The sequence below is a fragment of the Acrocarpospora pleiomorpha genome (assembly GCF_009687885.1).
GTDB classification, from domain to species: domain Bacteria; phylum Actinomycetota; class Actinomycetes; order Streptosporangiales; family Streptosporangiaceae; genus Acrocarpospora; species Acrocarpospora pleiomorpha.
In genome coordinates, this window is sequence record NZ_BLAF01000033.1 from 65177 (window position 1) to 116493 (window position 51317).

Genomic DNA, 51317 nt, shown 5'->3' on the forward strand with positions numbered 1-51317 from the left:
GGCGGGGGGAGGCGGGGTCGGGGCGCCAGTCGTCGGTGGAGACTAGGCCGGGCTCTACGAGGGTGAAGCCGTCGAAGAAGCGGAGGATTTGGGCGTGGGAGCGGGGGCGTACGGCGCCGGCGGTGGTGCGGGTGTAGACGGCGGTGCCTTCGGCTAGCTGGGAATCGTCGAGGTCGCCGTAGGAGAGGTGGCTGAGGACGATGGCGCTGCCCGGGGCGAGGTGGTCGCGGAGGGCTTGCACGATGGTCTCGGCCAGGTCGTCTTCGGGGATGAAGTGGAGGACGGCCAGCAGGAGCACGCCGACGGGGCGGGTGAAGTCCAGGTGGGCGTTGACCCGGGGGTCCTTGAGGATGGCGAGGGGTTCGCGGAGGTCGCCGTCCAGGACGATGGTCTGCTGGTTGTCGGCGAGCAGGGCGCGGCCGTGGGTGAGCACGATGGGGTCGTTGTCGATGTAGACGACCCGGGAGTCGGGGGCGGCGCGGAGGGCGACCTGGTGCACGTTCTCCTGGGTGGGGAGGCCGGCGCCGATGTCGAGGAACTGGCGAATGCCGGTCTCGGTGAGGAAGTTGACGGCGCGGCTGAGGAAACGGCGGTTGGCCTGGACTCCCTCGCGGACGTTGGGGGTGAGTTCGATGATCTTCTCGGCCGCGGCCCGGTCGGAGGCGAAGTTGTCCTTGCCGCCGAGGAAGAAGTCGTACATCCGGGCGACGCTCGGGATGTTCGGGTCGATCCCTGTGGGCGCCTGCTCGAACTCCATCGATCCCCCAAGCCTGACCACGTACTTTGACGATCTTAATCTAGCCCAACGATATGAGTATTTATCGCCTTTCCGGGGTTATATCCGACCGGAAGCCATGTCCATGAGGCGGGCCAGAACCTGCCCGCCGGACACCCGTACGCCGTCGTGCTCCCACTCGTTGGTGACCCAGGTTCGCACGTTGCCCACCCGCCGCGCGGTCTCCAGGGAGAGCGCCGCGTCCACGTACATATCGTCGTGGTAGACGGCCGCGAAGACGGGGATCTCGTTGGCGGCCAGCCGGTCCTGATCGTAGAGGGAAGGCCAGGCGGCGCTGGTGGCGAGCTGGTCGGCGGCGGGTTTGAGGGGGCGGAGGGCGCGGATGTCGTCGAACATCCAGGGGTAGATCATCTCTCCGGTGAAGAGCAGCGGAGCGGCGTCGTCGGCGAGTTCGGGGGGCAGCAGGCGGGCGGCCGACCAGTTCGTGGCGGCGCCCTGGGCGTAGATGGATTCGTGCAGCACGGCGTAGAGCGGGTTGCCGGCGAAGCTGGTTTCGGTCATGACCTGATGCAGGAAATCGTCCGTAAGACCTTCGTCGATCAGCCAGTGCAGGCGCTGCGCGCCCTCGCCGGTGCCGAGCATCATGCCGAGGGTCTGGAAGCGGCGCACGGTGAGGCGGTCGCCGTCGGGGAGGCACACGTCGTGGGTGCGCAGCTGGTCGGCGATGGCCTCGATCTTTGCGGCGTCGGCGGGGAAGCGGGCCAGGTAGCGGCGGCATTTGTCCAGGACGCGGGGGTAGGTGCGCGCGTAGACGTCGTCGGCCGTCGCGTCCAGGCCGGGCAGGCCGCCGGTGATGTAGCAGGTGCGGAGCCCTTCGGGAGCCTGGGAGAGGTAGGTCAGCGTGAGGAAGCCGCCGTAGCTCTGGCCGAGGGTGTCCCAGGGCCGGTCGGTCAGCCGCCGCCTGATCAGTTCGGCGTCGGCGACGATCGCGTCGGCCCGGAAGTGGTGGAGCTCCCCGGCCAGGTCGGGGGTGCGGGCGGTGACCGGGGTACTGCGGCCGGTGCCGCGCTGGTCGAGCAGGAGCACGCGGTGGGTGCGCAGGGCGTGGCCGAGCCAGCCGTCCGCCGAGGTGGGGCGGGGGGACTTGCCGCCAGGGCCGCCCTGGAGGAACAGCAGCCACGGCAGGTCATCGCCACGCCGGGCCGGGTCGACCGCTTCGCGCGCGAACACCTCGATGGTCCGGCCGTCCGGGTCGGCGTGGTCCAGCGGAACGGTGAACGAATGGTCGCTGAGCGCCACACCCGGCAGCAGAACGGTCATTGCGCAAAGGTACCCGTTAGCGGAGTTCAACCCTCCCGTAAGGAGGACTGCCCACAATCGGGGACATGACGAACTCTCCCACCGTCTCCGGCCTGGTGAAGACCGCACTCGCCCTGACCGCGGTCAGCCTGGCCCTGATGGGTTGCGGCCCGGCCGCAACCTCCCCGAGCGCCGACGAAGCCGCCCCCGAAGTGGTCAGCGTCGCCACCCAGGAACCCGAAGAAGCAGCCACCGAACCCGCAACTGAACCCACTGAAACCACCGCGGAAACCACTGGGGACACCACCGGGGCCACCGTCCAGCCCGGCGGAACCCTCATCGACGGCAGCGTCGTCTCCGGCGAGCTCACCCGAGCCGGCCAGAAAGACGTCTACGTCATAGATCTGGGCGAAGCCCGCGAGTTCTACGTCGCCGACATGAACGGCTCCACCGACCTGCAGTTCCAGGCCTTCTCCGACGTCGAGACGAACCGGTCGGCCTGCCCAACCTCAGCCTGTCCTTCGGCACCTGGGTCTTCAAGCTCACCAAGGCCGGCACCCACCGCCTGGAGGTCTGGGGCAACAACAACACCATCGGCAAGTACGGCTTCCGCATCGCGACCGTGAAACCCCGCACGTTCCCCGTCACCATCGGCATGAAAATCGAAGAAGGCACCCCCGCCGGAGCCGGACGCCTGGACGTGCCCGGACGAATCGACCGTTTCGAGTTCGACTCGGACGGCGCGACGGCCATCAAGATCGTCGGTGGCACCGGCGCGTGCACGGCGATCGAACTGGAACTCGTGGACGCGGCCTACGCCGACATCGCCAACGCCCGCCAGCCGGTCCCGCTCTGCGGGGATTTCGACATGGCGCTCTCGAACGGCGACGGCAAGTACGCGCTGATCGTCCGGTCGAACTCGGCGAAGACAGGCCCGTACGCGTTCCAGCTGGTTCGCGGCGGTTAGGACGAGCGGCTGAGCTCCCCCCGGTACGTCAGGGAGCCGCCGCCTTCCTGCCCTTCGAAGACCAGCGTGTCCCCACCGGAGGACGTGAGCGTGATGTCCCCGCCGACGCATTGATCGACCTGCTCCATGGTGAGGTCGAGCGCGTTGCCCCGATTCCTAGTGACCCGCACCACTTGCCGGCACCCGTCCCGAACCACCGACCCCTCACGATCGCCCTCTCCCAGGGTGATCGTGAGGCCGTAGGTGTCCCTCCGGCTGTCCTGGGAGGTGACGTCCCCTTCCCACGAACCCGCGAACTCCGCGGACACCAGCACTCCCGTCTCATTCCCGGGCTGAGTCTCCGCAGAAGTCCCCGCAGAAGTCTCCGGCTCAGTGTCGGCCGCCTCACTGACGGTTGACTCCCGCGGCCCTGAGGGCTCAGAGGTGCCGGGTCCCTGGATGACCAGGAAACTCGCCACGGCGACGATCGCGACGACCGCCGCCCCACCCACGATCGCGGCCATCGCCCGCCGGGAGAATCGTGCCGGATGCCGATCGCTCGCCCCGAGCATGGCCGTAGGCGACGCCAGCGTCGGAGCCGTCACCCCACTAAATCGCGAAAAATCCGGTGCGACCAGGGTGGCCGATTCTCGCGTGGGGTCGACCAGGCGGATCATCAGTTCCTTCGCCGTCGGCCGATGCTCCGGGTCCTTCGCCAGGCAGGCCCGCAACACCGGCAGGAGGCTCTCCGGCACCCCCGCCAGCTCCGGCGGCGCGCTCAGAATGCGATGAAACACTGAAGCCACCGTGTCCTGCCCGAACGGCGCCCGCGCGGTCGCCGCGAACACCATCGTCGCCGCCCAGGCGAACACATCGGCCGCCGCCGACGCCGGCACCCCCCGCAACTGCTCCGGCGCCATGTACGGCGGCGTCCCCGTCAACTCAGAGGTAGCGGTCGCCCCATCAAGCGGCCGTGCGATCCCGAAATCCACCACCCGGGGCCCATCCGGCCCCAGCAGCACGTTCCCCGGCTTGAAATCCCGGTGCACGATCCCCGCCGCGTGGATGGCGGCGAGCGCGGAAGCCGTACCGACCGCGAGCCGGTCCAGATCGCCGTCCCGCAACGGACCACCGGTCTTGACGCGATCGTGCAGCGAGGGCCCGTCCACGAACTCGCTCACCACATACGGTTCCGGCCGGTCGAGTTCGGCGGCCAGCACCCGTGCGGTACAGAACGGCGCGACGCTGCGCGCGGACTCCAGTTCCCGGGCGAGCCGCCGCCGGGTCGCCGGATCAGTGCCACCCTTGAGAACCTTTATCGCGACTCGCTCCCCCGCGGCCGACCAGCCTTCGTACACAACGCCCTGCCCGCCCTCCCCCAACCGGGCGACGATCTCGAAGCCACCCAGCGTGCGCGGGTCGGTGCTCTCCAGCGGGCCTGCGGCCATTCGATCCTCCTGCGGGTCCTGGCCCGTATAAGGTACGCCGCGCGTGGGAACAGTCATGAACCTTGGCCCGAGGATCGAGACGAGCGTAGGTCAGATCCACCAACAGCGCGCGCGGAAAAGGCTGCCAGTCACAGGCTGAGCGTCTGCCCGGCCTCCACGGCCTCCTGGATACTGCTGGCCACCGTCCTCTCCAGCACGTCGGCCTGAGACGTCAGCTGTGCCAGGCCCTCGGTGTCGTCCGTATGCGCGAGCAAGGCCAGGTACTTGTCGTTGTTCCGCAGCGCCTCGCGTGCCCGCAGCGCGGCGTCCGCCTCCTGAACCCGGTAGGCGTACCTTTCCAGCCCTTCGACCCTGCTGGTCACGGAGTCGACCGAGCGCTGGAGAGCGGCTTGCTGGGGTTCGAGCACGGCGCTCAGTTCCGCCGTCACGACACCCTCACGGGCCCGATGTTGCTCGTACTGGAGGTGCGACTGCATGCGGAGCAATCTGGCGATCTCCCAGATCTGCTGCGGGAGGACCACATCGTTGGCCACTGCGTCGAGCAGGCCCGCACGCTTGACCTGCGAATCGCCGATAACGGCAGCGGCTCGCTCGGCCCGGGAAAGAAGCGCCTGCGATTCCCCTGTCAGCTGGTTGATCTCGACGAATCGGTCGCGGTAAGGGCCATGAAAGGCGTGCGGCCTGCCCTGAGCCAAGAGCCGGGGAATGAAGCCGTCAACGACGGCCAGGTGCTCATCAGCGGTCAGCGTGGGGTCCAGCACGAGGTGAACGGAGTTGCGCACATGCTCACGCTCTATTGCGAGTATGTAGTTGACCCCGCTAGGAATGCGCCGGAAGTATCCGGACTTGACCAGATAAATGACACCAGCCACGGCAAGACAGGTGACTACGACGAAAATGATGCGCGCGCCAGTAGCACCCGTCTGGTCCGCGATACCGGCTAACCCCACCACACCGAGCAAGATCAGTATTGCGGGGGCCCAACCTGCGTTGCCTTTGGCCACACGATCCCCCTGGAGCGAGATGCCGAACCGCAGGTGGACAGACTAGCCGCCTCCACACCGAAATTGCGATATCCGGAAAAAGCCATATGTGGACCGGCCGAACGCATTCCGGATACACGCCATGTTCAGTCATAGATTCTGGCCCGGGATCGAGCCAGCTCGCCGGGGTCGGTGGTGCCGAACCCGATGCCCTTCCATGCCCGGAATCTGGTTCTTTGTGGCGGTTTGCGCGAAGATCGTTACATGCCGCAGATGGACGCCGCTCGGCGGGCCTAGGCGCGGACCCGGCAATCGCGTGGGACATCCAGGCGGCGGGCGGCCCGCCGTCCGGGTTGAACGTGGTGCCGCGGTCGCGGTTCCGGGTGGGCACCTTCCGGATCGCGCGCAGGAACCTCAGCGATGTGTTCGTGCCGGCATACCCGACGTCGTGGGTGGTCGCCCGCTGGAGCTGCGGCGCGACCTGTTGAGCAGCCATACCCATTCGGTTTGCAGCGAATAGGTGACATTTCTGCTCCGGTGACAAGCTGGCGGACAGGTGAGACCTTCGTATGAGTACGCGGCGTTAGGTCTTCGCGCCGAGTGCCTGTTGGAGGGGGCGAATTCGGTGAGCGAGTGGACGGTTCCGGGGTATCGGGAGATACGTGAGTTAGGCGTCGGGGGCAGCGGGCGGGTCGTGCTGGCGACCTACGAGTCCACCGGCGCCTTCGTGGCGATCAAATACCTGAGCGAGCGGCTGCGCAACGACCCCGAGTTCCTGGCGGGCTTCCAGCGCGAGGCCCGGCTGATGGTCGAACTCCAGGACGCCCACATCGTCAAGCTCTACGAATACGTGCAGTCCCCCTATGGCGACGCCGCCATCGTGATGGAGCTCGTGGACGGCGTCCCGCTCCGCCGGATCCTCGCCGAACACGGCACCACCAGTCCGGAGGCGGCGCTGGTCGTGCTCAAGGGCTCCCTGCTCGGCCTGTCGACCGCGCACGCCCAGGGGGTCGTGCACCGCGACTACAAGCCGGAGAACGTGCTCATCCAGGCCGACGGCACCAGCAAGCTGGCCGACTTCGGGATCGCGGCGCACCGCGGGGAGCAGGGGGTTCCGTCGGGGACGCCGTCGTACATGGCGCCGGAGCAGTGGGCGAGCAACCCGGCCAGCCCGGCCACCGACGTGTACGCGGCCACGTGCGTGTTCTTCGAGTGCCTGACCGGGCGCAAGCCGTACCGGGCGGATCACCTGGCGGGGATCCGGCACGCGCATCAGCATGCGCCGATCCCGACCATGGAGGTGCCGTCCTCGGTGCGCGCCCTGGTCGGGCGGGGGATGGCGAAGAACCCGATGGACCGCCCGCCGACCGCGCGGGCCTTCGTGGCCGATCTGGAGGAGGCGGCGGTCGCGGCGTACGGCTCCGACTGGGAGGAGCGCGGGCGGCGGCACCTGGCCGAGCTGGCGACCCTGCTGGCGCTGCTGTTCCCGCTGGCGCGCCCGGCGTCGGCGCCGGAGGTGGGCACCTCGCTGGCGCGGACCGTGCTGTCGGATCGGCTCGGGCATTTCGCGCCGCGGTTCGCGATCGGCGGGTCGCTGGTGGCGGCCGTGGTGATCGCGGTGCTGGTCGCCTCGAACGGGGCGACGCCCGTCTCGGAGGGCACGACGCTCCGCCCGCCGGCGCAGAGCGAGTCGCCTGAGCCGGTCGCGCCGACGGTGGAGCCGACCGAGGAGTCCACGGAGCCGACGGAGCCGACCGGCGAGGCGGTGACGGATCCGACCGATGAGGCCAGCGAAACCCCGGTCGCGCAGCCGCCGGTGATCGACCCGCCGATCGTCACGCCCACGGTGACCGCGACGGCCACCGTCACACCCGCTCCGCTGAAGGTGACCGGGCTGGCGGTCTCGTCGTTCGACGGGCAGTCGGCCTCGCTGCGGGTGCGCACGTCGGCCAACCGACCGGTGTCGCTGCGCGTGGTGTTCGCAGAAGGGCCTGACACCGATCATCTGGTGGCGCGTCCCGCGCAGGTGATTCCGCTGGCGGGGGCCACCACGTACACACCGGTGGTGCAGGACGCCTTCACCGCGCCCGCCTGCGGGAAGACCTCGTATCGCAGGATCACCATAGCCACCACGCCGAAGGCGGGGCCGGTCAGCAAGACGACGCCGATCAAGGGCCCGGCGTGCCCGCCCCCCGCCGTGCAGAGCGTGACGATCGCCAGCTGGGACGGCACGACCGCGGGCGTCGAGGTCAAGACCGACGGCCCGGGCCCGGCGAAGGTGACGACGGTGTTCGCCCGGGACGGCAAGCCGGCGCAGACGAAGTCGACGAACATCTCCGGCAAGACCACCTACCCGCTGAGCGTCAAGGGGGACCTGGGCGAGGTGGCCTGCGAGAAGGTGGCCGTCTTCAGCGTCACGGTCACCACAGAACCGGCCGCCGCGAACGGCCCGCAGACCAAGCAGGTGCGGGTGCCGGGGCCGCAGTGCGCGCCGCCGGCCGTGCGGATCACGTCGTGGAACGGCCGGACGGCCAGTGTGCAGGTGACGTCCGGCTCGACCGCTCCGGTCAAGCTGACCGTGTCCATCGTGCAGCACCTCCGGTACGGCGAGCGGGACCTGGAGTTCAAGGACGCGCAAAGCGCCACGCTGGAAGGCGACACGCAGTACGCCAAGGAGTTCTCGGCCTCCTTCAAGCAGCCGCAGTGCGGTTTCACCGACGAGCGAGTGATCACGGTCAGCGCCTCCCCGGGCGGCGCCACCGCGACCTCCACGTCCAGGGTCGTGGGCCCGGCCTGCCCGGATCCGGAATCCGAGGAATCACCCAGCCAGGGGACCGACGGACCCATCCTCTAAGGATCTCCGTCCGGCACTGAGGGAGGCACCGGCGACGCCGTGCCTCCTATTCCTGTTTGTTCATGTTTGGGTAAAGTGCGTTGACTCTATGCATAGATGTCACTGAATATCCCTTTTGCGAGGGATCTCCCCCTTCGTGACTCATGTCCCCGAAGGGAACGGGAGGCCCCCCACTCTCATGAGCCCCGAAATGGCGAAGTTGATCGCCCTGCTGCGGCAGGAGATCGGATACACCGAACGACCGAATGGGCACACGAAGTTCGGCAAGTGGTACAACAACGTCGAACAGGATGCCGACTACTCCACGCAGGCATGGTGCGACATGTTCCTGTCGTGGGGCGCGCACAAACTCGGATACCAGGAGTGGTTCGGGCAGTTCGCCTGGACCGTCGGGCACGCCCGCTGGTTCCGCGAGCAGGGCGCCTGGGGTGACAAGCCGGCGCCGGGCGCGGTCGTCTTCTACGACTGGGACGGCTCGGGCAGCCTCGACGGCATCGACCACATCGGCCTGGTCACGGCGGTGGAAGGCAGAGAGATCACCACCATCGAAGGCAACGTGGACGGCAGCCGCGTCCGCGAGAAGTCGCGGGACCAGAGCAATGTCGTCGGGTACGGCTACCCGGACAAGATCAAAGAACGACTGCAACCGACCCAGGCCAAACCGGACTCCGAGCCCGAAGCCGTCAAACCGCCCGAGGTCATCTCCGGGGACGCGCCCGAAGACACCTCTCAAGACCCGGCCGCCAAGGTGGCCACACGGGAGGCGCGCCCGAACTCCCACGACCACCGCGACCAGCGGAACCACCAGGGCCAGCAGAACCACCAGGGCGAGCGGGACCACCAGGGCCAGCAGAACCAGCAAGACCAGCAGAACCAGCAAGGCCAGCAGGACCGCACCGCCGAACGGCCCGCGCCGGAGAAGCACGCGAACAAGAGGACGCCCGAGAAACCACCCGCCAAGACCGCACACCCGAAATCCCAGCAGAACAACGAGGGGATCGCGGGACACCTGGCCACATTCCCCGTCTCGGCCGTCCAGCACATCCCCGCGAGCGGCATCGAGGCCCTCAACGCCCAAGCCCTGATCGCCCCCCTCCTGCTCGCGATCATCGCCTTCGGCTACGCCAGAACCCGCAGGACCCGCCTCAACGCGGTCGCCGCCGCCGAACCCCCCAGCTGGTTCGACCCCGCCGAAACAACAGCGGAGCTGCCCAGATACCCCGCCCCACCCCAACCCCAATACCGCGGCAAACGCCGCAAGCCTGAAGCGTCCGACATCTACCGGAGCGGCGCCCTCCCCGACGCCCTCAAAGCCACCTGGGCCGAGCACTCCGACGAACCGGCCCGCGGCCGCCACCGCAAGCGCTGAACGACGGCCCTCCGAAGATCGAACTTCTCCTGATCGCCACGGTACGGCTCTTCGACTTGACACCTGAGCCGTTGTTACGCTCCGTAGTCGTGCGAGTGTGCACCGAGATCGGGGGATTTCTAGATGATCAATACTCGGAGGGGTCGGCGTTCATTTTTGCCGGTATTGCTGGGGTGCTTGCTCGTAGGGCTGGCCGTCGGCCTGGTGCTACCGGCGTCAGCGTCCCGCGAGGCGCAGTTGACGGTACGAGTCACTGACAACCGGACATACGTGGCGCCATCCGCCACCGTGAGCTTCACGGTTACCGTGATCAACGAAGGAGGCGAGAAAGCCAAGGCGATCGACACCCGGCTTGAACTGGGCGCTGGACTGATTGTCTCGTCGGCCTCGGACGGCGGCTCCGCCGGCGGCGGCTCGGCGAGCTGGCCCAAGTTCTCGCTCGCCGGTGGGGCGGAGCGGGTCTTCCAGGTGGTCGCCCGGGTGCCGGACCAGGCCACCGCGGGCTTCCGCTACGAGTCCAGGGCCATGGCCACCGCCCAGGGCACCATCGCCGACGCGACCGACGAGACCTTCGTGGGCGCGCCCCAGCTGGCGGTGAGCCAGACCGACCGCGTGCAGGAGGCGGTGCGCGGCGAAACCCTCACCTACACCATCACGGTGAGCAACCCGGGCACGCTGGCGCTCGGCCAGGTCCACCTGGTGGAGTCGGCGGGCAGCGGGCTCCAGTTCGAGTCCGCCACCCGGGGCGGCGCCTGGAACGAGACCCACCGCCAGGTGAGCTGGCCGGGCTTCGAGCTGCCGGCGGGCGCGGAGGAGAAGTTCATCATGACCGCCAAGGTGCCGGCCGACGCGAAATCCGGCCAGGTGCTGCGCACCACGGCCAGCGTGACCGCGGTCGGCCTGAGCGATCAGGCCGTGGACGAGACGCTGGTGACCGTGGCCACCGGCTTGGCGCTGAGCAAGAGCGACGACCGCGCCGACGCCAAGCCCGGCGAGGAGCTCACCTACACCATCACGGTGCGCAACACCGGCGAGGTGAACGAGCCTTCGGTCGCGCTGGTGGACCGGTTCGGCGAGCGGCTGGAGTTCGTCTCCGTGTCAGGCGACGGCACGTACGCCGACCGCGAGGTGCGCTGGCCCGAGTTCCCAGTCAAGGCCGGGGAGCGCCGGGTGTTCTCGGTGGTGGCCCGGGTGCTCAAGAAGGGCGAACGCGATCTGGTGCGGAACGAGGTGATCGCCACCACGCCCAACGGCCGCCGGAGCAGCGCCGAGGACACCACGGTGATCATCACGCCGCCCCCGCCTCCGCCGCCGCCGAAGCCCACCCCCACCCCGAAGCCCGGACCCCCGGCGCTGAAGATCGCCATCGAGGATGACGAGGACATCGACCAGGCGCCGCCGAAGGTGCGGGTGCAAGTGAAGGAGGACACGCCGACCGAGATCAACTGGTGCGACGACCAGGGGAGGCCCGTAGCTCAGGCGGGCCTCGGCACGGATGAGGGACAACCCGTCAAGGGTGAACCCTGCGTGCCCCGCGAGCATCCGGTCCACATCCCAGACCAAATCGACCACCCCATCCCGGTGGATCGTGTCGACCATCCCGGCCGTGGCGATCACTTCGACCGCCCGGACCACTTCGACCACCCGGACCGCTTCGACCACCCGGACCATGGCGACGACTTCGACCAGCCCGACCACGGTCCCACCTGCTGCGACACCGGTCCCAGCTGCTGCGACACGGCCGGGCCCCTGCTGCCGCAGACCGGCACGATCATGATCCCCGTCCTTGGCGCGGGCGTGATCCTGCTCACCCTGGGCGGCGTCATCCTGCTGATCACCCGCCGCCGCCGGCGCAACATCTAGAGGCCGCGACGGCACTACCGCGACGAGCTCCCGGCGACCCCGGGAGCTCTTCGTTTTGGACCCTGGTCACCATCGCTCCGGCCATTTACGATTCCTAGGCCCGCTGGGTGAACGTTCAACCGGATCACGGCGTCACTTCTGTGGCACACGTGAAAGGGGGTGACGTCAGGTCGACAGGGTCACCAGTCGTGCCCGGCTCGTCGGCGAGCTGGAGTCGGCCCTCCGCGACACGCCGAAGACCGTCCTCATCGTCGGTGCGGCCGGCCTCGGCAAGACCCATCTGCTCGGCGAGCTGACCGCCAGGGCGACGGGTTTCCGCGTGCTGCGCGGCCGCGCCCGCGAGCTCGACGAAGGTCTCGCGTACGCGCCGCTGGTGGACGCGATCGAGTCGCTGGGCCGCGACAAACGTTCCCAGACCGGCCTGTGGGAGCTCTACGACGCGATCGACCGCGCCGCGCTCGGCCACCCCGCCAACCAGACCCCCGGCCACCCGGTGGCCGCCCCCGCCGTCCTGGCCGCCCAGCTGCTGGAGTCGCTGCCGGGCCGCACCCTGCTGGCCATCGACGACATCCACCACGCCGACGCCGACACGCTCCGCCTGCTCGCGGCCCTCCCCCGCAGCGCCCCCAGCCTGGCCATCCTGTGTACGGCCCGGCACGTCCCGGCCCTCGACGTGGACCAGACCGTGCGGCTGGAGCCGCTCACCCGCCAGGAGGTCAGCGCGCTGATCACCAGCCTCCTGGACCGCACCCCCAGCGACAACATGATCGACCGGGTGCACAACGAGAGCGGCGGCAACCCCTGGTTCGTCCGGGAGTCGGTGCTGGCCCTGGTGCAGGGCGGCGCGGTCCGCTCCCCCGACCCGGACGCCCGGCGCGGCGCGATCCTGTCCCGGGTCTTCCAGCGCGACCGGCCCGGCCGCGACCTGGCCCGGGTGCTGGCCACGCTGGGCCGTACCCGCGACACCACCGCGATCGACACGCCCGGCACCCTCGAAGCCGTGGCCGAGCTGGCCGGTCTGGACGCCCGGGCGGGGGAACGCGCCCTGATCGGCCTGGTCCGCGACGGCGTGCTCGTCTACACCGGCGACGGGTACGCCTTCGCCCACCCGCTGGTCGCCGAGGCACTCTACGACGACCTGAACGCGGGCGAGCGCCGCCGCCTGCACGCGCGCATCGCCGAACTGCTGCACCGCCAGGGCCTGACCGGCGCCCGCCGGGTGCTGGAGTGGGCCACCCACCTGGCCGAGGGCGGCCCGCCCGCCGCCGCGCTGGCCGCGATACTGCGCGCCGCCGAGCTGACCCGGTGGACCGCGCCGCTGTCGGCCGCGCACTGGTACGGCCGGGCCGCCGAAGTCGCCGACGACGCCGGCCAGCGCGGCGACCTGCTGGCCCGCCAGTCAATGTCCTTCTGGAAGGGCTCCCGCCCCGCGCTGGCGCTCAACTCCGGGCAGCGGGCGCTGGCGCTGCTGCCCGCGGGGCGGCGGCGCACCAGGACCTCCTACACGGTGGTGGGCGCGGCGCACGCGATGGGCTGGTACGACGTGGCCCTGACCATCGCCGCCCAGCAGATCCCGCGCGCCGACGACCCGACCGCGCTGCTCGCCCAGCGCGCCCTGCTGCTGGCCGAACTCGGCCGCCCGCTCGGCGATCATGTCAAGCAGGCCTGGGACGGCCTGGCCGGCTGCCCGCCGGAGGACCGGATCATCACCGCGGGCTGCCTGGCCCTGCGCGCCCTGCTGGACGGCGACTGGACCGAAGCGGAGCGAGCCGTCGACGAGCTGCTCGGGTTCGCCGCCGCGCTCCCGCCGGGGGCCCGGCTGGCGGCGCTGGAATCGGCCGCCCACGTGACGAGCACCGCCGGGCTGCGGGCCCGCTCGACCGCCCTACTCGAGCAGGCCGAGCAGATCCACCGCGGCCTGGGCTGGCATGACATCGCCGGGCAGAACGTCCGGGTGCAGGCGCTGATCCGGCGGCTGGCCGGGGAGTGGGACCGGGCGCTCGCCGACATCCAGGCCGGCGCCGGGCCGCTGGCGGAGGCCGGGCTGCTGGAGAACCACGGCCTGCTGCGCAACATCGAGCTGGACATCCTGCTCGACCAGGGGCGATACGAGGAGGCCGCGACCGTCCTGGACGATCCGCCGCCGGTGTGCGCCACCCATGCCGGGCTGCGGCACACCATGCGCGCCCGGCTGGCGCTCGGCCTGGGGGACCTGGCGGCGGCCCGCGGCTGGGCGGACCGGGCGCTGGCGGCCGGGATCGCCGACGTGGCCCATCGCGCGCTGGCCGTGCGGGTGCTGATCCACGCCGCCGCCGGGGATCGTGAGAGCGGGCGGCTGGCCGCGGCCCGGCTGGACGAGGAGAGCGCCAACGGCACGCCCCGGGCCAGGATGGCCGCCGACCTGGCCATGGGCTGGGCGTTCGAGGACACCGACAGGGCCGGGGCCGCGCTGGAGCGGGCCAGAGCCGACGGGCTGCCGTTCGAGGAGGCCAGAGCCCGCCTCGTGCTGGGCACGATCGGCGACCACGCCCAGCTGACCCGCGCGCACACCGCCTTCAACGCGCTCGGCGCGATCCCGTGGCGGGACCGCGCCGCCCGCCTGATGCGCGGCGCCGGCCTGGCCCCCGCCGGAGCACTGACTCCGACCGAGCGGCGGGTGATCGAGCTGGTGGCGGGCGGCCTGAGCAACCCCCAGATCGCCGACGAACTGCACTACAGCCGCAAGACCGTCGAGGTCTACCTGACCCGGGTGTACGCCAAAACCGGCTTCAAATCCCGGGTCGAACTCGCGCTGGCAGTCGAACGCGGCGAGCTGTGACATGGCCGCGCCTCCGGCACGGCGGGCTCGGCCGCCTTCAGCCTGCGTCTTCCCTCGTCACTCCGGCCGCTCCGCGACCTGCGTTCCTCAGTCCAGACACAGGCGCGGCCGAGCTGTAGGGATCTCCCTACTGGGCCCGGCGGGCAGCCGGGCGACAGGATTCTCGCATGGGGATCCTGGAGTATGCGGACAAGGTGTGGCGGGGCTCGGTGCAGGCCTACGAAGTGCCGCTCGCCGAGTTACGCGCCAGTGGCGCCCAGGAGGTCGCCGAGGGCGTGGCCATGTGGCCCGCGTTCGGCAACGTGTACGCCATCCGGGGGGAAGCCGGTCTAGCGCTTTTCGACACAGGTAACGCGATGGACGCCCCGGCCATGCACCGGGCCGTGCGTTCCTGGTCGACCGAGCCGGTCCGGTACGCGATTTTCTCGCACGGACACTTCGACCATGTGGGGGGAATGGAGTGTTTCGACGAGGAGGAGGGCTCCCGGCCAGTCGTCGTCGCACACGAGGGGGTAGCGACCAGGTTCGCCCGATATGCCAGGACCGCCGGGTACAACTCGGTGATCAATCAGCGGCAGTTCGGGTTCGCCCAGATGCACTGGCCGGCCACTCATCGCGTACCGGACCTGACTTACCAGGAGCGGCTGACCCTCTCGCTCGGTGACGTCACCTTCGAGCTGCGCCACGCGCGCGGCGAGACCGATGACGCCACCTGGGCGTTCGTTCCTGAGCACGGCATCCTGCTGACCGGCGACCTGTTCGTCTGGGTGACGCCCAGCGCCGGGAACCCGCAGCGGGTGCAGCGGTACCCCGACGAGTGGGCGGTGGCGCTGCGCACGATGGCGACCCTGGACGCGGAGCTGCTGCTGCCCGGCCACGGCCTGCCCATCTCCGGCTCCATCCGGGTCCGCCGCGCCCTGGTCGACACGGCCGACTACCTGGACAGCCTGGTCGAGCAGACCCTCGACCTGATGAACGCGGGCGCTCGCCTCGACGAGATCCTGCACACCGTCAAACCACCCCTGGAGCTCTCGCAGCGGCCCTACCTGCAGCCGTACTACGACGAGCCCGAGTTCATCGTGCGTAACATCTGGCGGCTTCACGGGGGCTGGCACGATGGCAACCCGGCCAACCTGAAACCCGCGCCAGACGCGGTTTTCGCCCGCGCCATCGCCGAACTCTCGGCGGGCGCGGGCACGGTGGCCGGGCGGGCGGTGGTCGCGGCGGCGGAGGGTGATCTCCGGCTCGCCTGCCAGCTCGCCGAACTGGCGGTCCAGGCCGAGCCGGACGACCACAAGATCCACGAAATCCGGGCCCGCGTCTACGCCCTCCGCGTCCAGGAGGAGCCCGGCGCGATGGCCCGCGGCGTCTACGCCTGGGCCGCCGCCGAATCCCGCAGCAAGGTCACCGGCAGCGACCTCCTCGACGTCTACCACGAGGTCACCGACGGCCGCATGTGGTGGATCCCCGCCGGCACCGCCGACCGGAACTGATCGGCGAAGCGGTCAGAAAAGGACTGAGGTGAAGGTGTCGACCTCGCGGAAGCCGACCTTCTTGTAGGCGGCGCGGGCCGGGAGGTTGTAGTCGTTGACGTAGAGGGTGACGATCGGGGCGAAGTATTTGAGGGCCTGTTCGACGACGGTGGCCATGCCGGTGGCGGCGTGGCCGCGGCCCCGGTAGAGGGGGTCGACCCAGACGCCCTGGATCTGGCAGGCCTGGGGGGTCACGGCGCCGATCTCGGCTTTGAAGATGACCTGGCCGTCCTCGATGTGGGCGTAGGAGCGGCCGATCCTGATGAGTTCGGCGACGCGGGAGCGGTAGAGGGCGCCGCCGTCGCCGTTGTCGGGGGAGACGCCGACCTCCTCGGTGAACATGGCGACGCAGGCGGGGAGCAGGGTGCCGAACTCCTCGGGGCGGACGCGGCGGACCTCGGGGTCGGGAGCGACCAGAGGGGCCGAGGAGGTGGCCATCACGGGCTGGGCCCAGCGGATGGCTCTGGCCCGGCCCCAATGGGGTTCCAGGCGCTCCCAGAGCAGCTCCACCGCGGCCGACGGGCCGACGATGGAGGAGCAGCGGCGGCCCTGCTTGCGGGCGCGGTCGGCGAAGGCGTGCACGGCCTCGCGGCCGACGTTGACCGGGACCAGGTTGGCCCCGGCGTAACACAGGGAGATCAGCCCGCCGCGCGGGCCGAATCCCCACATCTGACCGCCGAGCCGGGTGGGGTTGAGACCGACGGCTCTGACCCGTGAGGCGACGAAGACGTTGGCGACCGGATCGGAATCGAGGAGCCCCAGCACCTCATCTCGATCGTTGTCGTCCAGCACGCGCGACGCCGAAGTGCGCAGCATCACGGGGCCAAGCCTACGCGACGACCTCGATTTTGGTAGTCACCCCGGAATCTGGGAGATATCCCCCAAGAGGATGCTCGCCAGCGACCCCCTCCCGCTCGACGCCTCCGCCGTCATCGGGGTCAGCGGCCGGGGCGCCGGCTGCGACGGGCAGGTCAGATCGGCCACCCGGCCCGCCTGCCGCCGCGGCGCCAGCACCCCTTCCCGCAGATAGGTGATGACCTGCCGGTCGACACAGGCGTTGCCGCTGAGCGCGACCCCGTGGTTGCCCCCGGGTTCGGCCACCAGCCGCGCGGTCGGGAACGCCGCCCGCATGCTCAAGGCCCCCTCGTACGGCGTGGCCGCGTCCCGTTCCGCCTGGAGGAGCAGCATCGGCGGCAGATCCTTCGTCCCGACCTTGACCGGTTTCACGCCCCGCTCGGGCCAGAACACGCAGGGCGCGTTGTAGACGGTGTTGGGCCAGGCCATGAAGGGCGCCTTGGCGTGCACCCGGGCGGCGTCGGCATGCCATTGGGCCCAGGTTTTGGGCCAGGCCGCGTCCCGGCACTGCACGCCCAGATACACCGCGTAGCCGTTCTCGTCGGCGACGTCGTTCTCCGCGTGCTTGTGGTAGGACTCGATCAGGCCGGTCGTGTCGCCGGAGCGGACGTATTCGGAGAAGATTCGGCCCAGCTGCGGCCAGACGGTGTTGGTGTAGCCGCCCACCATGAAGATGTCGTCGAGCTCGCTGGGGCCGACGATCCCCCCGGCCGGGTGGGTCCGCAGCCGCTGGCGCATCGCATACCAGGCGAACTCGACGGCCCTGAGGTTGTCGCCGATCCGGTAGACGGAATGGTTGGCGGCCACCCAGGACAGGAAGTCGCGGTGCCGCCGGTCGAAGGCGTAGTTCTGGGCGATGTTCGCCTGATACCAGACCTCCTCCGGGTCCACCACGCTGTCCAGCACCATGCGCCGCACGCGCTGCGGGAACAGGGTGGCGTAGACGGCGCCGAGATAGGTGCCATACGAGTAGCCCAGGTAGCTGATCTTCTCCTCGCCCAGGGCCTGGCGGATCACGTCCAGGTCGCGGGCGGTGTTCTCGGTGGTGAGATACGGCAGGAACCAGGACCACCGGTTGGCGCAGCCCGTGGCGAACTCCTCGGCGCGCCCGAGCAGCGCGCTCTCCTCGGCGTGGTTCTGCGGCACGCTGTCGGCGCGCGGCGCCGCGTAGTAACGCTTGATGTCCACGCAGCTGAGCGCGGGCTTGCTGGCCCCGACCCCGCGCGGGTCGAAGCCGATCACGTCGTAGCGGGCGGCCAGGTCCTTCGGCAGCTTGGTGGCGACATACGCCGCCAGAGCGGTTCCGGACGCGCCGGGGCCGCCCGGGTTCACCAGCAGGACCCCCAGATGGTTGCCGTCCCTGGGAGCCGACCCCTTGATCCGGTTCACCGCGATCGTGATCTGCTGCCCGTACGGCTCCGCGGGGTCGAGCGGCACGCGGACCGAACCGCATTCAGCCCGGCTGGCGCCCCCGCAGGCCACCCAGGCGATCGACTGCGGGCGGGCCGACGCGCCCCCGGGCCCAAGGCCCACGACCAGTCCGGTGCAAAGCACCGCAACCCCCGATACCGCCCCGACGACTCGCCTCACGCCAACTACTCCTCTGCTCAGACGGTATAGATCAGCTTCCCCTCCGTAACGGCTCGGCTACCATACGCACCCCATGATCGCTATCACTGTGTAGTCATAATGTTGCTCTGTGTAATCACATTCACCGTGTCCGAGATTCCCTAAGTGATGAATGTTTCAACGGGTTCACCAGCCAATATTCCCGTTGGGGGCGATCTTCGCGGGGGTGTCTGCGCACGTGATCCGGGGGCCGCGCCACACCCCCGCCGGTCCTCGCGTGTCCGGTTTAGGCGGCCCGCAGACCGCCGTCCTGTACGCCCCAGAAAATCACCCGCACCATCAAGGCACTGCAGGGGAGTCGGCGTCGCGGCCGGGGCCCGCAGCGAAGCCAGACGCCCGCTTTCTCAGGCTGGACTACGGCCACCCCCGCTCTTCCCGGGCTGGCCGGAAGGGAACTCATGGTGAACTCGACAGGCAACGTGGCTCCGCGAGCCACGCTGGATCAAGGAAAGAGAATCAGGAGACGTCTGACCGTTTGGGCCGCCGCACTGCTCCTGGCGCTCGGGACTGGCCTCGTGGTCACCCCCACCCAGGCGACGGCGCACGGCGTCAACATGTTCCCCGGCGCTCGTACGTTCCTGTGCTGGCAGGACGGGCTCCGCGAGAACGGGCAGATCCAGGCGTACAACCCGGCATGCGGCCAGGCCATCGCGGCCAACGGAACCACCCCGCTGTACAACTGGTTCGCCGTGCTCCGCTCCGACGCGGGCGGCCGGACCACCGGCTTCATTCCGGACGGTCAGATCTGCAGCGGCGGCAGCGGTGGCCCGTACAACTTCTCCGGCTACAACGCCGCCAGGACCGACTGGCCGACGACGCACCTGACCTCGGGCGCCAGCTACCAGTTCCGGTACAGCAACTGGGCGGCCCACCCGGGCACCTTCCACCTGTACATCACCCGGAACGGCTGGAACGCGAGCGGGCCGCTGAACTGGTCCGACCTGGAGTCGTTCGCCAGCGTCACCAACCCGCCGCAGAGCGGCGGCCCCGGCGCCCTGAACTACTACTTCTGGAACCAGCAGCTGCCCTCGGGCAAGAGCGGCCGGCACATCATCTACATCCAGTGGGTGCGCTCGGACAGCCAGGAGAACTTCTTCAGCTGCTCCGACGTCGTCTTCGACGGCGGCACCGGCCAGGTCACCGGCGTCGGCCCGAACCAGAGCTCGCCGTCCAACCCCGGCAGCCCCAACCCGGGCAGCCCCTCGCCGGGCAGCCCGTCGCCCGGTAGCCCCTCGCCGAACAGCCCGTCCCCGGGCAACGGCGCGTGCACCGCGACCTACACCAACAACGCGATCAACTGGCCTGGACACTTCCAGGGCACGGTGACCGTGCGCAACAACAGCTCGACGACCCCGCTCAACGGGTGGACCGTGCGCTGGACCTTCAGCGGCGGCCAGACGTTCGAAGGCGCGCCGTGGAACGGCACGGTGATCTCGAACCCGCCCAATGTCGGAGTCCGCAATGCCGCCTACAACGGCAATGTCTCGGCCAACGGGACAACCTCGTTCGGCTTCAACGGCGCGGGTAACGCGCCCAGCCCGGTTCCGACGCTGACCTGCACCAGCCCGTAACCGGATACGTCCTGGGGCCCGGCGCGCCGCGCCGGGCCCCTTCCGGCTGACATCCCGCCGCCCAGGTCAGGAGGACCCCGATGCTCGACACCCCGGCATCCGAGCAGGTCAGCGAGGACCGCTCAGCACAGGACAGCGCACCGAGCGCCTCCCGCGAGCGCGTGCTGTGGACGGTCGGAGCCACGCTCCTGGTCCTGGTGATGGTCGCCCTGTTCCTGCGCGGCGTGAGCTCCTCCTCCGGCCCGGGCGGCCGCTCAGCCGACGGCCTGCCGCAGCAGCGGCCCTCCCCCGTGTACGCCCTCTCCGACGCGTTGCGCGCGCAGCTCGCCGTCGAGGTGACCACGATCCTGGAGAAGTCCTCCCCCGCCCAGCACCACGCCCACGGCCACGACTTCGGCGACGAATACGAGAAGCAGCGGCTCCGGGTGGTCTGCGCGGTCGATCCCTTCGGCGTCGAACCGGTCACCGCCACCACCCGCGAGGAAGTAAAGACCGTCTACGCCCAGCACATGTGCGCGATCGACGAATTGGGAGACCCCTGGGCCAAGTCGATCCGCGTCGCCGGACCGCTCGCGGTGACCCTCGACAAGAAAGAGCCCGTCATCAAGCTCCCTCTGTCCGGCGAAGGCTACCCCGAGCACGTCCGCGAGCTGATCCCGCCCTACTTCCTGGAATCCGCCTTCAGCAACTACTTCGACCCAGAAGCCCTGGAGAAGGCCCGCGAACGCTTCGAGAACGGGCAGAAACCGCCGCCGGTCGCGATCAGCTGACCACGACCTGCGGACCGGGGGCGTCGTCATCGTCCAGGTCCACGTCGACGCCCATCTCCTCGGCGAGGCGGAGGGCCTCTTCGATCAGGGTTTCGACGATCTGGGATTCCGGGACGGTCTTGATGACCTGGCCCTTGACGAAGATCTGGCCCTTGCCGTTGCCGGAGGCGACGCCCAGGTCGGCCTCGCGGGCTTCGCCGGGGCCGTTCACGACGCAGCCCATGACGGCCACCCGGAGGGGAACCTTGAGGCCGTCGAGACCGGCGTGCACCTGCTCGGCCAGCGTGTAGACGTCCACCTGGGCGCGGCCGCAGGACGGGCAGGAGACGATCTCCAGGCCGCGTTCACGCAGGTTGAGCGATTCCAGGATCTGGATGCCGACCTTGATCTCCTCGACGGGCGGCGCGGACAGCGAGACCCGGATGGTGTCCCCGATGCCGTCGGCGAGCAGCGAGCCGAAGGCCACCGCGGACTTGATCGTCCCTTGGAAGGCCGGACCCGCCTCGGTCACGCCCAGGTGCAGCGGGTAGTCGCACTGCTCGGCCAGCAGCCGGTACGCCTTGATCATGACCACCGGGTCGTTGTGCTTGACCGAGATCTTGATGTCCCGGAAATCGTGCTCCTCGAACAATGAGCACTCCCACAGCGCCGACTCGACCAGCGCCTCCGGGGTGGCCTTGCCGTACTTCTGGAGCAGCCGGGGGTCGAGCGAACCCGCGTTGACGCCGATCCGGATGGGCACGCCGTGATCCTTGGCCGCCCGCGCGATCTCGCCCACCTTGTCGTCGAATTTCTTGATATTCCCGGGATTGACCCGGACGGCCGCGCACCCCGCCTCGATGGCGGCGAAGACGTACTTGGGCTGGAAGTGAATGTCCGCGATCACCGGGATCTGCGACTTCCTAGCGATCATCGGCAGCGCGTCCGCGTCGTCCTGGGACGGCACCGCGACCCGGACGATCTGGCAACCGGCCGCCGTCAGCTCCGCGATCTGCTGCAGGGTCGCGTTCACGTCCGAGGTCAGCGTGGTGGTCATGGACTGCACGGAAACCGGGGCGTCCCCACCCACCGGCACCGAGCCGACCTGGATCTTCCGCGACACCCGCCGCGTGGCGATCGGCTTCATCGGAATGGACGGAATCCCGAGATCAACAGACATTTCAGCACCTTGCGCTCATGGCCATGTTCCCCGACAGCCCAAGTCTAGGCAGTGCCCGGAACACGCCAACCCACGCGCTCACCAGTCACTCCAGCTTCATCTGGCGTTACGCGGTGAGTTCCCTGGCCCGGGCGCGCGCCCACTCGTCCGCGCCGAGCACCTCGTCCAGCGATTCCGCCTGGCCGGGGATGTGCTCGCCGACCACCCGGGCGACCGTGTCCACGATGCCGAGGAACGGCAGGGCGCCCTTGAGGAAGGCGTCCACGCAGACCTCGTTGGCGGCGTTGTAGACGGCGGGGGCCGTGCCGCCCTGCTCGCCGACGTAGCGGGCCAGGGCCACGGAGGGGAAGGCCCGGTCGTCGAGGGGTTCGAAGGTCCAGGTGTGCGCCCGGGTCCAGTCGACCGGCGCGGACACCTCAGGGAGCCGGTCGGGATGGCCGAGGGCCAGGGCGATCGGCAGGCGCATGTCGGGCGGGCTGGCCTGGGCGACGGTCGAGCCGTCCACGAACTCGACCATGGAGTGGATCATCGACTGCGGGTGCACGACCACCTCGATGCGGTCGAACGGGATGTCGAACAGCAGGTGCGCCTCGATCACCTCCAGGCCCTTGTTGACCAGGGTGGCCGAGTTGATGGTGATCACCGGCCCCATCGACCAGGTGGGGTGGTTCAGCGCCATCTCCGGGGTGACGCCGTCCAGGTCCGCCCGGGTCCGCCCGCGGAACGGGCCGCCGCTGGCGGTCACCACCAGCCGCCGCACCACCCGGAGATCGGTTCCGGACGGCCCGGACGCCCACAGGCACTGGGCGAGCGCGGAGTGCTCGGAGTCCACCGGGAGCAGCTGGCCGGGCTTGGCCAGCCGCTTGACCAGCGGCCCGCCGATGATCAGTGACTCCTTGTTGGCCAGCGCCAGCACCCGCCCGGCCTCCAGCGCGGCCAGCGTGGAGGTCAGCCCGAGCGCCCCGGTGATCCCGTTGAGCACGACGTCGCACGGCCACGCGGCCACCTCGGCGACCCCTTCCGGCCCGGCCAGCACGACCGGCTCGGCCCCGCGCGCGGCCAGCGCCCGTTTCAGTTCCGGTACGGCACGCGGATCGGCCACCGCCACCGCCGCGACCCCGAACTCGGCCGCCTGCCGGGCCAGCAGATCCACCCGCCCGCCCCCGGCGGCCAGCGCGGCCACCTCGAATCGGTTGCGGGCGATGACATCGAGCGCCTGAGTGCCGATCGAGCCGGTCGAGCCGAGCAGGACGACCGACCGCGGCGTTTCGGAATCCACCCGCCCATTGTCATGCACGCACCCGGAACCCCAACACGGCTGGGCCGCGCCTGTGTCTGGACTGAGGAACGCAGGTCGCGAAGCGGCCGGAGAGACGAGGGAAGACACAGGCTCCCAGAGCGGCCGAGCCCGCCGATCCGGAGGATCGGCCATAAGCACTGAGGTCTGGGAGAAATCAGTTCATCTGTGTCCGAGTCCCGCCATATCCGTATCTGCATACGAAGAGAAATAGCGCTACAACGCTCGCTAATTTCGCGCGTCAGGACATCCATCACGGAGGTACGCAATGCACCGCTCGGCGCGTCGCCACTTCGCCCGCCTGGCTCCTCTTCTCACCCTGCCCGCCCTCGCCGTTGCGCTGCTACCCGCCCCCGCCCACAGCGCTACGGCCGCGCCCAAGCCGATCACCTACGACGCCGCCGACACCAAGACGGAGCAGCGCTCGGTGGCCAACTACTGGACCGCAGCCCGGATGGCGGCGGCCAAGCCGCTGGACGCGCCCGCCGAGTCCGCCAGCCGGTTCGTCAGCTCCGCCCTGTTAGACGTGCCCGACGGCAAGCCCATCAGCATCAAGCCCACGCTGACCCTCACGGCGGCGGAGACCACGGCCGCCTCCCCGCGCAGCGACGGCGAGCCGTGGACCTCGGAGGGCGCGATCACCGACACGGTCGGCCGGATCTTCTTCACCGTCACCTCGGGCTCCAGCGCCGGCCGCAACGCCTCCTGCTCCGGCAACGCCGTGACCAGCGCCAACCGGAGCGTGGTGATCACCGCCGGGCACTGCGTGAAGATCGGCGGCTCGTTCCACAGCAACTGGGTCTTCGTGCCCGGCTACGACCAGGGCAACCGCCCGCACGGCACCTGGGTGGCCACCAGCCTGCTCACCACCCCGCAGTGGAACTCCCGCGAGGACATGAACTTCGACCTGGGCGCCGCCGTGGTCGCCCCCCTCGACGGGCGGCTGCTCACCGAGGCGGTCGGCGGGCAGGGCATCGCGTTCAACCAGAGCCGGGGGCGGCAGATGTACGCCTTCGGGTATCCGGCGGCTTCGCCGTACAACGGGTCGAGGTTGATCTACTGCAGCGGGCGGGCCTTCGACGACTTCCTGATGTCGGAAGATGTCGGGCTCAACTGTGACATGACCGGCGGGTCCAGCGGCGGGCCCTGGTTCATCAACTTCAATGAGAGCACCGGGCTCGGGCTGCTCAACTCGGTGAACAGCTTCAAGTACAACTTCGCGAACTACTGGATGTTCGGGCCCTACTTCGGGGGCGAGGCGCAGGCCCTCTACAACGCCGCGCAGCGCACCTCTCTCACATGATTTACCTAAAGTAGCCACTGGAACACGTTTCGTGGTCCAAACTCGGATGCCATGACCCCGAGCATCCCCCTGCTTGCCGTTTCGCTCGCCCTGTTCGGGCCGTCCGGACCGGCCAAGCTGCCCGACGTGATCGAGCACACGGCGGCCGTGGCTCCCGTCCGCTACTGGACCGCGGAGCGCATGGCCGCCGCGCTGCCGATCGATCTGCTGCCGGTGCTCAGCCAGGTGGCCCCCACCGCGCGACACCAGCGGGGCGGGGCGGCCACCAGCGGGGCGCGGTGGAGCGCCGGGGGCGCGGTGGCCAGGACCACCGGGCGGGTGTTCCTGACCATGGACGGCGTGGACTTCGTCTGCTCGGCCGGGTCGGTGCGGAGCGCGAACAGGGACCTGGTGGTCACCGCCGGGCACTGCGTCAAGGACGGCACCGGGTCGTGGGCGGCGAACTGGATGTTCGTCCCGGGTTACGACGCCGGGCGGGAGCCTTACGGGTCGTTTCCCGCGCGGCGGATGTTCGTGGCCGGGCCCTGGTCGCGCAGCGCCGACGACAGCTACGACGTCGGCATCGTGGCGGTGGCGACCCGGGGCGGGCGGCACCTGGCGGACGTGGTGGGCGCCCAGGAGATCGGGTTCAACGCGCCGCGCGGCAGGCACGCCTACGGCTTCGGGTTTCCGGCGGATCCGCCGTACAACGGGCAGAGCCTGATGTACTGCGCGGGCGGCACCAAACCCGACCCGAACGAGCAGACCTACGACCAGGGGCTGCGCTGCGACCTCACGGCGGGGGCCAGCGGCGGCCCGTGGCTGTCCGGTTTCGACCAGGCCACCGGGAAGGGCACCGTGACCTCGGTGAGCAGCTTCAAGTACAGCAACGACCGGGGCACCATGTACGGCCCGTATTTCGGCAGCGCGATCAAGACCCTGCACCAGACGGCGGAACGGGCATAGGGCTCGGACGAGCCCGCCGTGCCGGAGGCGCGGCCATAAACACAGCTACAGCTCGTAGGCGTGGCCGTTGTGGTCTTCTTCCATGCTCTCTGCGGCGGTGCGGACGATCTGCGGGTCCGGCGTGCCGACGACCTGCTTGTCCTTGTCGTCATAGTCGAACAGGGACAGCACGTGGCGCATCGCCTCTAGCCTGGCGCGCTTCTTGTCGTTGCTCTTGATCACCGTCCACGGCGCGATGTCCGTACTGGTGTTGAGGAACACGTCCTCCTTGGCCGCGGTGTAGTCGTCCCAGCGGTCCAGGGAGGCGATGTCCATCGGGGAGAGCTTCCAGCGGCGGACCGGATCGACCTGCCGGATGATGAAGCGGGTGCGCTGCTCGGAGCGGGACACCGAGAACCAGAACTTGATCAGTGCGATGCCGTCCCTGACCAGCATGCGCTCGAACAGCGGCGCCTGGAACATGAACTCCTCGTACTCGGCCTGGGTGCAGAAGCCCATCACCCGCTCGACCCCGGCCCGGTTGTACCAGGAGCGGTCGAAGAGCACGATCTCCCCGGCGGCCGGGAGGTGTTCGGTGTAGCGCTGGAAGTACCACTGGGTGCTCTCGCGCTCGCTGGGCTTCTCCAGCGCGACCACGGTGGCGCCACGCGGGTTGAGGTGCTCCATGAACCGTTTGATGGTGCCGCCCTTGCCGGCCGCGTCCCGCCCCTCGAACAGGATCATGACCCGCGCCCCGGAGCTCTTGATCCAGTACTGGAGCTTCAGCAGCTCGATCTGGAGCAGGCGCTTGTCACGCTCGTACCGGGGGCGGTTCATGCGCTCGTCGTAGGGATAGTGCTCGCGCCAGGTGTCGACCGGTCGCCCGTCCGCCCGGACCAGAACCGGGTCGTCGTCATCGTCGTCGTCGACCCAGAGTCCAGGGGTGTGGACGAGCAGGTCTACCACATCGTCCCGTTTCGGGGTCATCTGACCAGGATCGCACACCCTGGTTAACATCACGGATCAGAGGGATAGTCCTGTGATGACCATGACCTTTTCATAAGTCAAATCCGCCATGGCCGAGCGCAGACCCTCGCGCCCGATGCCGGATTCCTTCACCCCGCCGTACGGCATCTGGTCGGCCCGGTACGACGGCACGTCGCCGATGATCACTCCGCCCACCTCCAGCTCCCGGTTGGCCCGGAAGGCGGTGTCGAGGCTGCGAGTGAACACCCCGGCCTGCAGGCCGTAGCGGGAGTCGTTGACGGTGGCGAAGGCCTCGTCCACGCCGGACACCCGCTGGATCACCAGGACCGGGCCGAAGACCTCCTCCGCGATGACCTTGGCGCCGGCCGGCACGTCGGCCAGCACGGTGGGGGCGACGGTGGCGCCGTCCCTGGTGCCGCCCGCGAGCACCTTGGCGCCCGCGCCGGTGGCCTCGGCCACCCAGGCTTCCACCCGCTCGGCGGCCTGCACCGAGACCAGCGGCCCCACCTGGGTCTTCTCGTCGTCGGGGTCACCGGTGACCAGCCCGCCGACGGCGGCGACCAGCTTGTCGGTGAACGCGTCGGCGACCGTGTCCTCGACGATCACGCGCTGCACGGCGATGCAGCTCTGCCCGGCCTGGTAGTTGGAGAACAGCGCCACCCGCCCGGCCGCCCAGTCCAGGTCGGCGTCGGCCAGCACGACCGCGGCCGCGTTGCCGCCGAGTTCGAGCGTGACATGCTTGCGCGGCACCCGGTCGATGATCGCGTACCCGACCGGCCCGGAGCCGGTGAACGAGACGACGGGCAGGCGCGGGTCCTCCACCAGCGACCCGGCCCGGTCGTTGGGCACCGGCAGGATCGAGAACATGCCCTCCGGCAGGTCGGTCTCGGCCAGGATCTCGCCCAGCAGCAGGGCCGAGAGCGGGGTCGCGGGCGCGGGCTTCACGATGACCGGCGCGCCGACCGCGATGGCCGGGGCGACCTTGTGCGCGACCAGGTTGAGCGGGAAGTTGAACGGCGTGATCGCCAGCACCGGGCCGTATGGCACGCGCGTGACATAGGCCAGGCGGCCCTGCGCGGCCGGTTCGGTGTCGAGCCGCTGCACGTCCCCGCTGAACCTGCGGGTCTCCTCGGCGGCGAACCGGAAGGTGGCCACAGCCCGGCCGACCTCGCCACGCGCCCAGAAGATCGGCTTGCCGTTCTCGCCGCTGATCACGCGGGCGATCTCGTCGGCCCGCTCCGCGATCCGCCGCGACACGTGCGCCAGCGCCTCGGCCCGCACGTGCAGCGGCAGCGCCGCCGCCTGCGCGCGCACCGCGTGCGCCGCGGCCACCGCCTCCTCCACCTGATCCGGCGTGGGTACGGCATGCACCCCCACCACCCGCCCGTCATGCGAATTGGTGACGGTCAGCTCGGTCTCGCCGGTCGCGGGACGGCCGGCCAGCCAGAAGGGACGAATGGGGTTTCCCGGCGAGATGGTCATACATTCACGCTATGCCTATCCGCCCGGACGCTCCTTACTCCGGGCCGCACAATCTCCTGTCCAAACCCCGCCACGCTGGACAACTTCCCATGTTTCAGATTGATGTCACGGATGCGCAGCAATTTCAGGATGTTTTCCGTTGCGAGACGGTTTGAAGGGTTCGTGGCGTGGTTAAGTCAAGACGCGGGTCCACACCAGGACCCACTCGACGAGAAGGGCTCGTGGCTCATGGGTACCCCGGCGCCGCTCGGTCTTCAAGGTGCCTACGCCCTCGGCCAGCGCAGCGGATACGACGAGCTTCGCACCCGGCTACTCGACGTGGCCAGCGAGCTGCTGATGGCGTCGGGACCGGAGAGCCTCACCGTCCGGCGGATCGCCGCCGAGGCGGGCTGCGCGACGACCGTGATCTACACCATGTTCGGCAGCAAGGAAGGCCTCGCCGAGGCGCTCTACCTGGAGGGCTTCGAGCGGTTCCGGCGGCGGCTGGCGGCTGTCACGCCCCGGCCGGATCCGTACGAGTATCTGGTCGCGCTGCAGCCGATCTACCGGGAGGCGGCGCTGGCCGAGCCCGGCTACTACAGCCTCATGTTCGAGCGGGCGATCCCGGGATTCGTCCCCAGCGAGCGGGCCAGGACGCTGGCCAGGGCGGCGCTGAACATCATCGACCGGGTGATCGCGGACTGCATCTCGGCCGGGTATCTGACGCCGACGCAGCCCCGCAAAGTGGCGGACGCGCTGTGGGCGGCGGCGCAGGGCGCCATCAGTCTGGAACGTGCCGGGCACCTGTCCGACAGCAGCACCTACGACGCTGTCACGTCCGCGACGATCAGCCACTACCTCATCCGCCGGGGTTGAACGTCAGGGCGATCCAGAGTTCGGCGCGGGTGGCCGGGTCGTCCAGGTCCCGGCCCAGCAGCTCGCCGACCCGGCGCATCCGGTAGCGCAGCGTGTGGCGGTGCACGCCGAGGCGTTGCGCCGCCGCGTCCCAGTGGCCGTTGCTGGACAGGTACGCGTGCAGCGAGGTGACCAGGTCGGCGCGGGAGCCGTACGCGTGCAGGGGGGCGAGCAGGGCGGCGGCGAAGGCGCGGGCGGCCTCCGGGTCGACCAGCGACAGCAGCCCCTGCCCGGCCAGCTCCGCGAACCTGGCCACGGGATGGGCCGTGACCAGCGCCTGTTCGGCCTGGTCGATGGCGGTGCTCAGGTCGGCGCCTCTGGGGTCGCCGACGGGGTTGCTCGCGCCGACCCGGCCGCGGGCGGCGGCGAGGGCGATCAGGTCCTCGGCTTCGGCGGCCGGGGCCAGGGCGATCGTGATCTCGCCGTAAGGCGCGGTGAAGCAGGGCAGGCAGGCGACCAGCGCGTCGGGGTCGGGGGTGTCGCAGGCGAGCACGACCAGCGGGCCGGACGGAAGTTCCGCGCCGAGTTCGGCGACTGTCTCGGTCGCGCCCTGGACTTCGCCCGCGAGCAGCAGGCGCAGGACGGCGGCGCGGACGCGACGGCCGCCCTCCTTTGGACCGCTCCCCTGTTCCAGGCCGAGGGTCAGCAGGGAGGCGGCGGCGTTGATGATGGTGTGCCCGATGGCGGAGAACGGCCGGGCCGAGCCGACGGCGAAGGAGCCGCGCCGGCCGAGGGGCTGGACGACCACGTGCTCGTCGGGGGCGGCGAGGGCGAGGCTCGACGGCGCTCCGGCGGCGCGCAGCCGGGCGACCTCGGGCGCCAGCGCGGCAGCCCTTTTCGCGGCCAGTTCCGCGGCCCTGTCCGGGGCCTTCGTCCCGCCGGGCTCCCCCGCCGCATGCCGGATATTTCCTGCTTCGTCGAGGAGCAGGACCCAGCCGCCGATCTCGCGGGCCAGGCGGTCGACGACCGCGTCCATGCCCTCCGGCTGGAGCGCCGCCCTGGTCAGCCGTCCCTGCGCGGCGAAAGCGCCGCGGATCTCCTCGTACCGCTCGGCCGCGAGCAGGTCGCTGACCGCCTTGCCGACGGCGATGAACGGCGTGGCGCGGGGCACCTCCACCAGCGGCAGCCCGGCCTCCTCGGCCGCCCCCACGAACCCGGCGGGCACTTCGTCATGCGTCAGCCCGACTCCGAACCCGAGCCCGGCCACCCCCCGCGTGACCAGCCGCGACACGTAGAGCTTGGCGTCGTCCGACGTCAGCCGCATGCCCGTGGTCAGCACGAGCTCGTCGCCCTCGAGGAACGGCGTCGGGTCCTCCAGCTCGCTGACCGCGACCCAGCGCACCGGCCGGTCCAGCGCGCCCCCACCCGCCAGCAGCCGCAAGCGCAGCGCGTCCAGCGCCACCACCCTGCGCAAACTAGGCGCCACGGCCCCATACCTCCGGTGTTGTGCAATCCGGCCAAGCCGGGTGCGTCAATTGTTCCATGGCGGAGCATCGGCAGGCGGGAGCGGGAGTCGTACCGTCGAAAGCATGAGCACCACAGCTGAGGGCGGCCCTGGACTCGCGCAGGAGCGCCGCCTCGTCACCGAGATCCCCGGGCCGCGTTCCCGCGAGCTGTTCGCGCGCAAGCGGGCCGCCGTGCCGCCGGGCATCGGCACCACCCTGCCGGTCTTCGTGACCCAGGCGGGCGGCGGTGTCGTGGTGGACGCGGACGGCAACTCGCTGATCGACTTCGGTTCCGGCATCGCGGTGACCAGTGTCGGCAACGCGGCGCCGCGGGTGGTGGATCGGGTCCGGAGGCAGGTGGGCGAATTCACCCATACGTGCTTCATGGTCACGCCGTACGAGTCGTATGTGGACGTCTGCGAGAAGCTCAACGCGCTCACGCCCGGGGACCACGAGAAGCGCACGTTCCTGGTGAACAGCGGCGCGGAGGCCGTGGAGAACGCGGTCAAGGTGGCCAGGAGCGCCACCGGGCGGCAGGCGGTGGTCGTGTTCGATCACGGGTATCACGGGCGCACGCTGCTGACGATGACGCTGACCGCCAAGAACATGCCGTACAAGCAGGGGTTCGGGCCGTTCGCGCCGGAGGTGTACCGGGTGCCGCTGGCGTACCCGTTCCGGTGGCCGACCGGGCCGGAGAACTGCGCGGAGGAGGCGGCCGCGCAGGCCATCGACATGATCAGCAAGCAGGTGGGCGCGGCGAACGTGGCCGCCGTGGTGATCGAGCCGATCGCGGGCGAGGGCGGGTTCATCGTCCCGGCGCGCGGGTTCCTGCCCAGGATCCTGGAGTTCTGCAAGGCCAACGGGATCGTGTTCATCGCGGATGAGGTGCAGACCGGCTTCGCCCGTACGGGTGCGATGTTCGCCTGCGAGGACGAGGGGATCGTCCCGGACATCATCACGACGGCGAAGGGCATCGCCGGCGGGCTGCCGCTGGCGGCGGTGACCGGGCGCGCCGAGCTGCTGGACGCGGTGCACGTGGGCGGGCTCGGCGGCACCTACGGCGGCAACCCGCTGGCCTGCGAAGCGGCCCTCGGCGTGCTGGAGACGATCGAGGCGGACGGGCTGGTCGCGAAGGCCGCCAGGATCGGCGAGCTCATGCTGCCCCGGCTGCGAGGGCTCCAGGAGCGGTTCGCGATCATCGGCGATGTCCGGGGACGGGGGGCGATGACCGCGATCGAGCTGGTCGTGCCCGGCACCAAGGAGCCGCACCCGACCGCCGCCGCCGAGATCGCCAAGCGGTGCCACGCGGAAGGCCTGGTCGTGCTGACCGCGGGGACTTATGGGAATGTGTTGCGTTTCCTCCCGCCGCTGGTGATGCCCGAGCACCTGCTTGAGGAAGGGCTCACCATCCTCGAAAAGGCGGTCTCCGCACTCTGAGAATCAGCACGAGGGCACCCGGCTTGCGGTCGGGTGCCCCTTTTGTTATTCCGCGTTCCCGTCATTTAACCGCCCCTTGACATCACGCTAGTCGATCACGCGCGGTAACCGCGTTATAACGGTTCCGGTATCGACCGAAGGGATGGCCGAATGGACCGGAAAGCGGGCGGATCATCATGTTGACCTTCGACCCCGTCGGCCTGACCGCGGTTCAACGTGACGGCGACGCCTGCGTGGTCTGCCACAAGAAGTGGCCCCGGCCGCGCGTGCTGGTGGGCCGGCTGCCTGACTCCGCGCCCGTGCACGCCTGCGACGACTGCGCCGAAGCGCTGCTGCCGCCGCACGAGGGCACGGTCCCCAACCCGCGCCACCTGCGCGCGTTCTCCTGAGGCCTACTGGTCGCGCATGCCCCACGGCGACCCGTACGCGGTGAGCAGCTCCAGGAACGGCACCGAGTCGAACGCCTCAGGACCCAGCACCCCGGTGCCGCGCCAGACGCCGGTCGCCACCAGTTCCAGCGCGACCACCGGATGCACGGCCGTCTGCCAGACGACGGCCTGGCAGCCGTACTCCCGCATCGACCAGGCGTTGTCGACCACGTGGTACAGGTACACCTCGCGCGGCGCGCCGTCCTTGCCGACGCCCTTCACCCAGGTTCCCGCGCAGGTCTTGCCCGTCATCCTGGAACCCAGCGTGGACGGGTCGGGCAGGCTGGCCGCCACCACGTCGCGCGGCGAGACTTGGACGCCCTTCACGGTGAGCGTGTCGGCCGAGTCCAGGCCGAGCTTGCGCAGCGTCTTGAGCACCTCGATGAACTCGTTGCCGAGGCCGTACTTGAAGGTGACGCGCTTGGCGTCCACCCAGCGCGGGACCAGCAGCACCTCCTCGTGCTCGACGTTCACGCACTCCACCGGGCCGATGCCGGCGGGGAAGTCGAAGACCTCGGGCTCGCTGAACGGCTCGGTGGTGTGCCAGTCGCCGTCCTCCCAGACGATGGGCGGGTTGAGGCACTCCTCGATGGTGGTCCAGATCGAGAACGTGGGGGCGAAGTCGTACCCGTCGACGGTGAGGTTCCCGCCGTCGCGGATGCCGATCTCGTCGATGCTCTGGAACAGGTGATCGGCAGCGTACCGGGCGAACACGTCGGCCAGGCCGGGCTCCACGCCCATCCCGACCAGCGCCAGCCGGTCCCTGGCCCGCCACTGGTCGGCCAGCGCGAACTGCTCGTCCCCGAGCTTCACCCCGGGCAGCTCGTACGGCCTGGCGGGGTGTTTCACCGAAAGGGACATGGCCATGTCCAGGTAGTGCGCCCCCGCGTTCAGGGCGGCCCGGAACAGCGGCATGTCGAAGCGCGGGTCGACGGCGTTGAAGAGCACATCGCAGCGATGGTCGCGCAGCGCGGCCGCCACCGCGTCGGTGTCCGAGGCGTCGAGCGCGATCGCGCTGAACCGCGGGTCTCCCGCCCTGTCGACCACGGCGGCCGCCCGGTCTTTCTCGTAATCGGCGACGACGATGTGCTCGAAGAAGTCACGGCGAGCGGCGATGGGCACCACGGCGGAACCCACACCACCTGCGCCGACAAGCAGGATACGCATGCGGGAGACGGTATCAGTTGACTGACTGACCATTCAATAAAGGAACCAGTTTCGACTGGTCGTTCAATCAACGAAATCCGTAGCCGGGGATGCGGCCAGACATGCCGCGGGGCGTTCCGAGGTCGGGGGGAGCACTCGAAACGCCCCTGTTGGCAAGCGCCTCCCCGCGGGGGACGGGCGCGCTCGCGGTCCTGAGAATCGCGCGGCTAGTCCACCAGCTGCTTCCAGCGGTCGACCCACTGCGCGTAGTCAGTGCATTCCCCGTCCCGGCCCGGGCAATCCTTTGCCGGGTAATCGGCAAAGGAAACCCCTTTGAACGCCCGCGACGTGCCGACCCCGTAGAGGCCGCAGACGCGCTCGGCCCGTTCTCGCACCGCGGGTTCCACATCCTTGGGCGCCGCCTCGCACACCTCGGCGTTGGCCGGCGCCATGCCGGTCCACGCGACCGCCTTACGCTGGACCTCCGCCGAGGTCACCCAGCTCAGCCACTGGTAGGCGCATTCCGGGTGCGCCGCCTCCGCCGACACCTGCCACGAATCCACCTGCCCGGTGACCCGCGCCTCCGCGACCGCCCTGACCGGCCTCCCGGCCCGATCCAGCACATCCAGCAGGTACGGCGTGCCCTGCCCGAACCGCGCCGACCCCGCCGCGAACCCGGTGACCACCTGCAGCGGATCCCGCCAGTACACGCGCTCCGCCTCCTTCTCCAGCAGCCCCACCGCAGCGTCGAGCTGCTCGGCGGTCAACGCGAACGGATGCTCGACCCCCTGCCGGAGCGCCGCGTCCGCGATGCTCAACGGCGTGTCCCTGACGAACACCGGACCCGCGTCCGCGTACATCGCCTCGGCTTCCCGCGGCCGCACCTTGCTGCTGTCATAAAGCAGGACATTCTTCTCCCACAGGTACGGCACGCCGTGCCCGCCCGCCGCCTCACGCAGCCGTTTGGGGATGTCCTGGTAGCCCTCCACCCGATCGGTGTCGATCTCCGCCACCCGCTGCTCGGCGACCAGACGCCCGGCCAGGTCGGGCGGGCCCGCGATCACGTCGAACGCGTCAGGATCGAGGGTCTCGCTCTGGTCGACGGCCGGGTCGTAGGCGAACGGCAGGTAGTTGACCTTGCAACCGCTGGCCGCCTCGAACCCGCCGACCCAGTTGACCTGCGGATCGGTGCCGCCCCACTCCACGTGACCGCGCGGCGCGAGCACGACGAGCGCGCCTTCACCGGTGCCGGCGGGACTGGGACTCGGGCTTGGACTGGGGCTTGAGGTGTGCGAAGGGCTGGCGGCTTTGGGCGATTTGCTGGGCGATGCGCTCTCCCCCGCGCCTTCCGCGGAGCCGCCCACCGCCGCGCCCGGCAACGCCGGCTTCACCGCCCCGGAGCCCGGCAACGCCGAGCCTCCCGTCGAGGCCGACATCGTTGAGCCTGCCGCATGGCCGCAGCCCACGGTGAGCAGTACTGACGCGACGGCCGCCGCGACGACCATCGGGCGCGCGATCGGCACGGCTCCCCTCCCCTGAGCTAGACGCCCCGAGCCTACTCGGCACACCGGGGCCCAGAAACCGAGCGGCGGATTGTCGGAGGCCCTGCGTACAGTCATGGGCATGACCGCCCAGCTCCCCCCGCCCTCGCTCGCCCACGACCCGGAGCCCGGCTCTCCCGGCCGCAAGGCGATGGCCGTCCTCGTGCTGGCCTGTATGGGGCAGTTCGTGGGGGTTCTGGACGTATCGATTGTGAATGTGGCGCTTCCCGCCATGGCTACCGAGCTGAACCTCACGCCCACCGGCCTGCAGTGGGTCGTCAACGCCTACGTGCTGGCCTTCGCCGGTCTGCTGCTGCTCGGCGGCCGGGCCTCCGACATCTACGGGGAGCGGCGCGTCTTCGTCGTGGGCGCGTCCCTGTTCACGCTGGCCAGCCTGCTGGGCGGGATCGCCACCACGCCCACCCAGCTGATCGTCGCCAGGGCCGTCCAGGGTCTGGGCGCGGCCGTCCTCGCCCCGACCACGCTGACCATCCTGACGACCACGTTCGCCAAAGGCCCGCGCCAGACGAAGGCGATCGCCAGCTGGACCGCCGTCGGCGCGGCGGGCGGCGCTGCCGGAGGCACGCTGGGCGGCCTGCTCACCGAGTACCTCTCCTGGCGCTGGATCCTGCTGATCAACGTCCCGATCGGCATCGCGCTGGTGACCACCGCGCTGATCGTGATCACCCGCTCGCACTACGGGCGGGAGCGGCGCCTGGACGTGCTCGGCACGATCCTGGTCACCGCCGGGCTCACCGCGCTGGCATACGGCACGGTGCAGACGCACGAGCACGGCTGGGTGTCGGCTGCGGTGCTCGTGCCGCTGGGGGCGGGCGTGCTGAGCCTGGCGGCCTTCCTGCTGGTGCAGTCGCGAGCGACCCAGCCGCTGGTGCCGCTCGGCCTGCTCCGGAACCGCCTGGTGGCCGGAAGCAGCCTGGCCATGTTCCTGACGGGCGCGATCTTCCTGTCGATGTGGTACTTCCTGTCCCTGCACATGCAGAACGAGCTGGACTACACCCCCCTGCAGGCCGGCGTCGGCTTCCTCCCCCACGCCCTGACGCTGATCGCCGCCTCCCGCGCCGCTCCCTGGTTCTTACGCCGCATGGGAAACCGCACGCTGATCGTCGCCGGGGCACTGGTCGGCCTGGCGGGCATGGTCTGGCAGGCCCAGATGGCCGACGGCTACGTCACCGGCATCCTGATCCCAGGCCTCCTGATGTGCGCGGGCCAGGGCGTGTCGTTGACGCCCATCACTCTCGTCGGCACAGCCGGAATCGACCGCTCCGACTCCGGCCTGGTCTCCGGCCTCCTCACCGCCGCCCGCACGGTCGGCGGCTCTCTCGGCCTCGCGGCCCTCGCCACGGTGGCCGCCGCCCAGGCGACCCCGGTCCAGGGCTCAAGCGCCGCGTTCCTGGTGGGGGCGGGCCTGATGGCGATCACCGTCGCCGTGGTGCTCCTCGTCCTCCCCCGAGGAGCCGGCCACTCCCCGGCTCCCGAACCAGGACTATGAGCCCAGGACTAGACCTACTGGTCGGCCAAAGCGTCGACCTGCTCGGCGGTTGTCGGGAAGGCCAGGTTGACCCCGCCATGCGAGGTCCAACCTGCCGGACGTGATGGCCTTTCAGCGGTTTGTCGGGAAGCCCAGGTTGACCCCGCCGTGGGACGGGTCGAGCCAGCGGGAGGTGATGACCTTTCCCCGGGTGTAGAAGTGCACGCCTTCGACGCCGTGCACGTGGGTGTCGCCGAACAGGGATGCCTTCCAGCCGCCGAAGCTGTAGAAAGCCATCGGAACCGGGATCGGCACGTTGACGCCGACCATGCCGACCTCGACCTCGTTCTGGAAGCGCCGGGCGGCGCCGCCGTCGTTGGTGAAGATGGCGGTGCCGTTGCCGTACTCGCCGGTGTTGATGAGGTTCAGGCCCTCCTCATAGGAGGAGACCCGGACGATCGACAGCACCGGCCCGAAGATCTCCTCGCGGTGCACCCGGGAGTTCGCCGGGACGTGGTCGAGCACGGTCGGGCCGAGCCAGAACCCGTCCCCGTCCGGCAGGTTCTCGCGGCCGTCCACGACGAGCTTGCCCTCGCCGAGGTCCAGGTAGGAGGCGACCTTGTCGCGGTGCTCGCGGGTGACCAGGGCGCCCATCTCGGAGGCGGGGTCGTCGCCGGGGCCGATCCTGATGGCCCGGGTGCGCTCGGCGATCTTCTCGACCAGCTGGTCCCCGATGGGGTCCACGGCGAGCACGACCGAGATGGCCATGCAGCGTTCGCCGGCGGAGCCGAATCCGGCGGAGACGGCCGAGTCGGCGACCAGGTCCAGGTCGGCGTCGGGGAGGACGAGCATGTGGTTCTTCGCGCCGCCCAGAGCTTGGACTCGTTTGCCGTGGGCGGTGCCGGTCTCGTAGACGTACCGGGCGATGGGGGTGGAGCCGACGAAGCTGACCGCCTTGACGTCCGGGTGGGAGAGCAGCCGGTCGACGGCGACCTTGTCGCCCTGCACGACGTTGAAGACGCCGTCGGGCAGGCCCGCCCGCCGCCACAGGTCGGCGATCAGCAGGGACGCCGAAGGGTCCTTCTCCGACGGTTTCAGCACGAAGGTGTTGCCGCAGGCCAGCGCGACCGGGAACATCCACATCGGCACCATGGCGGGGAAGTTGAACGGGGTGATCCCGGCCACCACGCCGAGCGGCTGGCGGATGCTGAAGGAGTCCACGTTGGTGGAGACGTTCTCCGAGAAGCCGCCCTTGAGCAGGTGCGGGATGCCACAGGCGAACTCCACCACCTCCTGGCCGCGGGAGACCTCGCCTAGCGCGTCGGAGTGCACCTTGCCGTGCTCGGCGCTGATCAGCGCCGCGATCTCGTCCTTGTGCGCCGCCAGGAGCTCGCGGAACCGGAACAGGACCTGGGCGCGCTTGACCAGGGAGGCGTCCCGCCAGGCGGGAAAGGCCCGGGCGGCGGCGGCGACGGCCTCGTCCACCTGGGCGACGTCGGCCAGGAACACCCGGCCGGTCTCCGCGCCGGTGGCCGGATTGAAGATCGGAGCGGTGCGCTCAGGGGTGCCTGCGGGTGCGCCGTCGATCCAGTGGGTCACATGCTTCACGAGATGTTCTCCAGGGCGGTCACCAGGATGGCGAGGCCTTCGCGGGCCTCGTCCTCGGTGAGGGTGAGCGGCGGGGCCATCCGCATGGCGTGGCCGTACAGGCCGCCCTTGCCGGCCAGCAGGCCGAGGCTTCTGGTCTCCTCCATGTAGCGGGCGGCCAGAGCGGGCGCGGGCGCGCCGGTCTCGGGGTCGACGAGTTCGATGGCGAACATGAGGCCCTTGCCGCGGACGTCGCCGACGATCGGGAAGCGGGGAGCCGCCGCGCGCAGGCCGTCCAGGATGATCGCGCCGGTCCTGGCCGCGTTGGCCTGCAGGTCGTGGCTGAGCACGAAGTCGAGGGTGGCGTTGGCGGCGGCCATCGCGATCGGGTTGCCGCCAAAAGTGGCCAGACCGACCGCGTGCGGCGCGTCCATCAGATCGCCGCGCGCCACGACGCCGCCGACCGCGAATCCGTTGCCGAGACCCTTGGCGAAGGTCATCATGTCCGGCGTGACCCCGTGATTCTGAATCCCGAAAAATGCCGATCCGGTGCGGCCCCAGCCGGTCTGCACCTCATCGGAGATGAACAGGATGCCCTCGGCGGCGAGCACCTCCTGGTAGGCGGCGAACAACCCGTCGGGGGCCATCGTGAACCCGCCCACCCCCTGGATCGGCTCGGCGATCAGCGCGGCCACGTCGCCCGCGACCGCGGTGGCGAGCACGTGCCGCAGGTCGTCCACGCAGGCGGCGATGTAGCCGGCGTCCGACAGCCCCTTGAACTGGGTCAGGTGCCGGTCCGCGCCGTGCAGGAAGTGCACGTTGAGCGGGGAGAGCGAGTTGTTCTTCCAGCTCCGGTTGGACGTCACGGAGATGGCGCCGAACGAGCGGCCGTGGTAGCTCTGCCGCATCGCCAGGACCTGGTCGGACTTGCGGGCGTAGGTGGCCAGCAGCAGGGCGGTCTCGTTGGCCTCGGTGCCGGAGTTGGTGAAGAACACCTTGGCGTCCGGGATGCCGGACAGCCGGGCGATCTTCTCCGCGAGCTCGATCTGCCCGCGGAGAAGGTAGACCGTGGAGGTGTGCACGACGCCGGTGGCCAGCTGCCGCTCCACCGCCTCCCTGACCTCGGCCACGTCGTACCCGATCATGTTCGTCAGGATGCCCGCGAAGAAGTCGAGGTAGCTCTTCCCGGTGGCGTCGACGACGCGGTTTCCTTTGCCGCTGACGATCTCGATGGGGTCCTGGTAGTACAGGGCGAGCCAGTTGGGCATCACCGCACGATGGCGAGCAAGAAGGTCCGACATACCTCCGAGTATCCCGGCTGGCCCTGGCCCCTCCCACCAATCAATGTGTCGGGATAGGCGAAACTTCCGTTACACGTTGACGGGGAAGGACAGCCAGCGCGACGATCGCGGCGGCGATCGCGAAGCCGAGGCCGACCAGCGATCCCACCGACATCGCCGACAGGAACGCCTCCTTGCCCGCGTCGACCAGCACCGGGTCGCCGCTGTCCAGGGCCGCGTTCACCGACGCGCGGGCGGCGTCCGGAGCCGACTCCGGCATCGAGGAGGTGTACGCGCCGGACAGCACGCTGCCGAGAATGGCGATCGACAATGCGATGCCGACCTGCTGCACGGTGTCGTTGAGCGCGGACCCGACGCCCGCGTGCTCCGGCGGCACCGCGCCCATCAGCGCCGTGTACGCCGCCGGACCGGCCAGGCCACCGCCCACACCCATCACGATCAGGCTGACCACCAGCAGCAGGTACCCATCGGAGCTGTCCAGCGTGGACAGCAGCCCGAACGCGCCCGCGATGACGGCCAGGCCCAGGGTGATGAGCGTCCGGTTGCTGACCTTCTTGCCCAGCCCCGCGCCGACCCCGTTGAAGATCATCGCCGCCACCACGTACGGCAGCAGCGCGATCCCGGCCTGCAACGGCTCGTACCCGAGCACGAACTGCAGATACTGCGTGAGCGCCAGCATCAGCGCCCCCGAGCCGAAGGCCAGCAGCACGATCGACGCGCAGGCGCCACTGAACGCCCGGTCCTTGAACAGCCCCAGCGGCAACATCGGGTGCTCGGTCCTGCGCTCCCACAGCACGAAGCCGCCCAGCCCGAGCACGGCCGCCGCGACCAGGCCGAGGTTCCAGCCGTCCGCGGGGAATGTGATGACCGCCCAGACGAGGGAGCTCATCCCGATGATCGAGAGCACCACGCCGACCGGGTCCAGGCCCCGGCTCGACCCGTACGTCTCCGGCATCAGCGTCACGGCGGCGATGACGGCCACGATCGCGATCGGCACGTTCATCAGGAAGACCGAACCCCAGTAGAAGTGCTGCAGCAGCACCCCGCCCAGCGTGGGCCCGGCGATCACACCGATCATGGCCACCGAGCTCCACGCGGCGATGGCCTTGCGGCGTTCGTCCTCGTCGAAGACGGTGATCAGGATCGACAACGTGGACGGCATCAGCACCGAGCCGCCGACGCCCATCAGCGCGCGGGCGGCGATCAGCTGCCAGGGTTCGGTCGCCAGCGTGGCCAGCCCGGAGGCCAGGCCGAAGATGATCAGGCCGATGATGAGGGCGCGGCGTCTGCCGTACCGGTCGGAGAGGGAGCCGACGGTGAGCACCAGACCGGCGAAGACCAGGACGTAGGAGTCCAGGATCCACTGGATGTCGGCGGGGGTGGCGCCCAGGTCGCGCATGAGCGCGGGGATCGCCAGGTTGAGCACCGTGCTGTCCACGACGAGGACGAGCACGGTGAGGCAGAGAACGAGGAGAATCCACCAACGACGGGGATCTCGTACAGTGTTCGAGGTCACTCGCACACTGTACGACAGTTCTCGTACAGTGTGCGAGAGAATATCGTGGGGTGGTGGCACCCAAGAAGTTCACCTCGGTCTGGATGCGGGAACCGCGTGGTCAGCGCGAGCGCGGGCTCACCCGGGACCAGATCGTCAAGGCCGCCATGGAACTGCTCGACGCCGAAGGGCTCGACGCGCTGAGCATGCGCAAGCTGGGCGCGAAGCTGGGCTCGGGGGCCACGAGCGTCTACTGGCACGTGGCGAATAAGGACGAACTCCTCGAACTCGCCATGGACGGCGCGTATGCGGATGTGGTGCTGCACCCGGGGCGATCCTGGCGGGAGACGGCCAGCGATTTCTCCTATGGCCTGCGTGGGGCGATCTTGCACCATCTCTGGCTGGCCTCGCTGATCGGCGTGGTGCCCAGCCTGGGGCCGCAGGCGCTGCGCTGTTCGGCCATGCTGGTGGACGCGTTCGATCGGGGCGGGTTCAGGGGCATGGACGTCGACTTCGCGGTGGCGGCCGTCTTGTCGTACACGCTGGGGGCGACCCTGCCGGAAGCCTCCTGGCGTAGCGCGGCCATCAGGACGGACTCCACCGAGGGGGAGCAGGTGGAGGCGCTCGGGCCGGTGATCGACAGGGTCGCGGCCGAACATCCGGCGCTGCACGCGCGTTACCAGAGTTACCACGCCCGCGACTACGACCCGGCGCTCGCCAGGAAGATCGGTTTCGACTACGGCCTGGTGGCCATGCTCGACGGTCTCGCCGAACGCCTGCGCCAGGCGGGATCCCGTGAGGCCCAGGCCAGCCCGGCCAGCGCCACGGAGAGCACCACCGACCAGCGCAGGTGAGCCATCGCCCAGCCGGTGGTCTGGAGGCCCCACGGCAGCCAGCGCGCCGACGCGACCCCGAGCAGCCCCGCCCCCAGCACGCACAGCGGCCCCAACGCCAGCTCGAAAACGGTGGGAAACCGCTCCAGCAAAACAGGCGCTCGGCCGCCGGATCGCGCCCCAGCAGCCGCAGCGTGCCGGAATCGGCGGCGGCGGAGTGGTTATTCGGGGGCGGTCGAATACCGGCGCACGAACCCGCGCCGCGGCCCGGCGGCGGACTTCATCGCCGAACAGGTCGCCAAATATCCCGGCGAGGTAACAATTCTCGCCATTGGCCCGGCAACGAACCTGGCGAAAGCGGTACAAACCCACCCCGACATGGTCTCGCTGGTTGAACACGTCGTCTACCCGGGCGGCGAGCAGGAGTTCAACTGGTGGTTCGACCCGAAGGCCGCCCAGATCGCCGCCAACACCCCATTCCCACACAAGACGGTCGTTTCTATGGATGTCGACTTTCCCCTCCCCAAGGCGGACGCCAGCCCCGCGCTGGGGCACTTCTTCGCCCGCAGCCCGGAACTCCCCGCCTGGGACGCCATCGCCGCCGCGATCATGCTCGATCCGGCCATCGCCACCGGCCGCGCGAACGTCGGCGTGACCGTCGACAGCGTCGGCACGATGGACCTCGGGCCCGGCACGACCTCACTCGTGCTCGCCCTGGACCAGGAACGATTCCGACAAACCCTGCATAGTGTCAGGGATTGATGTCTCATACTTACACCCTGATCCGGTAGCCTCGCTGCATGCTCCCCACGGTCGCGGACGTGCTCTCGCTTGATGCCGTCCGGCGCGGTAACCCGCGCGTCGTTGCGGGCGCCGATCGGCTCGACACCCGGGTTCGCTGGGTGCATGTAGGGGAAATCAGCGACATCGCCCACCTGCTCAGGGGTGGCGAACTGGTGCTGACCACCGGCGTGGCCTTGCCGTCGGAGCCCGACAAACTCGCAGAATACGTCGCCGACCTCGCCGCGGTCGGCGCGTCTGGCCTGGTCGTCGAACTCGGCCGCAGATTCGTCAAGGAACTGCCCGGAGCCGTGGTCCGGGCCGCGGAGGACCACGGGCTGCCGCTGGTGACGCTCGCCAGGGAAACCCCGTTCGTCCAGATCACCGAATCCGTGCACGCCCGCATCATCGACATCCAGCTCCAGGAACTGCGCGCATCCGAACAGCTGCACGAGGTCTTCACCGAGCTCTCCGTCGAAGGCGCCTCCCCCGCCGACGTGCTCGGCCAGGTGACCCGCTTCTCCGGGCGGCCGGCCCTGCTGGAGAACCTGGCCCACCAGGTCCTCGCCTGCGAGTCCGCCGGGCAGGACACGGGCGCGCTCCTGGCCAGCTGGGAATCACGCTCCCGGGCCGTCGCCACCGAGGGCCGCACGGCGTACGACGGGACTTCCGGGTGGCTGGTCACCACCGTCGGGGCGCGCGGGCAGGACTGGGGGCGGCTGATCCTGCTCTGCGACGGGCCGCCCAGCCCGCGCGACATCGTGCTGGCCGAGCGCGCGGCCACCACGCTCGCCCTCGGCCGCCTGCTCGAACGCCACCAGGAATCACTGGAACGCCAGGCCCACGGGACGATCATCACCGGGATCCTCACCCACGCGTACGCCGATCCCGACGAGGCCGCGGCACGCGCTCGCGCGGTCGGCGTGCCGCTCACCGGCCGCAAGCTGATCAGCGTCGTGCTGCGGCCCATCGCCGAAGGCGAGACCGCGCTCGACGAGCAGGTCCGCCTCGGCGACCTGGCCGAGGCCACCGCCTCCGCCTGCCGCGACGCCCGCCTCCCCGCCCTGGTCGGCGCCCTCGACCAGGCCCGCGTCGGGGTGCTGCTGCCGCTCCCGCCCCGCACCGCCGCCGAAGCCGCGCTGGCCGCCCTCGCCGACCGCCTGCGCGCCGGGTTCCCCAACCCCTTCGTGCTGGCCGCCGGGTCGATCGTGGAGTCCGTCCGGGACGTGCGGCGCAGCTTCCTGGAAGCCGAGCAGGTCGCCGACGTGGCCGTCAGGCAGCCGGACGGGCGGCCCTACTACCGCCTGCCCGACCTGCGGCTGCGCGGGCTGCTGCACCTGCTCAGGGACGACGCGCGGCTGCAGACCTTCGCCGAGCGGGAGCTGAGCCCGCTGCTCGCGCACGACGCGCAGCGCAACGGCGACCTCACCCGCATCCTCGGCATCTACCTCGACTCCGGCCGCAACAAGGCCGTCGCGGCCCAGCGGGCGCACCTGTCCAGGCCCGCCTTCTACGACCGGCTGCGCCGCCTGGAGCGCATCCTGGACACCGACCTCGACGACGTCGAATCCTGCCTCTCGCTGCACGTCGCGCTGCTCGCCCTGGAGTCGTTCCGGAGAGAAGCCCGGTGAGGGCACGCGACCACGGCGTCATCGTCGGCTCCGGCACGCCCGGGCCGCACAACGCGATCACGGACGTGCCGGGCGTGCGGGTCGGGCACACCACGCTGATCAGCGGTGACGGCCCCCGCGTGGTCGGCTCAGGGCCGATCCGCACCGGTGTCACCGTGGTCCTCCCGCACGAGGGCTCGGCCTTCGACGAGCCCGTGTACGCCGGGCTGCACTGGCTCAACGGCAACGGCGAGATCACCGGCATGGCGTTCCTGCGGGAGTACGGCATTCTCGGCTCGCCTATCGGGCTGACCAACACCGGTTCGGTCGGCGTGGTCCGGGACGCGCTCGTCGAGATCGAGGTCGGCGCGCTGCGCAAGGGGTCGGTGTCCTGGTCGCTGCCGGTCGTCGGGGAGACGTGGGACGGGTCGCTCAACGACATCGACGGCCAGCATGTGACCGCGGCGCATGTGCAGGAGGCGTACGCGGGTGCCTCCGGCGGGCCCGTCGAGGAGGGCTCGGTAGGCGGGGGTACCGGGATGATCTGCCACGGCTTCAAGGGCGGCATCGGGACCGCGTCCCGGGTCGTGGACGGGTACACCGTCGGCGTGCTCGTCCAGGCCAACCACGGGAGTCGGGAGCGGCTCACCGTAAACGGGGTCAACGTCGGGCGGTGGCTGCCGGAGTCGCCCGCGCCGTACGAGGGGGCTGGATCCATCATCGGGATCGTGGCCACCGACGCGCCGCTGCTGCCGCACCAGTGCCGGCGGCTCGCCCAGCGGGCCGGGCTCGGCGTGGCCAGAACCGGCGGAGCCGGGGAGAACTCCAGCGGCGACGGCTTCCTCTGCTTCGCCACCGGCAACCGCAACCTGCCCGCCAACGCGCTGGACGCCGATCCGCCCAGGACCTACCAGGTGACCGTGCTCGCCGACGAGCACATCGATCCGCTCTTCTACGCGGTGATCGAGGCCACCGAGGAGGCGATCGTCAACGTGCTGGTCGCCGCCGAGACGATGACCGGCGCGGACGGGCTGACCATCCCGGGCCTGGACGGCGCCGTCCTGGCGAACCTCCTCACCTGACAGGGCTCGATACCACCCGACAGCGCCGCAGGTCAGGGGCGCGGGGGAGAAATCACACCCCACCGGGTGTAAGAGCTACCCCACTTGGTTACTCTACGTATGCTCGCCATTACGGACCGATCGTGCTTGGCTGCTGAGGTGACCCTAACCGAGCAAGCGATCACGAACGGGTCGGTCCCGCCGCCCGATCCCGCGACCACGGTCCGCGCTCTCTCCCGCCGCTTCCCGGGCTGGACGATCTGGTGGGGGGAGTCCACCAACCGGTACTGGGGGATGTCCCGCCGAGCGGGAGGCGCGTTCGTCTCCGTCGAAGCGCAATCCGCGGCCGAATTCGTACAAAAGGCACGAGACATCGAATACCGCTCACCACAAACCAACCTGTAAAAGGCTGACAACGCCGAATTCTCATACTCTTTGGCGTGTTTCGCTCTCCTTGTGCGATCAATGTCGCCACGATGGTCCCTTAGGCCATTAATCAGGAGAGAACCAACATGCGACGCCGCCTGACCGTCGGAACCGCCGCGTTGATCGTCACAGTCACCGCTGTGTCGGCACCAGCACTGTCCGCGACAGCCGCATCAACGGAATCCATACCGGCCGGACTGCCCTCCACCAAGTTCCCCCTGGGGGTCCCGGGCATTCCCACCGCGGCCGGAAAGGCGCTCGGCGCCGGAATCGAATATTTCACCCTCAAGCACGGCACCGCCGAGGACGGCTACACCGTCAGCCTCCTGAGCGCCGGCAAGGACGCCTTCACCGAGAACACCGCCCAGAATCTCGCCGTCTCCGCCCAGTCGGCCGGCTTCGAGCCGACCATCGTGCAGTTCACCCGCCCCGCCGTCGCCGACTTCCCCGCCCAGGACTACTGGATGGTACGGATCGGCAACTGGACCCTGAAGCAGAAGAAGCAGGCGGCCGAGGTCGTCACGGAGCTCAAGGACGCGGGGATCAGCTCCAAGGTGGACTATCTCGGCGACGACGGCTTCCTGACCTCGGGGCCCTGGTCGATGAAGGTGGTCACCATCGATCCGCGGACCTTCCGCGGCACCTTCGCCTCCTCGCTGGGGACCAGCACCGCCAAGCGGGAGAAGGTGTCCGCGATGGCGAAAGCCGGAGGCGCGTCGATCGCGGTCAACGGGGGATTCTTCGACATCCACACCTCCGCCGCCTACCGAGGAGATCCGACGGGGATCTCGATGGTGGGGGGCAAGTTGCTCAGCGAAGCCGTTCCCGGGCGTACGGCGGTGGTGATGAAGGGGCGGACCGTGCGCATCACCGAGCTCGCCTCGAGAGTGACGGCGACGGCCGCGGATAAAGCCAACTTGTCCGTTGCCGGGGTGAACCGGGTGCCCAAGCCCAACGAGCTCGTTCTGTATACCGAGGAGTTCGGCACGAAGACGCCGTCCACCGGGGGGACGGAAGTCGTGCTTGACGAGACCGGTCAGGTGCTGGGAGTGCGGACGGCTGGGGGGAAGGTCACCAAGGGCCGGCGGGTGCTGCACGGGGTCGGCACCGCGGCCGACTGGCTGACGGCACACGCTACGGAAGGGCAGACCGTCACCGTCAAGACGGTCGTCAGTGACCTGCGGAAGAAGCGGACCATCCCGTTGACGCCTGACACCTACATCGTCGGTGGCGGGGTGGGGCTTGTCCGCAATGGCAAGACCTGGATCACGGCGTCGACGGATGGCATGGCCAATATCAACATGATCTTGCGGCGGCATCCGCGGACGCTGGTGGGCGTGGGCAAGACCGGGAAGCTGATCCTCGCGGTCATCGACGGGCGGGCGCCTGGCGCTACCGTGGGGGCGTCCTTCCTGGAGGCGGCCCAGGTGATGCGGTGGCTCGGGGCGCGGGACGCGATCAACCTCGATGGCGGCGGGTCCAGTGCCATGGTCGTCCGCGGGAAGGTCGTCAACAAGCCGTCCGACGGCTCGGAGCGTGCGGTCGGGGACGCGTTGCTGGTCAAACCCTGAGTTTGTCGATCGTGTCGTCGTCGCAGGTGGCCCAGAAGGAGCCGACGACGTCCTCCAGATGGCTCAGCGAGGCGGCGGCGAACAGGACATCCTGATATTTCGTGATGTCGTATTCGGTGGCGCCCATGGCGGCTAGGTCGAGGGGGCGGATGTCCATGCCGCGGAACTCCTCGATCTCGCCGTACGAGCTCAGGATGCCCGCGCCGTACGCCTTGAGTTCGTTGTTCTCGTTCATGACGCCGAACTCCAGGGTGAACCAGAAGATCTTGGAGACGAACTCCAGGGCTTCCTCGGTTTCCACGTGCTGGGCGGCGCGGCCGGCCAGGCGGTAGAGGTCGGCGAAGCGGCGGGAGGCCAGCGTGTTGCCGTGGCCGATCACCTCGTGGATGATGTCGGGCTCTGGTGTGTAGAACGGGACCGAGTGGTGGCGGATGTACTGGGTCGAGTGGAAGTAGCCGTCGGCCAGGACACCGTAGAACTCGCGGAGGGGGACCAGGCCGGCGGCCGGGAGGTACCGGAATCCCGTCAGCGGGGTGAGCAGGTCGCTGACCTCCTCCAGCTGGGGAATGTGGTCGGTGGGGAGACCTAGCTCCTCGGCGGCGTTCACGAACTCGGTCACCGCGTACTTGTGGTGTTTGGCGGCCAGTTCTCTTGTTACCAGGGCCCAGACCTCGTGCTCCTCGTCCGTGTACTCCGCGTGGGGGATGGGGTCGCCCCTGGTGTGGCCTACTGCCAGGGCGGCGATCGCGTTCCTGCGGGCACGGTAGATCGGGTCGGCGAAGCCGGGGTGGTTGGCCGCGAGCTGAACAGTGACGGAACCGTCCTCGTTCGCTGCGACCGGAGCGAAATACTGAGCTTCCTCGAACATATATAAATGACATCAACTTGGGCCTGCCACTGGCAAGTGTGCCCAACCAAACCTAGACAATCCGCCTAACACGCCTGAAGTCTGCCGGTCACGACTAGACAATCTGTCCAGGTCCATTCGAACTGAGCACCGAAGGCTCCCGTCGTGCCGCGCGGCCACATCGGTCAGGAATCGAGAAGCGAGGACCCCCGAGCCGCAGCTAGCGTGACCTGCATGGACGTCACCGTTCGTCCTTAGGCCAGACCATCCCCACGACTTCAGGAGTCCCCCATGGCAGGCTCTTCCACCCAGGGAATCAAGACCGTGCTGCACCCCGTTTCCGACCTGGCGAAGGCCAAGGAGGTGTACGCCGCCCTGCTCGGCGTGCCACCGGTGGCCGACTCGTCCTACTACGTCGGCTTCGAGGCCGAGGGCCAGCACATCGGGCTGGTGCCGGGCGGTGGGCCGCAGGGCATGACCACACCGGTGGCCTACTGGCACGTGCCGGACATCGAGGCGAAACTGGCCGAGGTGACCGCCGCGGGTGGCACCGTGAAGGAGCCCGCGCACGACGTCGGTGGCGGCCGCCTGGTGGCCACTTTTGCCGACCCCGATGGTAACGTCCTCGGGCTGCTTCAGGACCGATAAGTGCCGACCCCCACGCCCCCGCTCGGCGTCGTCGCGACGCCGAGCATCGGCGGCCTCCCCTAACAGATGGAGAAACGATGAGCATTGCCACGAGTACGGAGACGCAGTCGCCTGCGCCGCACGTCGCCGACAGCCACGACCTGATCCGCGTGCACGGCGCGCGCGTGAACAACCTCAAGGACGTCAGCGTCGAGCTCCCGAAGCGCCGGCTGACGGTGTTCACCGGCGTCTCCGGCTCGGGCAAGAGCTCGCTGGTGTTCGGCACGATCGCCGCGGAGTCGCAGCGGCTGATCAACGAGACCTACAGCGCCTTCGTGCAGGGCTTCATGCCGACGCTGGCGCGGCCCGAGGTCGACGTGCTCGACGGGCTGACGACCGCGATCATCGTCGACCAGCAGCGGATGGGCGCCGACCCCCGCTCCACGGTCGGCACCGCCACCGACGCCAACGCGATGCTGCGCATCCTGTTCAGCCGGCTCGGGCAGCCGCACGTCGGCTCGCCCAACGCGTTCTCCTTCAACGTCCCCACGGTCCGAGCCAGCGGTGCGATCACGGTCGAGCGCGGCGCCAGTGCCGGCAAGGCCGTGAAACAGACCTTCACCCGCACCGGCGGCATGTGTACGCGCTGCGAAGGCCGGGGCAAGGTCACCGATATCGACCTCACCCAGCTCTACGACGACTCCAAGTCGATCGCCGAGGGCGCGATCACCGTGCCCGGCTACAAGGTGGACAGCTTCTGGACCGTAAAGATCTTCGCCGAGTCGGGCTTCATCGACCCGGACAAGCCGATCCACAAGTTCACCAAGCAGGAGCTCCACGACTTCCTCTACAAGGAGCCGACCAAGGTGAAGGTCGACGGCATCAACCTCACCTACGAGGGGCTGATCCCCAAGGTGCAGAAGTCGTTCCTCTCCAAGGACCCCGACGCGCTGCAGCCGCACATCCGGGCGTTCGTGGACCGGGCGGTCACCTTCGCCTCGTGTCCCGAGTGCGGTGGCACCCGGCTCAGCGAGGCGGCCCGCTCCTCGCGGATCGGCGGGATCAACATCGCCGACGCCTGCGCGATGCAGATCAGCGACCTCGCCGAATGGGTCCGCGGCCTCGACGAGCCGTCGGTCGCGCCGTTGCTCGCCGCGCTGCTGCAGAGCCTCGACTCGTTCGTGGAGATCGGGCTGGGCTACCTCTCGCTCGAGCGGCCGGCGGGCACGCTGTCGGGCGGCGAGGCGCAGCGCGTCAAGATGATCCGCCACCTCGGCTCCTCGCTCACCGACACCACCTACGTCTTCGACGAGCCAACCATCGGCCTGCACCCCCACGACATCCAGCGGATGAACGACCTGCTGCTGCGGCTGCGGGACAAGGGCAACACGGTGCTCGTGGTCGAGCACAAGCCGGAGGCGATCGCGATCGCCGACCACGTCGTCGACCTCGGCCCCGGCGCCGGCACGGGGGGCGGCACCGTCTGCTTCGAGGGCACCGTCGAAGGGCTGCGGGCCAGCGGCACCATCACCGGCCGCCACCTCGACGACCGGGCCACCCTCAAAAAGACAGTACGGACGTCCACCGGCGCGCTGGAGATCCGCGGCGCCACCGCCAACAACCTGCAGGACGTCGACGTCGACATCCCGCTCGGGGTGCTCTGCGTGATCACCGGCGTGGCGGGCTCCGGCAAGAGCTCGCTTGTGCACGGGTCGATCCCCGCCGGTGCGGGTGTGGTGTCGATCGACCAGAGCGCGATCCGCGGCTCGCGGCGGAGCAACCCGGCGACCTACACCGGGCTGCTCGACCCGATCCGCAAGGCGTTCGCGAAGGCCAACGGCGTGAAGCCGGCGCTGTTCAGCGCCAACTCCGAGGGAGCCTGCCCCAACTGCAACGGCGCGGGCGTCATCTACACCGACCTGGGGATCATGGCCAGCGTGGCCACCACCTGCGAGGAGTGTGAGGGGAAGCGGTTCGAGGCGTCGGTGCTCGAATACCACTTCGGGGGTCGCGACATCAGCGAGGTGCTCGCGATGTCGGTGACCGAGGCCGAGGCGTTCTTCGGCGCCGGCGAGGCGCGCACGCCGGCCGCGCACGCCATCCTGCACCGGCTCGCCGACGTCGGGCTCGGCTACCTCAGCCTCGGCCAGCCGCTCACCACGTTGTCCGGCGGCGAGCGGCAGCGGCTCAAGCTGGCCACTCACATGGCCGAGAAGGGCGGCGTCTACATCCTCGACGAGCCGACCACCGGCCTGCACCTTGCCGACGTCGAACAGCTGCTCGGCCTGCTGGACCGGCTCGTCGACTCCGGCAAGTCGGTCATCGTCATCGAGCATCACCAGGCGGTCATGGCGCACGCCGACTGGATCATCGATCTCGGCCCCGGTGCTGGCCACGACGGTGGCCGGATCGTCTTCGAGGGCGCACCCGCCGATCTCGTCGCCGCCCGTTCCACCCTCACCGGCGAGCACCTCGCGGCTTACGTCGGCGCCTGACCGAGGGCCTCGCCGTACCTTTGGAGGGTTGAGGTCCGTAGCGGGTGGGCACGGCGGACACTCCGGCCGACCGTTTACGTCGGCGCATAGCTGTGAAGGTTGAGGTCCGTAACGGGTGGGCAGGGCGGACACTCCGGCCGACCGTGATAGCTAGCCTCTCGTTAGCCGCTGGTCAGCGGCCATCGCGGGCGCGGTGGTCTCTGGCACGGTCTGATATGAGACGGCCCGTCAAGGTTTTGCTGCCACCGTGTGTCTGGTTTGGGTTGGTGTGGTGCCGTTGTTCCGGTGTTCTCTCCCGGGTTCGGGGATGGGTCTACCGCTCCGGTGGGTCAAGACGCAGCGCCCGCAGCGCAGCGAGGACGAACGGTCTTGAGGCGCCGGATCAGGTAGACCCACAATTGCCGGGCTGGGGGAGAACGCGCGGGATGGGGGTGGCCTACCCAGGCGTGGTCGTGGCGCTGGCCACTGCCATTCTGATA

The 51317-nt window shown here is 69.7% G+C and carries 41 protein-coding genes and 1 pseudogene; 25 read left to right on the forward strand and 17 right to left on the reverse strand.

What is annotated here, in order from left to right; translation table 11 throughout:
* Together Aple_RS27740 and Aple_RS27745 are read right to left on the reverse strand one after the other, a co-directional pair.
* Positions 1–757 (reverse strand): SAM-dependent methyltransferase (locus Aple_RS27740; protein WP_246264822.1); only part of this gene is annotated, 757 nt, incomplete at its 3' end.
* A gap of 78 nt (positions 758–835) precedes the next feature.
* Complete coding sequence (locus tag Aple_RS27745) at positions 836–2056, reverse strand: alpha/beta fold hydrolase (protein WP_174889886.1); 1221 nt, start codon at positions 2054–2056, stop codon at positions 836–838.
* 65 nt (positions 2057–2121) lie between these two features.
* Between Aple_RS27745 and Aple_RS27750 the strand changes: the two genes are divergently transcribed.
* The gene (locus tag Aple_RS27750) at positions 2122–2661 is read left to right on the forward strand and encodes a hypothetical protein (protein WP_155347656.1); all 540 of its coding nucleotides are present in this window, start codon (positions 2122–2124) and stop codon (positions 2659–2661) included.
* Entirely contained in the window at positions 2658–3002 is a 345-nt protein-coding gene (locus Aple_RS27755; RefSeq protein WP_155347657.1) for a hypothetical protein, read from the forward strand. The genes Aple_RS27750 and Aple_RS27755 overlap by 4 nt, the downstream gene beginning before the upstream one ends.
* Here Aple_RS27755 and Aple_RS27760 read toward each other — a convergent pair.
* Positions 2999–4429 carry a serine/threonine-protein kinase gene (locus tag Aple_RS27760; RefSeq protein WP_170321687.1) on the reverse strand — a complete coding sequence of 477 codons (1431 nt, stop codon included), beginning with the start codon at positions 4427–4429 and terminating at the stop codon, positions 2999–3001. The genes Aple_RS27755 and Aple_RS27760 overlap by 4 nt on opposite strands.
* 128 nt (positions 4430–4557) lie before the next feature.
* Positions 4558–4857, reverse strand: coding sequence for a hypothetical protein (locus Aple_RS27765; protein ID WP_155347659.1), 300 nt, complete (start codon positions 4855–4857; stop codon positions 4558–4560).
* An 18-nt stretch (positions 4858–4875) separates the two neighbouring features.
* Between Aple_RS27765 and Aple_RS27770 the strand changes: the two genes are divergently transcribed.
* The 7 genes and pseudogenes from Aple_RS27770 (at position 4876) to Aple_RS27795 (ending at position 15809) form a co-directional block, all read left to right on the forward strand.
* Complete coding sequence (locus tag Aple_RS27770; RefSeq protein WP_155347660.1) at positions 4876–5373, forward strand: hypothetical protein; 498 nt, start codon at positions 4876–4878, stop codon at positions 5371–5373.
* Positions 5374–6037: 664 nt separating this feature from the next.
* A complete protein-coding gene (locus Aple_RS53385) occupies positions 6038–8266 on the forward strand; it encodes a serine/threonine-protein kinase (protein WP_155347661.1) in 2229 nt (742 codons plus the stop codon).
* Positions 8267–8456: 190 nt separating this feature from the next.
* On the forward strand, positions 8457–9635 hold the full coding sequence (locus Aple_RS27780) for a CHAP domain-containing protein (RefSeq protein WP_170321688.1): 1179 nt from the start codon (positions 8457–8459) through the stop codon (positions 9633–9635).
* 123 nt (positions 9636–9758) lie between these two features.
* Complete coding sequence (locus tag Aple_RS27785; RefSeq protein WP_281361621.1) at positions 9759–11498, forward strand: LPXTG cell wall anchor domain-containing protein; 1740 nt, start codon at positions 9759–9761, stop codon at positions 11496–11498.
* Positions 11499–11697: 199 nt separating this feature from the next.
* Positions 11698–12117: pseudogene (locus tag Aple_RS55670) on the forward strand (ATP-binding protein); the annotation flags it as partial.
* A gap of 1983 nt (positions 12118–14100) precedes the next feature.
* The gene (locus tag Aple_RS55675; protein WP_281356342.1) at positions 14101–14316 is read left to right on the forward strand and encodes a response regulator transcription factor; all 216 of its coding nucleotides are present in this window, start codon (positions 14101–14103) and stop codon (positions 14314–14316) included.
* Between the two features lie 167 nt (positions 14317–14483).
* Entirely contained in the window at positions 14484–15809 is a 1326-nt protein-coding gene (locus Aple_RS27795) for an alkyl sulfatase dimerization domain-containing protein (protein WP_155347665.1), read from the forward strand.
* 12 nt (positions 15810–15821) lie between these two features.
* Here Aple_RS27795 and Aple_RS27800 read toward each other — a convergent pair whose 3' ends face one another.
* Together Aple_RS27800 and Aple_RS27805 are read right to left on the reverse strand one after the other, a co-directional pair.
* Positions 15822–16664 carry a GNAT family N-acetyltransferase gene (locus Aple_RS27800; RefSeq protein ID WP_155347700.1) on the reverse strand — a complete coding sequence of 281 codons (843 nt, stop codon included), beginning with the start codon at positions 16662–16664 and terminating at the stop codon, positions 15822–15824.
* A 39-nt stretch (positions 16665–16703) separates the two neighbouring features.
* On the reverse strand, positions 16704–18293 hold the full coding sequence (locus tag Aple_RS27805) for an alpha/beta hydrolase (RefSeq protein WP_155347666.1): 1590 nt from the start codon (positions 18291–18293) through the stop codon (positions 16704–16706).
* Positions 18294–18730: 437 nt separating this feature from the next.
* On the opposite strand from Aple_RS27805, the gene Aple_RS27810 reads away from it, so the two are divergent.
* Together Aple_RS27810 and Aple_RS27815 are read left to right on the forward strand one after the other, a co-directional pair.
* Positions 18731–19903, forward strand: a complete 1173-nt coding sequence (locus Aple_RS27810) for a lytic polysaccharide monooxygenase (RefSeq protein ID WP_155347667.1) — start codon at positions 18731–18733, stop codon at positions 19901–19903.
* An 80-nt stretch (positions 19904–19983) separates the two neighbouring features.
* Entirely contained in the window at positions 19984–20673 is a 690-nt protein-coding gene (locus tag Aple_RS27815; protein WP_155347668.1) for a hypothetical protein, read from the forward strand.
* On the opposite strand, the gene ispG is transcribed toward Aple_RS27815, so the two are convergent.
* On the reverse strand, positions 20666–21832 hold the full coding sequence (gene ispG / locus Aple_RS27820) for a flavodoxin-dependent (E)-4-hydroxy-3-methylbut-2-enyl-diphosphate synthase (RefSeq protein WP_155347669.1): 1167 nt from the start codon (positions 21830–21832) through the stop codon (positions 20666–20668). The two genes, Aple_RS27815 and ispG, sit on opposite strands and share 8 nt — an antisense overlap.
* A 106-nt stretch (positions 21833–21938) precedes the next feature.
* On the reverse strand, positions 21939–23111 hold the full coding sequence (gene dxr / locus Aple_RS27825) for a 1-deoxy-D-xylulose-5-phosphate reductoisomerase (RefSeq protein WP_246264823.1): 1173 nt from the start codon (positions 23109–23111) through the stop codon (positions 21939–21941).
* Between the two features lie 286 nt (positions 23112–23397).
* Between dxr and Aple_RS27830 the strand changes: the two genes are divergently transcribed.
* A complete protein-coding gene (locus Aple_RS27830) occupies positions 23398–24432 on the forward strand; it encodes a trypsin-like serine peptidase (protein ID WP_155347671.1) in 1035 nt (344 codons plus the stop codon).
* A 51-nt stretch (positions 24433–24483) separates the two neighbouring features.
* Complete coding sequence (locus Aple_RS27835) at positions 24484–25377, forward strand: trypsin-like serine peptidase (protein ID WP_218038533.1); 894 nt, start codon at positions 24484–24486, stop codon at positions 25375–25377.
* A 45-nt stretch (positions 25378–25422) separates the two neighbouring features.
* On the opposite strand, the gene ppk2 is transcribed toward Aple_RS27835, so the two are convergent.
* Together ppk2 and Aple_RS27845 are read right to left on the reverse strand one after the other, a co-directional pair.
* Positions 25423–26343, reverse strand: coding sequence for a polyphosphate kinase 2 (gene ppk2 / locus Aple_RS27840; protein ID WP_155347672.1), 921 nt, complete (start codon positions 26341–26343; stop codon positions 25423–25425).
* A gap of 36 nt (positions 26344–26379) precedes the next feature.
* Complete coding sequence (locus tag Aple_RS27845; RefSeq protein WP_155347673.1) at positions 26380–27825, reverse strand: aldehyde dehydrogenase family protein; 1446 nt, start codon at positions 27823–27825, stop codon at positions 26380–26382.
* A 228-nt stretch (positions 27826–28053) separates the two neighbouring features.
* On the opposite strand from Aple_RS27845, the gene Aple_RS27850 reads away from it, so the two are divergent.
* On the forward strand, positions 28054–28680 hold the full coding sequence (locus Aple_RS27850; protein ID WP_155347674.1) for a TetR/AcrR family transcriptional regulator: 627 nt from the start codon (positions 28054–28056) through the stop codon (positions 28678–28680).
* Here the strand turns inward: Aple_RS27850 and Aple_RS27855 are convergent.
* The gene (locus Aple_RS27855; RefSeq protein WP_155347675.1) at positions 28664–30145 is read right to left on the reverse strand and encodes a PucR family transcriptional regulator; all 1482 of its coding nucleotides are present in this window, start codon (positions 30143–30145) and stop codon (positions 28664–28666) included. The two genes, Aple_RS27850 and Aple_RS27855, sit on opposite strands and share 17 nt — an antisense overlap.
* A 103-nt stretch (positions 30146–30248) precedes the next feature.
* Between Aple_RS27855 and gabT the strand changes: the two genes are divergently transcribed.
* Together gabT and Aple_RS27865 are read left to right on the forward strand one after the other, a co-directional pair.
* A complete protein-coding gene (gabT, locus tag Aple_RS27860) occupies positions 30249–31601 on the forward strand; it encodes a 4-aminobutyrate--2-oxoglutarate transaminase (protein ID WP_155347676.1) in 1353 nt (450 codons plus the stop codon).
* A 176-nt stretch (positions 31602–31777) separates the two neighbouring features.
* A complete protein-coding gene (locus tag Aple_RS27865; protein ID WP_155347677.1) occupies positions 31778–31990 on the forward strand; it encodes a hypothetical protein in 213 nt (70 codons plus the stop codon).
* Positions 31991–31993: 3 nt separating this feature from the next.
* On the opposite strand, the gene Aple_RS27870 is transcribed toward Aple_RS27865, so the two are convergent.
* Both Aple_RS27870 and Aple_RS27875 read right to left on the reverse strand, forming a co-directional pair.
* Positions 31994–33196: a saccharopine dehydrogenase family protein gene (locus tag Aple_RS27870; protein WP_155347678.1), complete on the reverse strand. Its 1203-nt coding sequence runs from the start codon at positions 33194–33196 to the stop codon at positions 31994–31996.
* Between the two features lie 206 nt (positions 33197–33402).
* On the reverse strand, positions 33403–34698 hold the full coding sequence (locus Aple_RS27875) for an extracellular solute-binding protein (protein WP_155347679.1): 1296 nt from the start codon (positions 34696–34698) through the stop codon (positions 33403–33405).
* A gap of 100 nt (positions 34699–34798) precedes the next feature.
* Between Aple_RS27875 and Aple_RS27880 the strand changes: the two genes are divergently transcribed.
* A complete protein-coding gene (locus tag Aple_RS27880) occupies positions 34799–36226 on the forward strand; it encodes an MFS transporter (protein WP_246264824.1) in 1428 nt (475 codons plus the stop codon).
* Between the two features lie 111 nt (positions 36227–36337).
* On the opposite strand, the gene Aple_RS27885 is transcribed toward Aple_RS27880, so the two are convergent.
* The 3 genes from Aple_RS27885 to Aple_RS27895 are packed head-to-tail and all read right to left on the reverse strand — an operon-like array spanning position 36338 to position 40609.
* Complete coding sequence (locus Aple_RS27885; RefSeq protein WP_155347681.1) at positions 36338–37813, reverse strand: CoA-acylating methylmalonate-semialdehyde dehydrogenase; 1476 nt, start codon at positions 37811–37813, stop codon at positions 36338–36340.
* Positions 37810–39093 carry an aspartate aminotransferase family protein gene (locus Aple_RS27890; RefSeq protein ID WP_155347682.1) on the reverse strand — a complete coding sequence of 428 codons (1284 nt, stop codon included), beginning with the start codon at positions 39091–39093 and terminating at the stop codon, positions 37810–37812. The genes Aple_RS27885 and Aple_RS27890 overlap by 4 nt, the downstream gene beginning before the upstream one ends.
* Positions 39094–39133: 40 nt before the next feature.
* Positions 39134–40609 (reverse strand): MFS transporter, encoded by a 1476-nt coding sequence (locus Aple_RS27895; RefSeq protein ID WP_155347683.1) that lies wholly within the window; start codon positions 40607–40609, stop codon positions 39134–39136.
* Between the two features lie 53 nt (positions 40610–40662).
* Here Aple_RS27895 and Aple_RS27900 point away from each other — a divergent pair, with 53 nt between their 5' ends.
* From Aple_RS27900 to Aple_RS27925, 6 genes are all read left to right on the forward strand, one after another.
* Positions 40663–41442, forward strand: a complete 780-nt coding sequence (locus Aple_RS27900) for a TetR family transcriptional regulator (RefSeq protein WP_218038529.1) — start codon at positions 40663–40665, stop codon at positions 41440–41442.
* A 111-nt stretch (positions 41443–41553) separates the two neighbouring features.
* On the forward strand, positions 41554–42183 hold the full coding sequence (locus tag Aple_RS27905) for a nucleoside hydrolase (protein ID WP_246264826.1): 630 nt from the start codon (positions 41554–41556) through the stop codon (positions 42181–42183).
* A 38-nt stretch (positions 42184–42221) separates the two neighbouring features.
* Positions 42222–43832, forward strand: a complete 1611-nt coding sequence (locus tag Aple_RS27910) for a PucR family transcriptional regulator (protein ID WP_155347685.1) — start codon at positions 42222–42224, stop codon at positions 43830–43832.
* The gene (locus Aple_RS27915) at positions 43829–44893 is read left to right on the forward strand and encodes a DmpA family aminopeptidase (RefSeq protein WP_155347686.1); all 1065 of its coding nucleotides are present in this window, start codon (positions 43829–43831) and stop codon (positions 44891–44893) included. The genes Aple_RS27910 and Aple_RS27915 overlap by 4 nt, the downstream gene beginning before the upstream one ends.
* Positions 44894–45031: 138 nt before the next feature.
* Complete coding sequence (locus Aple_RS27920) at positions 45032–45277, forward strand: hypothetical protein (RefSeq protein ID WP_155347687.1); 246 nt, start codon at positions 45032–45034, stop codon at positions 45275–45277.
* Positions 45278–45384: 107 nt separating this feature from the next.
* Positions 45385–46869 (forward strand): phosphodiester glycosidase family protein, encoded by a 1485-nt coding sequence (locus Aple_RS27925; protein WP_155347688.1) that lies wholly within the window; start codon positions 45385–45387, stop codon positions 46867–46869.
* Here Aple_RS27925 and Aple_RS27930 read toward each other — a convergent pair.
* Positions 46859–47737 (reverse strand): phenylalanine 4-monooxygenase, encoded by an 879-nt coding sequence (locus Aple_RS27930; protein WP_155347689.1) that lies wholly within the window; start codon positions 47735–47737, stop codon positions 46859–46861. The genes Aple_RS27925 and Aple_RS27930 overlap by 11 nt on opposite strands.
* Before the next feature lie 270 nt (positions 47738–48007).
* Here Aple_RS27930 and Aple_RS27935 point away from each other — a divergent pair, with 270 nt between their 5' ends.
* Both Aple_RS27935 and Aple_RS27940 read left to right on the forward strand, forming a co-directional pair.
* On the forward strand, positions 48008–48364 hold the full coding sequence (locus tag Aple_RS27935) for a VOC family protein (RefSeq protein ID WP_155347690.1): 357 nt from the start codon (positions 48008–48010) through the stop codon (positions 48362–48364).
* A 77-nt stretch (positions 48365–48441) separates the two neighbouring features.
* A complete protein-coding gene (locus Aple_RS27940) occupies positions 48442–50838 on the forward strand; it encodes an ATP-binding cassette domain-containing protein (protein WP_155347691.1) in 2397 nt (798 codons plus the stop codon).
* Positions 50839–51317 lie beyond the last annotated feature (479 nt).

What these genes read in the sequence shown, in the direction of transcription:
- Aple_RS55675 (WP_281356342.1), top strand. Translation starts at nt 14,101, where the DNA reads ATGCGCGGCGCCGGCCTGGCCCCCGCCGGAGCACTGACTCCGACCGAG.
- Aple_RS27760 (WP_170321687.1), bottom strand. Translation starts at nt 4,429, where the DNA reads ATGGCCGCAGGCCCGCTGGAGAGCACCGACCCGCGCACGCTGGGTGGC.
- Aple_RS27850 (WP_155347674.1), top strand. Translation starts at nt 28,054, where the DNA reads ATGGGTACCCCGGCGCCGCTCGGTCTTCAAGGTGCCTACGCCCTCGGC.
- Aple_RS27890 (WP_155347682.1), bottom strand. Translation starts at nt 39,093, where the DNA reads ATGTCGGACCTTCTTGCTCGCCATCGTGCGGTGATGCCCAACTGGCTC.
- gabT (WP_155347676.1), top strand. Translation starts at nt 30,249, where the DNA reads ATGAGCACCACAGCTGAGGGCGGCCCTGGACTCGCGCAGGAGCGCCGC.
- Aple_RS27785 (WP_281361621.1), top strand. Translation starts at nt 9,759, where the DNA reads ATGATCAATACTCGGAGGGGTCGGCGTTCATTTTTGCCGGTATTGCTG.
- Aple_RS27865 (WP_155347677.1), top strand. Translation starts at nt 31,778, where the DNA reads ATGTTGACCTTCGACCCCGTCGGCCTGACCGCGGTTCAACGTGACGGC.
- ispG (WP_155347669.1), bottom strand. Translation starts at nt 21,832, where the DNA reads ATGTCTGTTGATCTCGGGATTCCGTCCATTCCGATGAAGCCGATCGCC.
- Aple_RS27810 (WP_155347667.1), top strand. Translation starts at nt 18,731, where the DNA reads ATGGTGAACTCGACAGGCAACGTGGCTCCGCGAGCCACGCTGGATCAA.
- Aple_RS27935 (WP_155347690.1), top strand. Translation starts at nt 48,008, where the DNA reads ATGGCAGGCTCTTCCACCCAGGGAATCAAGACCGTGCTGCACCCCGTT.
- Aple_RS27795 (WP_155347665.1), top strand. Translation starts at nt 14,484, where the DNA reads ATGGGGATCCTGGAGTATGCGGACAAGGTGTGGCGGGGCTCGGTGCAG.
- Aple_RS27800 (WP_155347700.1), bottom strand. Translation starts at nt 16,664, where the DNA reads ATGCTGCGCACTTCGGCGTCGCGCGTGCTGGACGACAACGATCGAGAT.
- Aple_RS27940 (WP_155347691.1), top strand. Translation starts at nt 48,442, where the DNA reads ATGAGCATTGCCACGAGTACGGAGACGCAGTCGCCTGCGCCGCACGTC.
- Aple_RS27770 (WP_155347660.1), top strand. Translation starts at nt 4,876, where the DNA reads ATGTTGCTCGTACTGGAGGTGCGACTGCATGCGGAGCAATCTGGCGAT.
- Aple_RS27780 (WP_170321688.1), top strand. Translation starts at nt 8,457, where the DNA reads ATGGCGAAGTTGATCGCCCTGCTGCGGCAGGAGATCGGATACACCGAA.
- Aple_RS27745 (WP_174889886.1), bottom strand. Translation starts at nt 2,056, where the DNA reads ATGACCGTTCTGCTGCCGGGTGTGGCGCTCAGCGACCATTCGTTCACC.
- ppk2 (WP_155347672.1), bottom strand. Translation starts at nt 26,343, where the DNA reads ATGACCCCGAAACGGGACGATGTGGTAGACCTGCTCGTCCACACCCCT.
- Aple_RS27910 (WP_155347685.1), top strand. Translation starts at nt 42,222, where the DNA reads ATGCTCCCCACGGTCGCGGACGTGCTCTCGCTTGATGCCGTCCGGCGC.
- Aple_RS27835 (WP_218038533.1), top strand. Translation starts at nt 24,484, where the DNA reads ATGACCCCGAGCATCCCCCTGCTTGCCGTTTCGCTCGCCCTGTTCGGG.
- Aple_RS27880 (WP_246264824.1), top strand. Translation starts at nt 34,799, where the DNA reads ATGACCGCCCAGCTCCCCCCGCCCTCGCTCGCCCACGACCCGGAGCCC.
- Aple_RS27845 (WP_155347673.1), bottom strand. Translation starts at nt 27,825, where the DNA reads ATGACCATCTCGCCGGGAAACCCCATTCGTCCCTTCTGGCTGGCCGGC.
- Aple_RS27870 (WP_155347678.1), bottom strand. Translation starts at nt 33,196, where the DNA reads ATGCGTATCCTGCTTGTCGGCGCAGGTGGTGTGGGTTCCGCCGTGGTG.
- Aple_RS27815 (WP_155347668.1), top strand. Translation starts at nt 19,984, where the DNA reads ATGCTCGACACCCCGGCATCCGAGCAGGTCAGCGAGGACCGCTCAGCA.
- Aple_RS27930 (WP_155347689.1), bottom strand. Translation starts at nt 47,737, where the DNA reads ATGTTCGAGGAAGCTCAGTATTTCGCTCCGGTCGCAGCGAACGAGGAC.
- Aple_RS27750 (WP_155347656.1), top strand. Translation starts at nt 2,122, where the DNA reads ATGACGAACTCTCCCACCGTCTCCGGCCTGGTGAAGACCGCACTCGCC.
- Aple_RS27925 (WP_155347688.1), top strand. Translation starts at nt 45,385, where the DNA reads ATGCGACGCCGCCTGACCGTCGGAACCGCCGCGTTGATCGTCACAGTC.
- Aple_RS27830 (WP_155347671.1), top strand. Translation starts at nt 23,398, where the DNA reads ATGCACCGCTCGGCGCGTCGCCACTTCGCCCGCCTGGCTCCTCTTCTC.